This window comes from Shewanella surugensis (genome assembly GCF_023284005.1).
In the GTDB taxonomy this organism is placed as follows: Bacteria; Pseudomonadota; Gammaproteobacteria; order Enterobacterales; family Shewanellaceae; genus Shewanella; species Shewanella surugensis.
The window spans coordinates 1-57,671 of the sequence record NZ_JAKIKS010000014.1 but is presented as its reverse complement, the minus strand read 5'-3'; the positions used below and the strand labels follow the sequence as shown (position 1 = coordinate 57,671).

General features: G+C 40.0%; 40 protein-coding genes and 1 other RNA gene (1 of these 41 running past the window's edge). 25 read left to right on the top strand and 16 right to left on the bottom strand.

The window, feature by feature from the left end; translation table 11 throughout:
- The 5 genes from clpP to L2764_RS05430 form a co-directional block, all read left to right on the top strand.
- A protein-coding gene (clpP, locus tag L2764_RS05450) for an ATP-dependent Clp endopeptidase proteolytic subunit ClpP (protein WP_248939224.1) crosses the window boundary here: on the top strand, positions 1-496 show its 3' portion. Its footprint begins 116 nt before the window's first position; 496 of the gene's 612 nt are visible here — the last part of the coding sequence; the start codon falls outside the window, past its left edge; the stop codon is at positions 494-496.
- Between the two features lie 83 nt (positions 497-579).
- On the top strand, positions 580-1,857 hold the full coding sequence (gene clpX / locus L2764_RS05445; RefSeq protein ID WP_248939223.1) for an ATP-dependent protease ATP-binding subunit ClpX: 1,278 nt from the start codon (positions 580-582) through the stop codon (positions 1,855-1,857).
- A gap of 150 nt (positions 1,858-2,007) precedes the next feature.
- Positions 2,008-4,365: an endopeptidase La gene (lon, locus tag L2764_RS05440; RefSeq protein WP_248939222.1), complete on the top strand. Its 2,358-nt coding sequence runs from the start codon at positions 2,008-2,010 to the stop codon at positions 4,363-4,365.
- Positions 4,366-4,623: 258 nt separating this feature from the next.
- Positions 4,624-4,896, top strand: coding sequence for a nucleoid-associated protein HU-beta (gene hupB / locus L2764_RS05435; protein WP_248939221.1), 273 nt, complete (start codon positions 4,624-4,626; stop codon positions 4,894-4,896).
- Positions 4,897-5,123: 227 nt separating this feature from the next.
- Positions 5,124-6,992 carry a SurA N-terminal domain-containing protein gene (locus L2764_RS05430; RefSeq protein ID WP_248939220.1) on the top strand — a complete coding sequence of 623 codons (1,869 nt, stop codon included), beginning with the start codon at positions 5,124-5,126 and terminating at the stop codon, positions 6,990-6,992.
- A gap of 169 nt (positions 6,993-7,161) precedes the next feature.
- Here L2764_RS05430 and L2764_RS05425 read toward each other — a convergent pair whose 3' ends face one another.
- The 8 genes from L2764_RS05425 to pspF all read right to left on the bottom strand — a co-directional run bounded on the left by L2764_RS05425 (position 7,162) and on the right by pspF (position 16,218).
- The gene (locus L2764_RS05425) at positions 7,162-7,704 is read right to left on the bottom strand and encodes an Hsp20/alpha crystallin family protein (RefSeq protein WP_248939219.1); all 543 of its coding nucleotides are present in this window, start codon (positions 7,702-7,704) and stop codon (positions 7,162-7,164) included.
- A 383-nt stretch (positions 7,705-8,087) separates the two neighbouring features.
- Positions 8,088-9,290: an enoyl-ACP reductase FabV gene (fabV, locus tag L2764_RS05420; protein WP_248939218.1), complete on the bottom strand. Its 1,203-nt coding sequence runs from the start codon at positions 9,288-9,290 to the stop codon at positions 8,088-8,090.
- 104 nt (positions 9,291-9,394) lie between these two features.
- Complete coding sequence (locus tag L2764_RS05415; RefSeq protein ID WP_248939234.1) at positions 9,395-10,180, bottom strand: peptide ABC transporter ATP-binding protein; 786 nt, start codon at positions 10,178-10,180, stop codon at positions 9,395-9,397.
- On the bottom strand, positions 10,155-11,198 hold the full coding sequence (locus L2764_RS05410) for a peptide ABC transporter ATP-binding protein (RefSeq protein ID WP_248939217.1): 1,044 nt from the start codon (positions 11,196-11,198) through the stop codon (positions 10,155-10,157). The genes L2764_RS05415 and L2764_RS05410 overlap by 26 nt, the downstream gene beginning before the upstream one ends.
- A gap of 3 nt (positions 11,199-11,201) precedes the next feature.
- Positions 11,202-12,092, bottom strand: a complete 891-nt coding sequence (locus L2764_RS05405; RefSeq protein ID WP_248939216.1) for an ABC transporter permease subunit — start codon at positions 12,090-12,092, stop codon at positions 11,202-11,204.
- Positions 12,079-13,110 carry an ABC transporter permease subunit gene (locus L2764_RS05400; RefSeq protein ID WP_248939215.1) on the bottom strand — a complete coding sequence of 344 codons (1,032 nt, stop codon included), beginning with the start codon at positions 13,108-13,110 and terminating at the stop codon, positions 12,079-12,081. The genes L2764_RS05405 and L2764_RS05400 overlap by 14 nt, the downstream gene beginning before the upstream one ends.
- Positions 13,110-14,738 carry an ABC transporter substrate-binding protein gene (locus L2764_RS05395; protein ID WP_248939214.1) on the bottom strand — a complete coding sequence of 543 codons (1,629 nt, stop codon included), beginning with the start codon at positions 14,736-14,738 and terminating at the stop codon, positions 13,110-13,112. The genes L2764_RS05400 and L2764_RS05395 overlap by 1 nt, the downstream gene beginning before the upstream one ends.
- Before the next feature lie 385 nt (positions 14,739-15,123).
- Positions 15,124-16,218 (bottom strand): phage shock protein operon transcriptional activator, encoded by a 1,095-nt coding sequence (pspF, locus tag L2764_RS05390; RefSeq protein ID WP_248939213.1) that lies wholly within the window; start codon positions 16,216-16,218, stop codon positions 15,124-15,126.
- Positions 16,219-16,395: 177 nt separating this feature from the next.
- Here pspF and pspA point away from each other — a divergent pair, with 177 nt between their 5' ends.
- From pspA to L2764_RS05320, 14 genes are all read left to right on the top strand, one after another.
- Complete coding sequence (gene pspA, locus L2764_RS05385; RefSeq protein ID WP_248939212.1) at positions 16,396-17,079, top strand: phage shock protein PspA; 684 nt, start codon at positions 16,396-16,398, stop codon at positions 17,077-17,079.
- A gap of 17 nt (positions 17,080-17,096) precedes the next feature.
- Entirely contained in the window at positions 17,097-17,336 is a 240-nt protein-coding gene (gene pspB / locus L2764_RS05380) for an envelope stress response membrane protein PspB (protein WP_248939211.1), read from the top strand.
- Positions 17,323-17,718 (top strand): envelope stress response membrane protein PspC, encoded by a 396-nt coding sequence (pspC, locus tag L2764_RS05375; RefSeq protein WP_248939210.1) that lies wholly within the window; start codon positions 17,323-17,325, stop codon positions 17,716-17,718. The genes pspB and pspC overlap by 14 nt, the downstream gene beginning before the upstream one ends.
- A gap of 131 nt (positions 17,719-17,849) precedes the next feature.
- Entirely contained in the window at positions 17,850-19,304 is a 1,455-nt protein-coding gene (locus tag L2764_RS05370; protein ID WP_248939209.1) for a YcjX family GTP-binding protein, read from the top strand.
- A gap of 28 nt (positions 19,305-19,332) precedes the next feature.
- Positions 19,333-20,454, top strand: a complete 1,122-nt coding sequence (locus L2764_RS05365; RefSeq protein ID WP_376708378.1) for a TIGR01620 family protein — start codon at positions 19,333-19,335, stop codon at positions 20,452-20,454.
- Between the two features lie 108 nt (positions 20,455-20,562).
- Positions 20,563-21,789 (top strand): trans-sulfuration enzyme family protein, encoded by a 1,227-nt coding sequence (locus L2764_RS05360; RefSeq protein ID WP_248939208.1) that lies wholly within the window; start codon positions 20,563-20,565, stop codon positions 21,787-21,789.
- A gap of 223 nt (positions 21,790-22,012) precedes the next feature.
- Positions 22,013-22,303, top strand: a complete 291-nt coding sequence (locus tag L2764_RS05355) for a ComEA family DNA-binding protein (protein WP_248939207.1) — start codon at positions 22,013-22,015, stop codon at positions 22,301-22,303.
- Positions 22,304-22,463: 160 nt separating this feature from the next.
- Positions 22,464-22,560, top strand: an RNA gene (ffs, locus tag L2764_RS05350) — signal recognition particle sRNA small type.
- Between the two features lie 165 nt (positions 22,561-22,725).
- Complete coding sequence (gene xylB, locus L2764_RS05345) at positions 22,726-24,180, top strand: xylulokinase (RefSeq protein ID WP_248939206.1); 1,455 nt, start codon at positions 22,726-22,728, stop codon at positions 24,178-24,180.
- Positions 24,181-24,255: 75 nt separating this feature from the next.
- Positions 24,256-25,575, top strand: a complete 1,320-nt coding sequence (gene xylA / locus L2764_RS05340) for a xylose isomerase (RefSeq protein ID WP_248939205.1) — start codon at positions 24,256-24,258, stop codon at positions 25,573-25,575.
- Between the two features lie 55 nt (positions 25,576-25,630).
- Entirely contained in the window at positions 25,631-27,040 is a 1,410-nt protein-coding gene (locus L2764_RS05335; RefSeq protein ID WP_376708377.1) for a sugar porter family MFS transporter, read from the top strand.
- A 270-nt stretch (positions 27,041-27,310) separates the two neighbouring features.
- Positions 27,311-28,708 carry a sugar porter family MFS transporter gene (locus L2764_RS05330; protein ID WP_248939204.1) on the top strand — a complete coding sequence of 466 codons (1,398 nt, stop codon included), beginning with the start codon at positions 27,311-27,313 and terminating at the stop codon, positions 28,706-28,708.
- Between the two features lie 285 nt (positions 28,709-28,993).
- Complete coding sequence (locus L2764_RS05325; RefSeq protein WP_248939203.1) at positions 28,994-30,391, top strand: sugar porter family MFS transporter; 1,398 nt, start codon at positions 28,994-28,996, stop codon at positions 30,389-30,391.
- Positions 30,392-30,486: 95 nt separating this feature from the next.
- A complete protein-coding gene (locus L2764_RS05320; protein WP_248939202.1) occupies positions 30,487-31,884 on the top strand; it encodes a sugar porter family MFS transporter in 1,398 nt (465 codons plus the stop codon).
- Between the two features lie 164 nt (positions 31,885-32,048).
- On the opposite strand, the gene L2764_RS05315 is transcribed toward L2764_RS05320, so the two are convergent.
- The 4 genes from L2764_RS05315 to dinG form a co-directional block, all read right to left on the bottom strand.
- Positions 32,049-32,720 carry a DUF2057 domain-containing protein gene (locus L2764_RS05315; RefSeq protein WP_248939201.1) on the bottom strand — a complete coding sequence of 224 codons (672 nt, stop codon included), beginning with the start codon at positions 32,718-32,720 and terminating at the stop codon, positions 32,049-32,051.
- Positions 32,721-32,878: 158 nt separating this feature from the next.
- Positions 32,879-33,541 carry a primosomal replication protein gene (locus tag L2764_RS05310; protein ID WP_248939200.1) on the bottom strand — a complete coding sequence of 221 codons (663 nt, stop codon included), beginning with the start codon at positions 33,539-33,541 and terminating at the stop codon, positions 32,879-32,881.
- The gene (locus L2764_RS05305; RefSeq protein WP_248939199.1) at positions 33,541-34,311 is read right to left on the bottom strand and encodes a sulfite exporter TauE/SafE family protein; all 771 of its coding nucleotides are present in this window, start codon (positions 34,309-34,311) and stop codon (positions 33,541-33,543) included. The genes L2764_RS05310 and L2764_RS05305 overlap by 1 nt, the downstream gene beginning before the upstream one ends.
- Before the next feature lie 8 nt (positions 34,312-34,319).
- Positions 34,320-36,392, bottom strand: coding sequence for an ATP-dependent DNA helicase DinG (gene dinG / locus L2764_RS05300; RefSeq protein WP_248939231.1), 2,073 nt, complete (start codon positions 36,390-36,392; stop codon positions 34,320-34,322).
- Positions 36,393-36,483: 91 nt separating this feature from the next.
- On the opposite strand from dinG, the gene L2764_RS05295 reads away from it, so the two are divergent.
- The 4 genes from L2764_RS05295 to L2764_RS05280 all read left to right on the top strand — a co-directional run bounded on the left by L2764_RS05295 (position 36,484) and on the right by L2764_RS05280 (position 48,091).
- Entirely contained in the window at positions 36,484-38,868 is a 2,385-nt protein-coding gene (locus L2764_RS05295) for a DNA polymerase II (RefSeq protein ID WP_248939198.1), read from the top strand.
- Positions 38,869-39,114: 246 nt separating this feature from the next.
- Positions 39,115-40,326, top strand: a complete 1,212-nt coding sequence (locus L2764_RS05290) for a porin (RefSeq protein WP_248939197.1) — start codon at positions 39,115-39,117, stop codon at positions 40,324-40,326.
- 975 nt (positions 40,327-41,301) lie between these two features.
- Positions 41,302-44,124: a TonB-dependent receptor domain-containing protein gene (locus tag L2764_RS05285; protein WP_248939196.1), complete on the top strand. Its 2,823-nt coding sequence runs from the start codon at positions 41,302-41,304 to the stop codon at positions 44,122-44,124.
- Between the two features lie 1,075 nt (positions 44,125-45,199).
- Positions 45,200-48,091 carry a TonB-dependent receptor domain-containing protein gene (locus tag L2764_RS05280; protein WP_248939195.1) on the top strand — a complete coding sequence of 964 codons (2,892 nt, stop codon included), beginning with the start codon at positions 45,200-45,202 and terminating at the stop codon, positions 48,089-48,091.
- Positions 48,092-48,513: 422 nt separating this feature from the next.
- On the opposite strand, the gene L2764_RS05275 is transcribed toward L2764_RS05280, so the two are convergent.
- On the bottom strand, positions 48,514-49,284 hold the full coding sequence (locus tag L2764_RS05275) for a hypothetical protein (protein ID WP_248939194.1): 771 nt from the start codon (positions 49,282-49,284) through the stop codon (positions 48,514-48,516).
- A gap of 226 nt (positions 49,285-49,510) precedes the next feature.
- Here L2764_RS05275 and cysB point away from each other — a divergent pair, with 226 nt between their 5' ends.
- Positions 49,511-50,485 (top strand): HTH-type transcriptional regulator CysB, encoded by a 975-nt coding sequence (cysB, locus tag L2764_RS05270; RefSeq protein ID WP_248939193.1) that lies wholly within the window; start codon positions 49,511-49,513, stop codon positions 50,483-50,485.
- Between the two features lie 525 nt (positions 50,486-51,010).
- Here the strand turns inward: cysB and L2764_RS05265 are convergent.
- Positions 51,011-52,387, bottom strand: coding sequence for an L-serine ammonia-lyase (locus L2764_RS05265; protein ID WP_248939192.1), 1,377 nt, complete (start codon positions 52,385-52,387; stop codon positions 51,011-51,013).
- Positions 52,388-52,756: 369 nt separating this feature from the next.
- On the opposite strand from L2764_RS05265, the gene nagZ reads away from it, so the two are divergent.
- On the top strand, positions 52,757-53,782 hold the full coding sequence (gene nagZ / locus L2764_RS05260; RefSeq protein ID WP_248939191.1) for a beta-N-acetylhexosaminidase: 1,026 nt from the start codon (positions 52,757-52,759) through the stop codon (positions 53,780-53,782).
- A 59-nt stretch (positions 53,783-53,841) separates the two neighbouring features.
- Here nagZ and L2764_RS05255 read toward each other — a convergent pair whose 3' ends face one another.
- The gene (locus L2764_RS05255; RefSeq protein ID WP_248939190.1) at positions 53,842-54,198 is read right to left on the bottom strand and encodes a glutathione S-transferase N-terminal domain-containing protein; all 357 of its coding nucleotides are present in this window, start codon (positions 54,196-54,198) and stop codon (positions 53,842-53,844) included.
- A gap of 128 nt (positions 54,199-54,326) precedes the next feature.
- Entirely contained in the window at positions 54,327-57,473 is a 3,147-nt protein-coding gene (locus L2764_RS05250) for a DUF748 domain-containing protein (protein WP_248939189.1), read from the bottom strand.
- Positions 57,474-57,671 lie beyond the last annotated feature (198 nt).

Sequence of the window (57,671 nt, the reverse complement as noted above, 5' to 3'; positions counted from 1 at the left end):
ATTCTTAGTCGGCCAAGTTGAAGAACATATGGCAAACCTTATTGTGGCTCAGTTACTGTTTTTGGAGTCAGAGAGCCCAGATAAGGATATTTTTCTGTATATTAACTCGCCAGGCGGGTCGGTCACCGCAGGTATGGCGATTTATGATACTATGCAATTTATTAAACCGAACGTGAGTACGGTTTGTATTGGTCAAGCGGCAAGTATGGGATCATTTCTATTAGCCGGTGGTGCTAAGGGTAAGCGTCATTGCCTACCTAACTCTCGTGTGATGATCCATCAGCCTTTAGGTGGTTTTCAAGGGCAAGCATCGGATATTGCTATCCATGCACAGGAAATTTTAGGGATTAAAAATAAGCTAAATTCTATGTTAGCTGAACACACGGGTCAACCATTGGAAGTAATTGAAGGTGATACCGATCGTGATAATTTCATGAGTGCAACTGAAGCGGTTGAATATGGACTAGTTGACTCAATATTAACAACTAGAGGCTGATTTTTGTTTTAGGCTGAGCTATGCTCAATTTAAAGTAATAAAATGATTCAGGCAGTAAAGTAACTGCAAAAAGAGGTAGAGTAATGGGCGACAACAAAGATAACGGTGACAGTGATAAGCTGCTGTACTGCTCTTTTTGTGGAAAGAGCCAGCATGAAGTGAGAAAGTTAATTGCTGGGCCTTCTGTATATGTTTGTGATGAGTGTGTTGAACTCTGTAACGATATTATCAGAGAAGAGATTAAAGAGATCTCACCAAAGGAAGAGCAAGACAAGCTACCAACACCTCATGAGCTAAGGGCGCATTTGGATGATTATGTTATAGGTCAAGATAAGGCGAAGAAAGTATTATCTGTTGCTGTCTATAATCATTACAAGCGTCTTAAAAATAGCAGTTCAAAAGATGATGTTGAGCTGGGTAAGAGTAATATTTTACTGCTTGGCCCAACGGGTAGTGGTAAAACACTGCTGGCCGAAACCTTAGCGCGCTTTTTGAATGTGCCATTTACTATGGCGGATGCGACCACATTAACTGAAGCGGGTTATGTGGGCGAAGATGTTGAAAACATCATTCAAAAATTATTGCAAAAATGCGATTATGACGTTGAGAAAGCGGAACGTGGGATCGTCTATATCGATGAAATCGATAAAGTCAGCCGAAAATCAGATAATCCTTCGATTACGCGTGATGTCTCTGGGGAAGGTGTACAGCAGGCATTATTGAAACTTATTGAAGGGACGATTGCTGCTGTGCCACCACAAGGTGGACGTAAGCATCCTCAACAAGAGTTTTTACAAGTTGATACATCGAAAATCTTGTTTATCTGTGGTGGTGCTTTTGCTGGACTTGAAAAAGTCATTGAGCAAAGAGCCCATACGGGGACTGGGATTGGTTTCGGCGCACAAGTTAAAGGTAAAGATGATAAAGCGAGTATTTCAGATACTCTTTTACAAGTCGAACCTGAAGATTTGGTTAAGTACGGGTTAATTCCTGAGTTTATCGGTCGTTTACCCGTATTAGCTACGTTAACTGAGTTGGATGAATATGCGCTCGTTAAGATTTTATCTGAGCCAAAAAATGCATTAACGAAACAATTTGCGACCTTATTTGAAATGGAAGAGGTTGATCTTGAGTTTCGTGAAGATGCATTAAAAGAAATAGCCGTAAAAGCAATGACCCGTAAAACAGGTGCTCGTGGCTTACGTTCGATTGTTGAAGGTATTTTACTGGATATTATGTATGATTTGCCTTCAACTCAAAATGTCGCTAAAGTCGTGATTGATGAGTCTGTGGTGAAAGGTGAGTCGGATCCTATTTTAATTTATCAAAGTAGCGATGCTAAAAAGGCTGCTGCTGAGTAATTTTTAGGATATAAGTGCTATTATATATGATTAAAGGAGTCTATTAGACTCCTTTTTTTATATCATTTTCATTTATTTTTTATCTTCCATTGAAACCTAACGTTTTATCCCAATATACTCTGTAATAATTATATAAAACGGAATCGAGCTATGACACTAGAGCGTGAAGCGCGAATCGAACTACCCGTGTTACCACTAAGGGATGTAGTGGTGTATCCTCATATGGTAATTCCGTTATTCGTCGGGCGAGAAAAATCCATTCGCTGTTTAGAAGCGGCTATGGAGCAAGATAAACGGATCATTTTAGTTGCACAGCGCGATGCTGAACTAGATGATCCAACAGGTGATGATATTTTTGATGTTGGCACTGTAGCGTCCATTTTACAGTTACTTAAATTACCTGATGGTACGGTGAAGGTATTAGTTGAAGGTGGACAAAGAGCGAGAATAGAACGTTATTCTGATGAGAATGAGATTTTTGTTGCCACAGCACAATACCTAGAATCGGCTCCTCTTGAAGATAAAGAAGAGGAAGTCTTAGTCCGCTCGGCCGTGAGTCAATTCGAAGGCTATATCAAGCTTAACAAGAAAATCCCTCCTGAAGTATTAACCTCTTTATCGGGTATTGATGAAGCGGCGCGGTTGGCTGATACAATGGCGGCGCATATGCCTCTTAAGCTTGAAGATAAGCAATCAGTGCTAGAAATGATTGATGTTGGTGAGCGGTTAGAATACTTGATGGCGATGATGGAATCGGAAATTGATCTATTACAGGTTGAAAAACGTATTCGCTCTCGTGTTAAGAAGCAGATGGAGAAAAGTCAGCGTGAGTATTATTTGAATGAGCAAATGAAAGCCATTCAAAAAGAGCTCGGTGATATTGATGAATCTCATGATGAATTTGAGTCTTTAGCGCGAAAAATTGATGAAGCTAAGATGCCTGAAGAAGCGAAAGAAAAAGCGACTTCAGAACTGAATAAATTGAAAATGATGTCACCCATGTCGGCAGAAGCAACGGTTGTGCGTAGCTATGTTGACTGGATGATTTCAGTGCCTTGGGTTAAGCGTTCTAAAATTAAACGTGATTTAGCTAAAGCTCAGGATGTACTTGATACCGATCACTTTGGTCTTGATAAGGTGAAAGAGCGTATTTTAGAATATCTCGCGGTACAGAGTCGTGTGAAGCAGCTAAAAGGCCCTATTCTATGCTTGGTAGGCCCGCCAGGTGTCGGTAAAACGTCTCTTGGCCAGTCGATTGCTAAAGCGACGGGACGTAAATATGTCCGTGTGGCGTTAGGTGGCGTACGTGATGAAGCCGAGATTCGGGGTCATCGCCGCACTTATATTGGCTCTATGCCAGGTAAGGTTATCCAAAAGATGTCAAAAGTGGGTGTGAAAAACCCGTTATTCTTACTCGATGAAATCGATAAAATGAGCTCGGATATGCGAGGCGATCCAGCCTCAGCACTACTTGAAGTGCTTGATCCTGAACAAAACACGAGTTTCAGTGATCACTATCTTGAAGTGGATTATGATTTATCTGATGTGATGTTTGTTGCCACCTCTAATTCGATGAATATTCCAGGTCCATTACTCGACAGAATGGAAGTGATCCGTCTTGCAGGTTACACCGAAGATGAAAAGCTGAATATTGCTAAGCAACATTTATTGCCTAAGCAAGTTGAACGTAATGGATTAAAATCTAAAGAAATTCATGTAGACGACAGTGCCATTGTCGGCATTATTCGTTACTATACTCGTGAAGCGGGCGTACGTTCGTTAGAGCGAGAATTATCAAAAATTTGCCGTAAAGTTGTTAAGAGAATTTTATTAGACAAGAGCATTAAAAGAGTGGATGTGGACCAAGAAAACTTAAAGTCTTTCTTAGGTGTACTACGTTATGATTACGGCAAAGCGGAGTCTAATAACCAAATTGGTCAAGTGACAGGGCTGGCATGGACTGAAGTCGGAGGGGATCTGTTGACGATTGAAGCCACTTCGGTGCCGGGAAAAGGGAAATTGACTTACACTGGTTCTTTAGGTGATGTTATGCAAGAGTCGATTCAAGCCGCGATGACCGTTGTGAGGGCCCGTGCTGAGCAATTAGGCATTAACCCTGACTTTTATGAGAAACGTGATATCCACGTGCATGTCCCTGAAGGGGCGACACCGAAGGATGGTCCTTCGGCGGGTGCGGCAATGTGCACGGCATTGGTCTCTAGCTTAACCGGCAATCCTGTTTGCGCAGATGTGGCGATGACAGGGGAAATTACCTTACGCGGTGAAGTCTTACCCATTGGTGGTTTAAAAGAGAAATTATTAGCAGCACATCGAGGCGGTACTAAGCGTGTGCTGATCCCGAAAGAAAATGAGCGTGATTTAGAAGAAATTCCTGCTAATGTCATTGCTGATTTAGAAATTCATCCAGTAAGATGGATTGATGAAGTGCTTAAATTATCTCTTGAAAGACCGATTGAAGGCTTCGATGTGGTCACCAATGTAGGATAATGAGGCTCAAAATCAGGTTTGCATTAAAAAAATGCAAAAAAGAGGCTTAACAATGTCTCGACCTGTGGTAGCCTAAGTCGGTGCTTATCCAGTGAGGCCAGCCCTTGGTTTGACTGGATTTTAGCGGTATCTTATTTATATTTATTAGGTTTTCTTATAATACTTGAACTTTAGTTCTAAGCTTGTTATAAAAGCCTCCGCGGACCGCTCTGGACAAGGATTTGGTTGCGGCGCAACAATTACAATCAAGGGGATGACATGAACAAATCTGAACTAATCGAGAAAATTGCTTCTGGTGCTGATATTTCTAAAGCTGCGGCTGGCCGCGCATTAGACTCTTTCATTGGTGCTGTGACTGATAGTCTAAAAGAAGGCGATAAGATTTCTCTTGTTGGTTTTGGTACTTTCGAAGTACGTCAACGCGCAGAGCGAACTGGCCGTAACCCACAAACGGGTAAAGAAATCACCATTGCTGCGGCAAATATTCCGGCTTTTAAAGCAGGTAAGTCTTTGAAAGACGCTGTTAACTAAGAATAGGTTAATAGGTAGCCTTTTGTGAGGCTTTCGTACTTTCGTAGCATGATAAGCACTGTGTTAACAGTGCTTTTACGAATAGAAAGGGTGATCATGAGATGATCATCTCTGAGTGATTAAATGACTAACTTATTGATGGCATTTAATACTCTAACTTAAACAGAAAGGCGCATCCTTAGATTGATGCGCCTTTTTTTTATTAATCGCAACAAGCGAGAAGTCTGATGTTAGAAAAGATCCGTGAAGGTTCACAGGGCGTGATTGCAAAAAGCATCCTAGTGCTGGTGATACTTTCTTTTGCATTTACGGGTATTAGCAGTTATTTGAGTTCTTCGACTGAAGAACCTGCTGCTACTGTTAATGGAGAGATAATCACTCAGCCTGCCTTAGAACAAGCTTATCAAAATGAGCGTGCTCGATTACAACAACAGCTAGGCACCATGTTTGATACATTAGCTGCAAATGATAGCTATATGCAAAGTGTTAAACAAAATGTCCTTGAACGATTGGTTGCCGATAAACTATTAGATCAATCTGCTGTATCTTTGGGATTGCGAGTATCTGATGGGCAGATAAAAAATGCCATTATGAATGAACCCGCTTTTCAAACAGATGGGAAGTTTGATAATGATCGTTATCAAGCTATTTTGCGCCAACTGGGTTATCAAGCGCAAACCTTCAGAGATATGATGCGAACGGATATGACTCGGACGCAATTAGTGCGTGCGTTAGTGACCTCTGAATTTGTGTTACCGAGTGAAGCTAAGTATGTGGCACAGTTGCAAGATCAAACACGTGATCTGCGTTATCTTGTGGTGAAGTCGCAGCCATTCTTAGCTGATGTCAAAGTGACAGATGAGCAGGCTCAGACGTATTTTGATGATAATTCAGCTCAATTTATTCGTCCAGAATCGGTGAGTTTGGACTATGTTGAACTTGATGCTAAGCAGATGGCGAAAGGCATTACAATCACTGATGCGCAGGCTAAAACGTATTATGATGAGAATAAGACCCAATATCGTACTGCAGAAAAGCGGCTAGCGGCTCATATTCTGATTGAAAAAGGCGATGATGAAGTGGCCAGTAAAGCAAAGGCTGAGGAGATTTATAAGCAGCTACAAGCAGGTGCTAATTTTGCTGAGCTTGCCAAGAAAGATTCAGATGATACCTTTAGTCGCGAGCAAGGCGGAAAGTTAGATTGGTTTGAAGAAGGCGTGATGCAACCTACTTTTGATCAGGCGCTCTTTAGCTTGAAAAAAGGTCAATATTCTACTGTGTTGACGACTGATTTTGGTTTTCAAATTGTCAAATTACTCGATATAGAAGGTGGCCAAGAGGTCCCTTTTAGCGACGTTGAGACAAAAATTAAGGATCAGCTGAAAGAAAAACAAGCCGTCGATAAGTTTTATGAATTACAGCAAACACTTGCTGATACCAGCTATGAAGTGCCTGATACTTTATCTGAAACCGCTAAAGCGGTAGATTCCAAGGTTGAGACGACCGCCCGTTTTACACGTAATAATGTTCCGCCTTTATTTAATCAGCCCGATATAGTTAAAGCGATCTTTTCTGCTAACGTATTAGCGGACGGTATGAACAGTGATGTGCTTGAAGTTGAGCCTAATCATGTGGTCGTACTTCGAGCGAAAACTCATACTCCTGCAGGCTCCTTACCTTTTGCTGATGTGAAAGAGAATATTGTGGCTCAATTGAAGCAGCAGCAGGCGAATGAAGCGGCGCGTGCGAAAGCACAAGAAGTGATGACCGCGGTTCAAAATAAAGAAAGTATCACCGACTTTACGACGAAGACGAATGTGACTCGTAACGATCCGGATGTGGATAATGCGATTGTTAAAAAAGCGTTCCAAATGCCGCACTCAGACAGTGAATCTGTTGATACGGTAGCACTAGGCTCAGGCTATGCTGTGGTTATTTTAGATAAAATAAATGCCGCAAAACCTGCTGATGAAGCACAGCTAAAAGCACTCGAGGAAAAACTATCTTCTCAATATAGCGAAGCGGATTACCGTGCGATTATTGCCATGCTTAAAGCACAAGGTGAAGTGACTTATCCTAGCGTTGAGCAACAATAATAGAAATGAGTCATATGTTATTTAATCATGATATTTGCTGTGGATCATAGTTGCGATTAACCTGTTAAAGGTTATTATTCACATTGAATAGCTAGCAGCAATGGTTTAGCTTTAATAATAAAAATGCCAATCACCCATTTGTGATTGGCATTTTTATTTTTATATTGTGTTAATGATATTCTTGGTTAATCGGGATAGCTTTCATCACTACGTTACTATGGGGCATTCGAGGGATGGTGATTGATAACACTCCATCATTTAAATCAGCTTGTATAAGACCAGTGTTAGCATCTTTTGGCAGTGTTAGCTGACGTGAAAATTGCCCATAAGATAATTCATTGTGATACAGGTTTTTCTCGTATTGTTCGACCATATTTTCTTTTTCACCACTTAAGGTTAAATGCTCACCTTTGATAGTGATGGCTAATTCAGTTTTTTTCATTCCTGGAACTTCAAGTATGACGTTATATTGTTCCTTTGTCGTGATGACATCGAGTTTAGGTTTAAATGATGCGGTATGATTGATGAGATCTTGCCCGAAGACGTGGCTAGTTAGGCCTGCACTACGAAGTGAATCATCAACGATATGCATCATTTCTTGCTGTAGATAGGCAAATGGTTGTAAGTGATTTTGGTGCTCTATTTGAGTGTCATCACTCGAGTGTGCATTATCTGATAACCAGTTCCATGGATTAAGACGTTCAATATTCATGATTAAATCCTCTTATAAAACAAGGTTTATTTGCATTGAATGGACTGATTAAATGTGAACAATTTATTTAATGCCGTAATCGCCTTGGCTTTATTGATTAAAAAATCTTGATACCATTAAGATATGCCTCTAGAGAGATAATTTCAAGGGTCTGAATAGACTAAATACCTATGTAAATATATTTCTTATTCGATAAAAATGTAGCGCTGGTTTTATAGCGTCATTTGATAAAAATGAGTAAAAGGGGACGTGATTAAATATCAAAGAAGCGTTTATCTCAAAAGGTGGATCTTGTGTGAGTTTAGGAATAAATGCTGATGCGGAATATGAAAATAGCGACGTGATAACGCCGCTATTTAGGCTGTAATCTTGAGGGTTAAAAATTATAGCTGAATAACATCAAACTCAATATTGGGATTAACCTCTTGTTCGTAATCAATTCCGTCAATACCAAAACCAAATAATTTCAAGAACTCTGCTTTATATTCTCGATAATCAGTGAGTTCACTTAGGTTTTCGGTGGTGATCTGTGACCATAATGTTTGACAATGTTCTTGAATATCATCACGCATTTCCCAATCATCAAGACGTAATCGATTATTGTCATCAACCGCAGGGGTTTGACCATCGTTACGATACAAGCGCTCGGTAAACATACGGTTGATTTGTTCGATACAACCTTCGTCAATGCCTTCTTGACGCATCTTTTTAAAGACCATGGCAATGTATAATGGCATTACTGGTATGGCAGAACTGGCCTGAGTGACAACGCTTTTTAACACGGCAACATTGGCACTACCACCTGTTGGAGAAAGTTGGCTATTGAGGGCATGAGCGGCACGATCGAGATCTTTTTTTGCTTCCCCAAGAGCGCCATCCCAATAAATAGGCCAAGTAATTTCAGTGCCAATATAACTATAGGCAACGGTTTTGCATTCAGGCGCTAATACGCCGGCGTCACTTAATGCTTTTATCCATAGTTCCCAATCTTCTCCGCCCATAACTTTAACAGTATCAGCAATTTCTTGATCATTAGCCGCATCAACACTGGTTTTGATAATGAGATCTTTATTGGTATCAACTGCTGTTGTGGTATAGGTCTGACCGATAGGTTTTAATACCGAGCGGATGACCTCACCGCTATCAGGCATTTTACGTACTGGCGAGGCCAGTGAATAAACAACCATGTCAATTTGACCCAAATCTTGCTTGATAAGCTCAATGGTTTTGTCTTTCGCTTCATGGCTAAAGGCATCGCAGTTAATACTTTTTGCATAAAGACCATCAGCCTTCGCTAATTTGTCAAAGGCGGCTGAGTTATACCAACCCGCCGTGCCTGTTTTCTTGTCAGTACCGGGCTTTTCAAAGAAGACACCTAAGGTGGCGGCTTGATTACCAAATGCGGCTGTAATTCGAGAAGCAAGACCATAACCACTTGAAGCACCGACAACTAATACATTTTTTGGTGCATTAGGGTTAACGCCTTGTGATTTGATATAGTTAATTTGCTCTAATACATTGGTTTCACAGCCTACTGGATGAGTAGTAGTACAAATAAAACCACGAATTTTAGGTTTAATGATCATGTTTATATTTCTCTTGAAAAATTAACGCTAGGATAAATAAACCGACGTGAAATGACACTTATTTTTTATTAAAAATAAGTGATTTCGTCAGTGGTTGGAGCAGTTTACTTTTTATGTGAATAGAGCGCTTGCTCTTGAATAAGCCTTTGGGTGTACTCATGTTTAGGTGAGGTAAATAACTGTTCTGTAGTTGCTTTTTCAATGAGTTCACCTTTTTTAAGCACCATAACTTTGTCACTAAAGTGGCGGACAATATTCAAGTTGTGAGAAACAAAGATATAAGAGAGGCCAATATCTTTTTGTAATTTGATGAGTAAATTGAGGATTTGGGCCCTGACGGATAAATCCAAATCACTTAAGGCTTCATCCGCAATGATTATTTTAGGATTAAGCATTAAGGCGCGTGCCATGGCGACACGCTGTTTCTGCCCTTCTGAAATCATATGAGGATAAAAATCACTGTGTTCGGGTAATAAACCGACTTTCATCAATTTTTCATAAACTTGAAACTGTCTTTGTTTCTTATTGAGTCGGGTATTAAATCTAAGGGGCTCTTCGAGAAGTGCGCCTATGGTGATCCGTGGATTTAATGAGGTATTGGGATCTTGAAAAATCATTCGAATTAAGCGGCAACGGCGTTTTAAATCATGATTTGTTAAGCGTTGTCCATCAAAGAATACTTCACCTTGTGTGGGGGATTCAGCGCCCACGAGCAAGCGAGCAAGGGTACTTTTTCCTGAGCCGGTATTGCCCACAATAGCGAGTGTTTCTCCTTTATTTAATGAAAAAGAGATAGGGGAGAGTGCCTGAGTATATTGGCGTTTAAAGCCTTTATAGCCAACAAAATAGCTTTTGCTTAAGTGATTAACTTGAAGAATTGGCGTCATTATTTTTACTCTGATCTTTATTGGGTAGATCGTTACTCTGTTTGCTATTATAAGGAAAATGACAGGCAAAAGACCGATTTTTTTTATGAGTTGTGGGTGGTGGATTAACACACTTCTTTTGGGCTTCAGGACAGCGTGGACCTAGCCGGCATCCTATGGGTAAATGCTGTAAAGCGGGTGATGAGCCCGCGAGTGTTTTCATGAGTGATTTATGGGCTATTACCCCTGAATAATTAGGGATATTGTCTAAAAGAGCCTTGGTGTAATGATGGAATGGTTTGTCTAATACCTGTGTCGTTATTCCCGATTCCATGACTTGCCCGCAATAAAGTACGGTGAGTTTATGACACCAGTTAGCGATGGTATCGAGCTCATGGCTAATGAGGAGAATTGAGACATTTTGGTTCTGATTCAGCTTACTGAGTAATCTAAATATCTGTGCTTGAGTACTTAATTCCATCGAATCAGTCGGCTCATCGGCAATGAGTAAACGGGGTTTATTGGCCACAGCCATCGCTATCATTATTTTTTGGCATTCACCTTCTGATAGCTCCCAAGCATAGCGTGAAATGATCTTATCGGCATTTTTTATCCCGACTCGATGCAGCCATTTTATGGCGGTATCTTTCTTTTGTGATCGGCGCTTCCAAAATGGATATTTTTTATCAGCTGGCATGACTTCAATCATTTGGCTGCCTACGGTACGAATGGGATCGAGACAGCTTGACGGGTCTTGAAAAATCATAGCGATATCACTGCCCATTAGATTTCGTCTTTGTTTAGGTGACATTTCCAATAAATTACGACCATCCCACATCATACGATCGGCTCTAATATGCCAATTCTGTCCAGGGATCCCAAGAATGGCCCGAGCTAATAAGCTTCGTCCTGAGCCCGACTCACCCACGAGCCCATGTAACTCCCCTGCATTGATACTTAAGCTTACTCTATCAATGGCATTGACTCGGCCATATGGAGTATCGAGTTCTATTGTCAGGTTTCTTATATCGAGTAAAGGCATAATTTAATGTCTAATGGGCGCTAACGCCGATCTTAAGCCATCGCCGACTAAATTGATGGCGAACACACTGATTAAAATGGCAAAGCCGGGGATTGCCATTGTCCAAGGTGCCGTTAATAAATCATCATATCCTTGTGAAAGAAGCGATCCCCATTCAGGGCTGGGGGCTTGTGCGCCGAGATTTAAAAAGCCCATCGCAGCAATTTCTAAAATAGCGGTTGATATGGCTAAGGTTGTTTGGATGATAAGCTTCTCCCATACATTGGGCATGATCACATACCAGAAGATTTGAAGGGTATTGGCACCATCAAGTTTGGCAGCGATGACATATTCTTTTTGTCTTTCTTCATGGACCGCTTGATGAATGGAGCGCACAAATAAAGGCGTCAGTGCTATGCCTACCGCCCAGAAAACATTACTCAGGCCTGGTCCTTTAATGGCCACGACTAAAATGGCCATGAGTAATGAAGGTATAGAAAGTAATACGTCTAATAAGTGACTTAGAATACTTGACTTTAATCCTTTCATCATGCCTGATAATGAACCAATTAAAAAGCCGATACTTAAAGATGCAGCCACGACCAGAAGTGCCATACCAAAGGTTAGAGAGGCGCCGTGTAAAATTAAACTGAAGATATCGCGACCTAAATCATCCGTTCCAAGAAAGTGCTCAACGGTTCCTGATATATCCCAAGAAGGAGGCAGTAATATAGCCAAAGGATCTTGTTGCTGTGCGGGATAAGGTGCCAACCAAGGTCCCCAAATCGCAATAATGATAAAGGCAGCGACAGTCCATAACCCGATGAGAGAAAAGGGGTTGCTTGAAAAGTCTTGCCATAACCTTTGCCTCGGAGAAGGTATACTATCTTCTTGGTAGGTTTTAATTTGAGGCATATATTTCCTTCTTACTCAATGGATTATAAGCGGTATGGATAATATCAATCATAATGCTCAGAAAAATAATATTCAATGATACCGCTAATATGCCACCTTGAATGACGGTGTAGTCACGTTGTTCTATCCCCGATATTAACCAAAACCCTACACCTGGCCAGGCAAATACCATTTCGACTAAGATACCGTAACCGGTGAAACTGCCTAACATCAATCCTAAATTTTTTAGCACAGGAATAAATGCGTTTGGCAGAGCATGACGTAATACAATGCCGCTAGTATGCAAGCCTCTTGCTTCAGCTGCTTGAATAAAAGATTGATTCATTATATTCATCATTGCTGCGCGAGTGATCCGAACAATGGCGGTAAATGGAAGAATCGCTAAGGTGACAGCTGGGAGAATAATATGGCGTATCGCACTGTAAAAAGCGGAAAGACGGTGAGGAGAGTCGGATAGTAAGGTGTCGATGAGCATAAAACCAGTTACAGGCTTTATGTCATAGAGTAAGTTTATTTGCCCTGATGTGGGTAACCAACCTAGTTTGATCCCAAACCAAAGTGCAATGAGAGGCCCCAGCCAGACAACGGGATTAGAGTATCCGGCTAAAATGAATGCCATTATTGTATTTTGTCCTATTTTGTTTTTACTGAGAGAGACTAGCATACCGACAGGAAAACCAAAGAAGAAGGCTAGAAAGCCAGCGGTGAGGGCTAATTCATAAGAAGCGGGTAAGACTCTGATCAGTTCTGCATTAATTGGCTGTTGTGATGCAACAGAGACACCCATATTTCCGTTGATTTTTTGCCATAAGTAAGCCACAAATTGCTGAGTTTTATTTTCATCTAACTTAAACTCATTATTAATTTTAATGGTTTCAGAGGCTGTTGGAAAAGCAATGCCACTGAGAACAAATGTTTTATGGGCAGGAAAAAGATCGGTGGCGATAAAAAGAACGGCAATTAAAATAATGGAGGTCGCGATAAAAAGATTGAAGCGGCGAAGTAAATAGCGACCCATTAGTGTTTTCCCTCGGAGGATTTTATATGAATATTTTCAAAAGCAATGCCATTATAAGGATTAATTTGTGATGATGATAATGATTTATTCAACAATGTGACTTCCTTAGCATGGGCAATGGGAAGAATGGGATACATAGATTCAATCCTATTTTCAGCTTGTTGATATAATTTTTTTCTTTCTACTTTGTCTTGTATGGAGCGAGCTTTATCTAAAAGAGTATCCAATGTTGGGTCACACCAACGGGAGAGATTATTAGAAGGTGCGATGCCTGCACAACTAAATAAAGGATAGAAAAAATCATTGGGATCGGTATTCGTAGCATTCCACCCTGTTAATATCGTATCATAGCTCTGAATATCTCTATGTTCGAAATCTGCCCAAGTAAAAGGGATTATTGATATCTCTATCCCGACATGATTAAGATCGGCTTGTATGAGTACAGCCATTTTTTCCGCATCGGTGTTATAGACACGGGCAGCATATTGTACCCAAATATTGAGTTTTAGCTGGCTGAGACCTGCTTCTCGTAATAACTTTTTTGCTTTGATTGGGTTGTAATGGATGTTATTGGTGCGCTTTTCAAAAGCCCAAGATGAAGGCGGTAATATATTAGTGGCTTCTCTTGCGGTGTCTTTATAAACAGAATGGAGTAAATTTTTCCTATTAATGGCATAAGATATGGCTTGTCTGACACGAATGTCATCTAATGGGGGTTTATTCATATTAAAGGCTAAATAGGCTAAGTTATGACCTTCTTGAACGTCAATTGTAATATCTTTATTTTTTCTAATGTAATTAATATCGCTGATTTTGGGTAACGCTGATACTTCACAGTCATTGGTGATGAAGTGTGACAATCTTTTGATATTATTAGTGAATATATTAAAAATTAATTGTTCGAATGTCGGTAATTTTTTCCAGTAATCATCGTTGCGGCGATAGCGAATATATTCATTGGGTAAGTATTCAATAAAAATAAAAGCGCCAGTACCAATGGGTTGCCAATCAATGGTGCGCAAAGGTGTATTTGTTTGGATTAAGTGATTGGCATATTCTTTTGATAAAATAATGCTATGAGCCGATGATAGAGTGGATAGGAAAGAAGCATCTTTTTGATAAAGATGGAAAGCGACTTTATAGTCGTCAAGTTTGACTATCTTCTTGACGCGTTTAGAAAATGCCAGACTTTCAAAAAAAGGATAACCCGTAATGGAGACAGAGTGGAAAGGATGGTTTTTATCTAAAACACGATTGAAAGAAAAGACCACATCATCTGCATTCAGAGAACGTGTCGGAGAAAAGTAAGGGGTATGGTGAAAGTGAATATCATCTCTTAATATAAAGGTATACACTAAACCATCTTGACTTACGTTCCAGTTTTTAGCCAGTGCGCCCTCCATGTCTCCTTTTACTGTTTTGTAATCTATTAAGCCATTATAAATTTGATGGAAGGTGGCATCTGTAGTGAGATTGGAGACCGTAGTTTGAGGATTGAAAGATTCTGGGTTGCCTTCAGAGCAGTACACTAATCCAGACGGTGCATTTGAGCGCTCACAACCAGATAACATTAAAAGCACCAATAACGTTGTAATGCAGTAGGATAATCGCTGTAACCGCTGTTTCATCTGAATGATCATTCATGCCGGAGTGTAAATATTATTCTAGCAGTACTGCTAGGGTCTGTTGAACTTTCGTGATGATTTCTGCTGCTTTTTGTGGATTATTGAGACAATAAAGAGCGGCTGAGTTGTTGTTTTCTCGATTGGGGTTCAAACGTCGCTCTACCTTTTTCATGCATGGGGCCGTACATTAAATAAGTGATAAGGTGATAAAAAGGCATTACAAGTACTGCATTCATGCCGTTAATTCAGAAGGGTTCAGCTAAAAGTGTTTTTCTCTTTATTCTTGGCGATTGGCTCGGTGTTATCACCGACGCCGCGATTAAAACGCTTTTTCTTGAATAGAATTTAATTAACAAAGCTCAGGAGACCCTAATAACGCCTAATTTTGTCATTTATCCAATAAGTTGTATTTTTTCAATATTCCTCTTAATTGGTGGTAACTTAAGTTTAAAAGCTCTGCCGTTTTTTTCTGATTAAATTGCCCAGCTTTTAGTGCTTGATTTAATAGCTTGGTTTCATAGGCCTCACAGAGTTGTTTAAAATCGGTTGGAAACTGAGTGTGTTGCCACTCTTTTTTCTGTTGATCTTCTCGTTCCAGCGGGGCGGGTGTTAGCTGGGGCGGGAGATTGGGTGTTTCTGTGTTAGGTTGAAGAGGTTTTAGACAGGTTTGAGTGGGCGCTTTGATGCGTTGAGTCGGGCGATAAGGAGAGTCAAAAGGATCAATAACAATGTGCTTAATGGCTGAAGGGTCATCACCATGACGGTAAACACTTCGCTCAACTACATTTTTAAGTTCCCGAATATTGCCAGGCCAAGTATAATCCATGAGTTGCTCTGCGGCTTGAGGACTGAATCCGGTAAACAGCGACTGTTCAAGTTGCTTGGCCATATTGACCGCAAAGTGTTCAGCTAAGGGCATTATATCATCAGCTCTATGTCTCAGAGGGGGAAGGGTAATTACATCAAAGGCTAATCGGTCTAATAAGTCAGCCCGAAACTCTCCAGCATCAGCGAGTGTGGGTAAATCTTCATTGGCAGCACATATGAGCCTGACATCCGTTTGCATTGTTTTACTGCCGCCAACCCGCTCAAATTCACCATATTCAATGACGCGTAAGAGTTTTTCTTGTACTAAGCCTGAAGTGTTGGCCAATTCGTCCAAAAATAAGGTGCCCCCATCTGCTCGCTCAAAACGACCTTGGTGCTTTCTGTTTGCGCCAGTAAATGCCCCTGCGTCATGACCAAAGAGTTCACTTTCCAGTAAACTTTCACTTAACGCAGCGCAATTGAGTTTGATAAAGCTTTGTTCCCAACGTTTTGATAGATAATGTAAACGCTCAGCGATTAATTCTTTACCTGTGCCTCGTTCACCAATGATCAAAACAGGCTTTGACAGTGGTGCAACTTGGGAGATATGTTCAAGGACCTCTAATAATGAATTAGACTGACCAATAAGATTGTCTTGCTTGAATGGATTTGCCACGGTAAATTTTAGTCTTTTACGCTAATTAATGGTGAAAATTATAATAAGATGTTGGCTTAGTAAAAGAAAGTAAAACTTAACTTATCATTTAACGGACTATAAAATAACAATTATTTATAGTTGGCATGAAATGTGATTGTGTTACTTTGAAATCAAATAAATTTAAAGGATAAGATTATGGGTATTTTTTCTCGATTTGCAGATATTGTTAATTCAAACATTAGTGCATTACTTGATAAAGCAGAAGATCCAGAAAAAATGGTCCGTCTCATTATTCAAGAGATGGAGGATATTTTAGTGGAGGTACGCTCAACGTCGGCAAAGATTTTGGCAGAGAAGAAAGAAATCTTACATCGCGTGAGTCGCGCTGAGGCGCAAGTACAGGACTGGCAAGATAAAGCGGAATTGGCTTTGTCAAAAGAAAGAGATGATTTGGCAAAAGCGGCGCTAGGTGAAAGACGTAAAGCCGATGAATTAAGTTCGCGTTTACGAGATGAATTACTGATCATTGAAGAGCAAATTCAAAAGTTAAAACAAGAGATTACTTTACTGCAAGAAAAGTTAGCCGATGCAAAAGTGCGTCAAAAATCAATGATAATACGTAAACAGACGGCCTCATCAAGATTAGAAGTGAAACGTCAACTCGATTCTGGCAAGATTGATCATGCCATGAATAAGTTCGATCAATATGAGCGCCGTATAGAAGGACTTGAGTCACAAGTGGATGCTTACGAATTGGGTAATAAGCCTTCATTAAAGGATGAGTTTGCGGCTTTAGCGGCTGAAGATTCGATGAGTGCAGAGCTTGAAGCGCTGAAAAAGAAAGTGCAAGCAAAGAAAAAAACCAAAACAGAGCAATAGAAGAGTGAGGAAGGGACATGGATACGGAAATATTAATGGTACCAATTATCATCTTTATGGTGGTTGTGGCACCCATATGGTTGGTGCTTCATTATCGCAGTAAACGGCAGGTTGGACAGGGTTTAACTGAAGATGAGTTTGTATTGCTGAATGATTTAAAGCAGCAGGCAGATAAAATGTCACAACGGATCGAGACATTAGAGGCGATTTTAGACTCAGAAGCACCGCAGTGGAGAAAACGAGATGAAGGACACTAAAGGAAAAACCTTATATCGCATACCCAGATCAGGTAAAATTGCGGGTGTGTGTGCTGGTGTGGCTGAGTATTTTAATGTCGAAGTTTGGCTGGTACGTGTGGTCACAGCGTCGATATTCTTATTAGGTGGCTACGGCATTGTACTGATTATTTATATTTTATTATGGATAATTTTAGATATTAAACCCGTTGATGTTAATGCTGATTTTGAGCATCAAGATGTTGATATAAAAAACAAAGTATGGCGACCTGGTGAACCAGCACAAACGGTTCTGAGAGATGTGAATGCCCAATTTAAGGCGTTAGAATTGCGATTACAGCACATGGAGCGTCATGTGACATCGGATAATTTCGATTTAAAAAATCAAATTAATAATTTGTAGCAAGATGATAGATATTAATGATCGGATATTTAGACCTTTTTTATTACAATGATTGCGTATCCTCCCTTATGGCAGTTTGATGACATTGAACTGCTTGTTGGATCTTAGATGTTGAGGTGAATTGAGCTATTATGCTGAATATTGAAAATGCTGTAGAGAGAGCTGTCAATAAGATTAACCGCAAGGCACAATCATTCGTGCATCGAAGTTCTGATAAACACTTAAGGTTAGCGGTAACAGGTTTGTCTGGCGCGGGAAAAACCGCTTTCATTACAGGACTGGTGAATCAATTATTGGAATCTGGGGATCAGGGGGATTATGCTCATTTACCCCTGTGGCATGTCGCTCGGGAAGGGCGGTTACTTGGGGTGAAAAGAGTGCTTCAACCCGATTTAACCATTGCCAGTTTTAATTATCAAAATGCCATGGTGATGTTAACCGATAAACCGACTCAGTGGCCAAATTCAACCAATAATATCAGTGAGATAAGGCTTGCTATACGCTATCAACCTGAGAAAGGCTTATTGGCTAAATTGACTGATAGTGCGACCTTATATCTTGATATTATCGATTATCCTGGTGAGTGGTTATTAGATTTACCTTTACTCAAATTGTCATTTCAAGCTTGGTGTCAACGACAACAACAACGACTTTCCGTTTTGGCGAAATCTCGCTATTTTTATGCTTTTAAACATGCTCTATCTCAATTGAATTTAATGGAAAAAGCCGATGAGATGCAATTAAAACAATTGGCCGATCATTATCAAACATTATTGGTCGATAGTGTTTCTCATTTAGGTTTTTATCATGCTCAACCGGGCAGGATGTTATTACCCGGCGAGTTAATCGATACCCCTGTGCTGGCTTTTTTTCCTCTCATTGAAATGAATGGAGTCGATTTTGACCAGTTAGAGGCGGGTGAGCCCGATAGTGGTTATCATGTGTTAAAAGCGCGCTATCAAGAATATGTGCGAAAAGTCGTTAAACCTTTTTATCAAGATCACTTTTCACGTTTTGATCGGCAATTATTATTGGTCGACTGTTTAACGCCACTCAATAAGGGCAAAGCGCAGTTTGAGGATATGCGTAATGCCATTAATGACATTATGGAAAGTTTTCGTTTTGGTCAGTCTAATGTGCTTAAGCGACTATTTTCGCCCCGCATTGATAAATTATTATTTGCGGCGAGTAAAGTCGATCATGTCACGCGATCACAACAAAGTCATATTTTATCATTATTAACCCAATTGATTAAGTCGACCCAGCAAGGGGCTAAATTTGACGGTTGTGAAGTGGAAACGATGGCGATTAGTGCGATAAAAGCCACGACTCATGGCATGGTAAAACAAGATAATACTGAAATAGAAGTGGTTCAAGGCGAGGAGTTAGCTGGGCGTACTCAGATAACGGTATTCCCGGGGGAAGTACCGCAAACATTACCTCGTAGTGATTTTTGGCAACAACAAGGATTTGAGTTTGTGAATTTTGCTCCGCCGATGCGACAGTCTACGACGAAAGGCGCTGATTTTGATCATATTCGAATCGATCATTTGTTGCAGTACCTAATTGGGGATAAATTAACATGAGCAAATTATTGTGGATAAAAAGAGGTGAATGATGACAAGAGAGACATCTGATTTTATCAAGCCTAAACAAACATTTTCCTCACATGCTGATCCGAGCGAAGCTGTCTTGAAGCCGAGTCAACATTTTGATGACGTGGATGTGTTAGAGGATAAAGAGTCTCAAGAGCAAAGCGCTGACGGGACTTTTTCTGATGATATTCTTGACATGTTAGCAGCAGATGAAGGCTTGCTTAAAGAGAGAACACGGCCCAAAAAAGGTGTCTCTTGGCTCGCTAAGTTGACGCTACTGGCGTTATTTTTACTTATTTCATCTGAACTTTATCTAGGCTTACAGTCGACTTGGGTGCAAAGTTCTTGGTTATTTAGTCTCTATAGCAGCGTGATATTGTTAGTCGGAGTCGGGACCCTCAAACTGATTTTTACTGAATGGCGTAAATTACTCAAGCTTAAAGGCGTTGAAGAAACGCAACAAATTGGCATGCGATTATCTGAAAGTATGCAAATGGGGGAAGCCGATACATTCATTGAGGGGATAGTGACTCATTTACCGCCTTCAAAAGCAACCGAGGCCTATTATTCCTCTTGTAAAGATGATCATAATGATGCGGAGAAACTCATTTTATTTGATCAATTAATTTTACAAGATCGCGATGAGATCGCTAAAAAATTGGTGAGGCGTTTTGCTGCACAATCGGCTTTATTATTGGCCGCTAGCCCATTAGCAGTTCTGGATATGGCATTTATGCTTTGGCGTAATCAACGTATGATCAATGAACTGGCTGCTTGTTATGGCATTGAACTTGGGTATTGCAGTCGAATTAAACTGATCCGCGGGATTCTAATGAATATTATTTATGCGGGAACCAGTGAGATTATTACGGATGTCGGCACGCAGCTTTTATCTGTCGAAATGTCGGGAAAGCTTTCGGCGAGATTGGCGCAAGGATTAGGCGGTGGTTTGTTAACGGCAAGATTAGGCTATCAAGCCATGGCATTATGTCGTCCCTTAGCTTTTGATGGACATTCTAAGCCTAAATTATCTCACATCCATAAAGAATTATTATTAGAATTAAAGGCGCTTTCAAGCAGCGCATTTCCCGTAAACACTCATCGTACTAGTAGGCAGCGTAAAAAGGATTTTACACCCTAAATTGAATTTATTTTATGCTTTTAGTGTGATTTACCCCCATCTTGGTTCATGGTGCTGCAGTGTTACAAAGGGTTATTTGATAAACATTGAACCTATTGGGGTAGAAAAATGCAAAATAAATGGAAGCTTGCGACACAAACTATTCATGCCGGTCATCAAAAAAATAGTGAAGGGGCATTAGTTTCCCCTTTATGTCAAAGTGCAACGTTTGTGTTCGATAATGCTGAGCAAGGTGGCGCGCGATTTTCAGGCGATGAGAAAGGCTATGTTTATACTCGATTAGGCAATCCGACGACCGCAGAATTAGAGCGGAAAATGGCTGTATTAGAAGGCAGTGAAGATGCTGTCGCGATGGCATCTGGAATGGCTGCCGTATCATCGGCTTTATTAGCTAACCTTAAGCAAGGCGACCACCTTGTTGCTTCAAAAGCCGTTTATGGATGCACTTTTTCATTGATGACAGGGCAACTGGCCAAGTTTGGTATTCAGGTAACATTAGTTGATTTTAATGATCATCATGCGATTTGCGCCGCGATTAAACCTGAAACGAAGGTGTTGTTTTGTGAAACACCGGTTAACCCTCATTTAGACGTGTTTGATTTAAGTGCAATTGCCGATATTGCGAAACGATATAGTTTAATCAGCATTGTTGATAATACCTTTATGACACCTTTGTTACAGCGACCAATTAGTCACGGTATTGATATTGTTGTGCATAGTGCAACTAAATATTTAAATGGCCACGGTGATGTCATTGCTGGTGTTGTTTGTGCCAGCAAAGCACAAATGGAAGTGATTAAATACGAAATTCTTAAAGATTTTGGTGGTGTGATCTCCCCACATGATGCTTGGTTAATTTTAAGGGGGCTGAAAACACTTGATGTCAGGTTGGAAAGACATTGTGATAATGCGGAAAAAGTCGCACAGTTTTTAGACATGCATCCCTTAGTATCTAAAGTCTATTATCCTGGACTGGATTATCATGATGGTCATGGGTTAGTTGGGACTCAAATGAAACGGGCGGGTGGGGTTATTGCTTTTGAGTTAAATGCAAGTTTAGAACAAGCTATTTTGTTTGTTAATCGCCTGTCACTTATTGCTATTGCAGTGAGTTTAGGGGATGCCGAAACCCTGATTCAACATCCCGCTTCTATGACCCATTCGCCCTATTCTTTAGATGAGCGAGCTGAAGCGGGGATCAGCGATAGTCTATTACGCATTTCAGTGGGATTAGAATCAGTCGAAGATATCATTGAGGATCTTAATCAAGCATTAGCGAGTATCGATTATTATCGGACCGAGTTGATTGCTGAAATAGAACATACCATAGAGTAGAGTTAATGGTGCTAGATAGCTGAGCTGCTTAGTTGACATTGGGGGTTGTTCTTTTTTCTTAGTAAAAAAGAATAATAATTGGCGAATATGGTACATCTGCTCTACATTGATATGATGGTCATTGGCCAGTAAGCAAATTGATGGTTGATACTTAAATGGATTTAGATCAGGAGAACAATTATGAAAGTTAATAAATGCAGTGTGTTATTTGCTACTTTAATTCGTGATTTGCAGTGCTAATGCTGGCAGTGACTCTTTGGCGAAGGCCATTTCAGCCCCTCAAGCATCATCAACAATGCAAACAGCCCAAGTGTCATCAGATAAGATTAATGTCAATACAGCCTCCGTTTCTGAGCTGGCGACATTAAAAGGCGTTGGCTCTGTTAAAGCGCAGGCTATTAAGCAATATCAGCGGTCTAATGGCGACTTTTCATCTCTTGCTGATTTGGAGGAGGTGAGTGGTATTGGGAGTAGTGTGATTGAAGAGAATAAAAATCGCATAGCATTTAACTAGAAAATGATCTCTTTATCGTCAGTTTGGCTGCTAAGTAGCCAGTCAGATAACGATCGAGGTGTAATTGTGAATTATGACTTGATTGCGTTAAGAGCATAGTAGATAATACGCTTGTTCTTGAGGAGTTAACGTTATTTTCTCAATGAAACCTCTGGTGACCTTAGGGTCCCCTCGCAATGATAACTTGTGAACTCGGCCAGGCCTGGAAGGGAGCAACCGCAGCAAGCGAATCATGTGCCGAGGTGTGGCTCTAGGGGAACCTCCAAAAATATTCATGTTTTTTACTTACTTACTTATTATAAATAACCTCCCGTATTTAACAACCTCAATATTTTATCATTCATTTTTATCATCCAGTTTATCTTCGTTACTTCAATGTTTAGCTATGCTTATACTTATCAATTTTTTGATTGGGGATGTGAGTGTATTTAGGGATAGATCTCGGTACCTCGGCGATAAAAGTGGTGCTATTAGCGGATGATAATCAACCCATAGCAATAGAGGAGCAAGTGTTATCCATATCACGTCCTCAACTTTTATGGTCCGAACAATCGCCTGATGCTTGGTGGAATGCACTTTTAGCTACGCTTGATCGACTGTCATTGAAACAAGCGTTGGTTGATGTCAAAGGGATTGGGTTAACGGGTCAAATGCATGGCGCGACCTTATTAGACAACAAAGCGCAGTTATTAAGGCCTGCCATATTATGGAATGACGGTCGAAGTGCCTTTGAATGCCAAGAAATTGAAGCGCAATTACCCCAAGCCAGAATGTTATGCAGCAACCAAATGATGCCAGGTTTTACTGCCCCGAAGTTACTCTGGGTGAAAAAGCATGAGCCTGAAATTTTCGATAAAGTCCATAAAGTCTTACTTCCTAAAGATTACCTTAGATTTAAATTAAGTGGTGAATTTTCCTCTGACTTATCAGATGCATCGGGGACGGGGTGGCTGAATGTTAAGCAGCGTCAGTGGAGTGAAGAGCTGCTTAATGTGACAGGAATGACCATTGAGCAAATGCCTAAGCTTTATGAAGGTAATGAGATTAGCGGCTATTTACAACACCACTTAGCAAAGAGGTGGAAAATGCACTGCGTACCGATTGTTGCTGGTGCAGGCGATAATGCAGCGGGTGCGTTAGGTGTGGGGATCTGTAAACCTAGACAATCGATGCTATCGTTGGGCACTTCAGGGGTGTATTTTGTGGTAAGTGATGGGGCAAAGCAAAATCCAGATGCAGGCGTTCATAGCTTCTGTCACGCGCTGCCTAATCAATGGCATTTAATGTCGGTGATATTAAGTGCCGCTTCTTGTTTAGATTGGTTTGCGCATATGATAGGTCCCCTTTCGGTATCTCAACTATTACAAGAAGTGGAAACCTCTACGCTTTCTTCCCCTGCTTCGCTATTATTTTTACCCTATTTGTCCGGTGAGCGAACGCCTCATAATAATCCCAATGCAAAGGGGGTTTTTTTGGGATTATCGCATTCAACCACGCGAGCTGACATGACCAAAGCGGTGTTAGAAGGAGTGAGCTATGCGTTAGCGGATGGCTTTAGAGCTTTACATGAAGTACAGCCAGACGTTGAATTTATTTCGCTGATAGGGGGAGGATCAAAGAGTGTCTATTGGCGGCAATTGTTAGCGAATGTGTTGGGTAAGCAAGTGGAGTATCGTGAAGGCGGGGAGATTGGACCGGCATTGGGCGCGGCAAGATTGGCAAAATATGCTCTTATGCCTAACAATAAAGTATCAGATATTTTTCCACTCCCTAAGCTAATCGCGTGCTACGAACCTGAATTGTCATTGTATAGGGAGCATCTTGAGAACCGCGCTAAATTTAGTGAGCTTTATAGAAGCCTTATTCACTTGTTCTAATCGGGTTCGACTGGGAATAGCTTTAAAAAGAAATAGTTAAAGTTAATAGATGAGTCATTTTTATTGGAGGATGCTATGAGTGAATATTTTAGTGATCTTGGCGCTATTCAGTATGAAGCGACTGATGCTTCTTATCCACTTTCTTTTCGTTTTTATGATGAGAAACGCTTAGTGCTAGGGCAATCAATGAAACAGCATTGTCGTTTTGCGGCATGTTATTGGCATAATTTTTGTTGGAATGGGGTCGATATCTTTGGAGAGCCGGCTTTTGATAGACCTTGGCATCAATGCGGTGATCCGCTTAAAATGGCCAAGTTAAAAGCGGATGTGGCCTTTGAGTTTTTTGCAAAACTAGGCGTGCCTTTCTACACCTTTCATGATACGGATGTATCACCGGAAGGTGACAGCCCAGCAAGCTATTTATATAACTTTAATGTTATGCAAGAGGTGCTTGCGACTAAGCAACAAGATACAGGTTTAAAGCCTTTATGGGGGACGGCAAATTTGTTTACTCATAAACGTTATATGTCAGGTGCTGCCACTAACCCCGATCCTGATATTTTTGCTTATGCTGCGATGCAAGTATGCAACGCGATGCGAGCAACCCATGAACTCGGAGGGGAAAATTATGTTATTTGGGGGGGGCGGGAAGGCTATGAAACATTATTAAACACCGATTTAAAACAAGAAAGAATGCAATTGGCACGTTTTTTAAATTTGATTGTTGAACATAAGCATAAAATAGGTTTTGAAGGCACATTATTAATTGAGCCTAAACCACAAGAGCCGACTAAGCATCAGTATGATTATGATACTTCTGCGGTATATGCTTTTTTGAGTCAATTCGGTTTAGAGAAAGAATTTAAAGTGAATATTGAAGCTAATCATGCGACTTTAGCGGGGCATTCTTATCACCATGAAGTGAGTAATGCCTTTGCGTTGGGTATTTTTGGTTCTTTAGATGCCAATAGAGGCGATCCTCAGCTGGGGTGGGACACCGATCAATTTCCTAATAGCGTGGAAGAGATGACCTTAATTTGTTATGAAATCCTTAAACATGGAGGGTTTACTACAGGAGGTTTTAACTTTGACACTAAACTTCGTCGGCAAAGTATTGATAAAAAAGATCTCTTTCATGCTCATATTGGAGCGATGGATACGATTGCATTAGGGTTACTTAAAGCAGAGAGAATCATACTGGATGAACATTTATCCTCACTGGTTACCGCTAGGTATAAAGGATGGAGTACGTTATTTGGGCAAGATATTTTAAATGGAGAAATGAGCCTACAAGTCCTAATGGATTATGTGGCGCAAAATAAACTGAATCCTCAAGGAGTTACTGGGCAGCAAGAGGCATTAGAAAATTATATTAATAGAATGATTTATAAATAAGATCATGACACAACTGGGATGGGCCTGTTGAAGATAATATGAATAGGAGAGCAATGTGTTAAAGCTGAAAAAACATCAAGATGAAAATATGTTTTTTGTGGTGTTAATTAGTTGCATTGCAGCTATTGGTGGCTTTCTTTTTGGCTTTGATAGTGGTGTGATAAACGGAACGATAGAGGGTTTGCAGCACGCCTATCATTCTACTTCGGTGGGATCAGGTTTTAACGTCGCTTCAATGCTATTTGGGTGTGCAATAGGCGCTTTTTTTGCTGGGCGATTATCGGATAGATGGGGTCGTCGAACGGTGTTAATCATTTCGGCGATTTTTTTCATCATTAGTGCTTGGGGCTCTGGGATGGCTGGCTCCTCAGGTCTTTTTGTTTTTTTTCGTGTTTTGGGCGGTTTTGCTGTGGGCGCCGCCTCAATCCTTTCTCCTATTTATATTGCTGAAATCGCTCCGGCACGTTATCGAGGTGCGTTGGCTTCATTGCAGCAAGTTTCAATATTAACTGGATTGTTAGCGGCATTTTTAAGTAATTACTTGCTTACCAAGATTGCAGGTACATCAATGACTATTCTTTGGCTTAATTATGAAGCTTGGCGTTGGATGTTTTGGGTGGAGATATTGCCTGCTGTTATATTTTTATTTGCACTATTGTTTATTCCTGAGAGTCCTCGATATCTGGTTGCAGAGAACCAAATATCGAGGGCTCGAAAGGTGTTAACCCGTCTCTATGGGCTACATCAAGGTCGCATTAAATTGAGTGAAATACATGACTCTTTATTATCTGATCATCCTCCTAGTTTTACAGACTTAAAAGATTCTAAAACAGGTAAAATACAGCATGTGATGTGGGTAGGTATAGGTTTAGCCGCTTTTCAGCAATTAATAGGCATTAATGTCGTGTTTTATTATGGTGACGTGCTTTGGCAGGCTGTAGGATTTTCTGAAGAAAAAGCTTTATTAATCAATGTTTCAACCGGTGCTGTGAGTGTGGCTGCATGCATTGTAGCGATGTTCTTGATTGATAAATGGGGACGTAAGCCTTTTTTACTCCTTGGTTCTGTGGGGATGTCAATTGCATTAGGTTTAATGATTTTTGCTTTTTCTCAAGCAGATATGGGCAGCAACGGTAAACTTATCTTAGGCGATTTTGGACTGTTAGCTTTAGTGTCAGCAAACGCCTATGTCTTCTTTTTCAATTTGTCTTGGGGGCCGATTATGTGGGTAATGTTAGGCGAAATGTTTCCTAATCAAATCAGGGGATCTGGATTAGCCGTTGCAGGGTTTGTGCAATGGGGGGCTAATTTTTGTGTGACGGTCAGTTTTCCTTTGTTTCTCTCAGCGCTTGGATTAGCAGTAACTTATAGTTTTTATGGTATTTCGGCTCTATTGTCTATTATTTTTGTATTTATCTACGTATATGAAACAAAAGGTAAAGAATTAGAATCTATGCCTTATTGATGTTAAAAACATTTGTTTTATGTTTAGTTATTATAGGGAGTGATGTGGAGCGCTTTTAAGATAAGTAAACTATTGCGATTATTGTTTGATAGCAGGGCATCAATAATAAGAGACTAATGCTGCGTGTTTTTAATTAAATTCGGTTTATTTTCAAGTTGATTAAGAATAAATATCCTATGATTAGGTAATAGTGGGTATTTAGGGATTTTAGAGCTTTTATTTCATTGCGTTTTACACTCTTCGACGACTAGAAAGGAATGCACATAATCGATGAAATACAGTAATAACAACTTTCTTCTTATCATGTCGATTAGTTGCGTTGCTGCAATGGGATCCTTCTTATTGGGTTTTGATACGGGTGTTATTAACGGTACCGTGGGAGGGTTGAGGTTAGCCTTTGATTCAAATTTATTCGTATCGAGTTTTAACATTGCTTCTATGTTATTAGGTTGTGCCATTGGGGCTTTTTATTCGGGTAGGCTATCGGATATTTATGGTCGACGAACCATGCTTATTGTCGCTGCGGTGTTATTTATACTGAGTGCTGGCGGATCGGGGATGGCTGATTCTTCGAATGTCTTTATTTTTTATCGGTTAATTGGTGGGTTAGCCGTAGGCTCTGCTTCTGTTCTTGTGCCGATGTACATTGCTGAAATTGCGCCGGCACACTATCGAGGTGCCTATGGTACTTTACAACAGCTGGGCATTGTTAGTGGTTTTTTAGTGGTTTATACCAGTAATTATTTACTCGTCAGTTTGTCAGGAACCTCAATAAACGAATTTTGGCTGGGTTATGAAACTTGGCGTTGGATGATATGGGGGGAGCTATTACCTGCGTTCATTTTTTTTATCACATTATTTTGGATCCCTGAGAGCCCTCGCTATTTGGTTGTTAAAGGGAAAAATAAGCAAGCGTTAAAAGTGTTAATTAAACTCTATGGGCAATTTCTAGGAGAAGCGAAATTGCTGGATATTTCGATGTCGCTTTCGAGTGATCACGCCCCAAGATTATCAGATTTATGGAGTAATCATACTGGAAAAATTCGTCGGATCGTTTGGATAGGGCTTGTTATCGCCGTGCTGCAACAGCTAATGGGGATTAATGTTATTTTTTATTATGGCTCTGTTTTATGGGAGCTAGTTGGTTTTTCTGAATTAAATTCATTATTGATTAATATTGTGGTGGCGAGTGTGGGGGCCCTGGGGTGTATTTGCATGATTTTTTTAGTCGATTATTGGGGACGGCGACCGCTGTTAAAATTAGGCAGTATTATTCTCTTTATTACATTGATAATCATCGCTTTTATTTTCTTTAATGTAAAGAAAGATGTTTATGGCGTGATCAATTTAGGCGAGTATAGGATGTTAACCTTAGTACTTGTTAATATGTATGTTTTCTTTTTTAATTTATCTTGGGGACCGGTGATGTGGATAATGTTAGGGGAAATGTTTCCGAATCAAATTAGAGGCTCTGCCCTTGCGGTAACAGGTTTCATGCATTGGATTGCTAATTTTGTGGTTATTATGACGTTTCCATTATTACTCCGGTATGTTGGGTTAGCTGGGGTGTTTAGTCTATACAGTTTATTTGCCTTACTATCGACGTTATTTGTATTTTATTATCTTACTGAAACAAAAGATAAAGAGTTAGAAGAACTTAAAAGTTAATCAGACAATTTTAATGCATTTATTCCTGTGTAAATGATATTTTTTAATACGATAAGTACATGAATTGAAGTTATCCGGTATTTTGTTTGATTTTTGACCTTGGTCGATATGTTGATTACCTGATAGCACATGGGGTCGCGCTATCTAAAGGGCTAAACCCAACCTTTGTAAACTTTTACATAAGCACTTAATCGCTTACCGTTATCATGTTCTTGTCATCATAAACGTTCGGTTTATAGGTCATTGTTGAAATGAAAATTGAATCATTCAAGCTGAGCATACTGTATGAAATACAGTAATGAAAACACTGTTCTTATCATGTCCATTAGTTGTGTTGCAGCGATGGGAGCATTTTTATTTGGTTTTGATACTGGAGTGATAAATGGCACTATTGGAGGGCTTAGGTTAGCGTTTAACTTAACGCTTGTGGCTTCTAGTTTTAATGTGGCTTCAACCTTGCTTGGTTGTGCTGTAGGTGCTTTTTTTTCCGGCCGACTCGCCGATATTTATGGTCGTCGTTTTATGATGATAATTGCTGCAGTATTGTTTATCTTAAGTGCTTGGGGCTCAGGAATTGCAGATACCTCTAATGTATTTATTTTTTATCGCATGGTGGGAGGGTTTGCTGTGGGCTCAGCATCCATTTTAGTGCCTATGTATATTGCTGAAGTCGTGCCTGCACGTTATAGAGGTGCGTATGCCGCATTGCAACAAGTTGCTATAAATGTAGGGTTGTTCGTTGTTTTTATGAGTAATTACTTGCTTGTTCATTGGGCTGGAACCTCAATAAACACATTCTGGCTTGGTTATGAAGCGTGGCGGTGGATGTTATGGGCTGAATTACTACCGGCCTTCATTTTTCTATTTACCCTTTTTTTTGTACCGGAAAGTCCCCGCTATTTAGTCGTTAGAGAAAAAAACAAACAAGCACTCGTTGTACTCACGAAATTGTACGGGCAATTTTTTGGTGAGGCAAAATTAATGGAAATCTCATTGTCTCTATCAGCTGATCATAAACCTAGATTGTCAGATTTAAAAAATCCAGTTACAGGAAAAGTACGCCGTATTGTGTGGATAGGTATTGGAATTGCGGCATTTCAACAGTTTATGGGGATCAATGTTGTTTTTTATTACGGTGCAATTTTGTGGGAAGTGGCAGGTTTTTCTGAATCTGATGCATTGCTTATCAATGTGATTAGCGCTGCATTAAGCATAGGTGCGTGTGTTTTTACGATTCTTTTTATTGATAGATGGGGTCGAAGGCCTTTTCTTTTAATCGGCTCTACGGGCATTATTATTTGTTTATTGTTATTAGTGTTTGTTTTTTATCAGGCAACCCCAGACATTTATGGCGTCATGGATTTAGGCCATTATGATACGTTGGCTTTAATCGCGGCGAATGCTTATGTCTTTTTCTTTAATTTATCATGGGGACCCGTGATGTGGGTCATTTTGGGGGAGATGTTCCCAAATCAAATTAGAGGGTCTGGTTTGGCAGTAACGGGATTTGTGCATTGGATTGCTAATTTCATTATCACCATGAGTTTTCCATTATTACTCAATAATATGGGGTTAGTGGGGGCTTATGCTGGATACAGTTTATTTGCATTTCTCTCCATTATTTTTGTTTACCGCTATTTAGATGAAACAAAAGGAAAAGAACTAGAAGAAATGAGCATGTAAGTCAGCTTATTTTGTTGAGATATCTTGATAAATTAACCAGAGAATTTTTTATACTTTTTAAATAAAGAGCGATATTAATATATTGAGACAATGGTATGACACACAATAATGAACGTATACCCTTTATTACATTGATTAGCTTTATTGCTGCTATAGGTTCATTTTTATTTGGCTTTTATACTGGGGTGATTAATGGAACATTGGGCGGGTTAGAGGTGGCTTTTAATTCTGAGTATATGGGATTGAGCTTTAACGTTGCCTCTATGCTTGTGGGCTGCGCTATTGGTGCTTTTTTTGCGGGTCATTTGGCCGATGTTTACGGCCGTCGTTCAACATTACTTGTCATCGCATTATTGTTTGTTGTGAGCTCTTGGGGTTCTGGAATAGCCTCCACATCCTATGTATTTATTGCATTTCGTTTGCTCGGAGGAATGGGGGTGGGTGCTGCATCTGTTATTGTTCCTATGTATATAGCTGAGGTTGCCCCAGCTCGTTATCGTGGCTCTTTAGGTGCTTTTCAGCAAGTCGCCGTTATTATTGGTTTATTTGTTGCTTTTTTAAGTAATTATATTTTTGTTAATTTAACGGGTGGATCAAGCCATATTTTTTGGTTTGAATATGAAGTGTGGCGTTGGATGTTTTGGGTTGAATTGATCCCATCTTTTGTTTTTTTATTTGGGTTATTATTTATTCCTGAAAGCCCTCGATATTTAGTACTGCATGGGCAGCATAAAAAAGCTGTGAAGGTATTAACACGTCTTTATGGTCAGTTTGTTGGAGAAGCCAAATACCTTGAAATTTCGTTGACGTTATCAGATACACATTTACCTCGATTTTCTGATTTGAAGGATCAGAAGACAGGGAAAGTGAACAGAGTTGTATGGGTTGGGTTAGGTTTGGCTCTTTTTCAGCAGGTAACTGGGATCAATGTTATTTTTTATTATGGTGTTATTTTTTGGAAAGCTGCGGGTTTTACTGAATTAGATGCACTGTTGATTAATGTCATCATCGGTTTTACCTGCTTGGTAGCCTGTTTATTTACATTACTGTTTATCGATAAATGGGGACGGAGAATCTTTTTACTTATTGGCTCAATATGTATGACAGTATCATTAGCTGTGATGGTATATGTTTTTTCTCAAGTACCAGTAGCGAGAGCAGGCACGCTAGACTTGGGACATTTAGATACAACAATATTAATTGCAGCCAATGCTTATGTATTCTTTTTTAGTCTATCTTGGGGACCTGTTATGTGGGTGCTGTTAGGAGAAATATTCCCTAACCAGATCCGTGGCTCAGCTTTAGCCATCAGTGGCGTGGCTCTATGGAGTGCAAATTTAATCACAGTAATGACATTCCCTATTATTTTAGGGGCCTTTGGATTAACCAGTGCTTATGTGCTTTATACTATTATGGCATTTTTGTCGATTATCTTTGTTTATAAATATATTTACGAAACAAAAGGAAAAGAGTTAGAAGCAATGCCGTATTAGACTGTGAGTGAATGGTTACGTTCAGACCAATCTTAACGATAACCTAATCTCTCTTTAAGGTTTAGAGCGAATGAGAATTTAGGGCTAATGCCTCAGGGATCTCTTCGTTATTTGAATATGAGCGCCCATACAGGCACTCAATGTATTTGTCTAAAATGGTCTGTTCACATCTGCTGTATAGCCCAACCCATAAATGCTTTTCTAGTGGGGGCATCGGCCTGTTCCCACCAATATTTTAACATTTTTTGTGCTTCTTTTGAGGACTGAGTGGAAGTTGTATTATTGGATGTGGCATGGGTGATAGGATCTTGTGGCTGAGGTATGGGCGCTGCATTGCCTTTACTGGTCGCCGCCGTTGCAGCCATTTTAGGATCAATATCTTGCTTGTTTCGAGTAAATAACTGAGAAACGAAGCTTTCTTCAGTAAAATCAGTTTGTTTAACTTGATAGTCAACGGCACCATTATCGCCACGTTTGATGATGACCTTAGGTGATTTTGAAAAAGTATTAGGGTCTTTTACAGGAATACCACCAACAGGAAGTAAGTGATATTGATAGTCACCATTGACATCTAAGGTCACAATAAAAGGTGATGATTCAACACGATATTCACTATCACTGTAATCATCTTCTACCATGTCACTATACCGGATAGCGATTTTATGGCTGCCGGGCTGTAATTGTAAATCAGCTTTATGGGTAAAAATATTGGTTTTTATTTTCTGTCCGTCAATAGCCAAATATTCAAAAGACATCGGAATAGTCAGAGTAGCAGCAAGACAAGAGCTACTTGCCAGTAGTGTCAGTAAAGCGGTTATGGTACGTATTGATTTCATTTTCATTCCTTAAAGAGCTAGAGCATTCTATTTTTTATCAGTCTTTGCTTTTTTTATGGTTCTATACCCAAGTCACCTGAACCTTGAACTTTCAGCTAGCTTGGGCTTGGGTATAAATACGTTATTTTATTTGAATGTATTTATCATGTCATAAAAAGCTAATAATTTCGATTTTTGTTAGGCCGTTCAAAAAGTTGGATACGTTCTTCAATATAAGTAATGGCTTGACGGCATTTCCCTAAGCGTCGGTGTAATAAGAGAATGTCATTTTGTCGGACTATCTTGTCATTTTTATGACAATTGGCTAATTGAGATTGTAAAACCTCAATTTTGTGTTGCATTTTCTTTTGCCAATCAAGGTGTTTATTCCGTTCGTCATATAATTTATGACTATTTTGCATGACATTTGATGCTATCCAGCTAAAGCCACTGTCTTGGTGAGCGAGTTGATTACGTTTAATCGCTTGATTACGTTTAATTGTTTTTTTATGTTGCGCCGTTTTGACATCGAGGTTTGTGGCTTTTAAGGCGCGTTTAACTGCCGTAAATTGATCCTGAATACGTTCACAATGATAAAGTATGGCTGGAGAGGTGAGATTAAACGTTAACTGTTTTTCAAGTTGTTGAATATTTTTTGCAATTTGTTCGATACAAGGGAATAACTTTGCGCCAGACTGTATAAAAAGTGCGCGATTGAAACGTTCAATATCGAGTAACATTTTCTGTTGTGTTTTATGTAAATGGCTATCATGTTGTAGCACATCTTGCTCAAGGCGTTTAAGTTGTTGTTTTAATGTATTGATGAGCTCATTTGTTGTCATTACCATGCACTCCAAGCGAGTTGTGCTGCAATAATGACGATGATGGTAATGAAAATAGGGCGGATGAAAGCAAAGCCAAATTTAATGGCTGAACGAGCGCCAATATAGGCACCTAGCATCATGCATGCTCCCATAGAGAGCCCCAGAGTAATATCCACTTTTTGTAAGATAAAGAAAATGATCAACGAAGTAAAATTACTGGTAAAAGTCATTGCTCTTGCAAGGCCGCAACTGTGGAGTAAGGGTAATTTATGGTAGCGACTGCTGGAAACTGTCCAAAACGCTCCTGTACCAGGGCCTGCAAATCCATCATAGAAACCCAACGGAATAGCTTGAAGCCATTGTTTCAATGGGGAGGCTGGATATTGAGGGGCTTTAGAATATTGATCACCCATCGCATTAGGTTGAAATAAAGTATAGAGCGCGATGGTAATGATGATTAACGGTAACCCTTTTTCTAACCATTCATTGTCAACAAGGTAAACAGAAAAAGAGCCAATAACCGCGCCAATGAAGGTGGCTATAAAGGCGTGATACCAAAGACTCGGAGAAAATAATCTTTGTTTATAATAGGTAAAGGCCGCCATAGAGGAGCCAAAAGAAGCTGCTAGCTTATTGGTTCCTAAAGCCATATGGGGATTCACTCCCATCGTCAATAATGCTGGAATAGACAAAAGCCCACCTCCGCCGACGACGGCATCAATAAATCCTGCGACAAATCCAACTAATGCAAGAATAGCCCAAGAGCTAGGCTCAAATAATAAGTCCAAAAGGTATCCTATTCAATGACACGACGGAAAGGGGGGAGAGAATCGAGTAAAGATTTACCATAACGTTTGCTGACCAACCGTCTGTCTAGAATGGTAATTCGACCATAATCTTGTTCTTTACGTAATAATCGGCCACAACTTTGTATTAGTTTACGCGAAGCGTCAGGAATAGTCAGTTGTAAGAAGGGATTTCCCCCTTTTATTTTAATATATTCAGCATGTGCTTGTTCGATTGGGGAAGTCGGGACGGCAAAAGGGAGTTTAGTGATAATGAGGTTGGTTAAATAATCACCTGGCAAGTCTAATCCTTCAGAGAAGCTACCCGTACCAAATATGGTGCTTTGTTGCTGTTTGTCGCAAAGTTGCTTATGTTTTGACAAAATATCTTGTCTCGAAGCGGTGCCTTGGATGAATAATGGGGTTTTTATTTTAGACTCGATTAACCCCGCTACTTTTTCCATTTGCCAATAAGAGGCAAATAATACGAGGCTTGCCTGCTCATCCTCAATAAGCGTAATAATTTTTGTGGCTAACTCTTCAGTAAAATGTTCATGAGTGGGCTCAGTTTTCATTTGAGGTAAGTACAAGGTGGCATTATTTTCAAAATCAAAGGGAGAATTCATGGCTAAATAGCGACTGCCATCGGTAAGAGATAAACCGACTTGATGCGTAAAATGATTAAAAGTATTGAGTGCTTTTAAGGTGGCACTGCATAATACCACACCGGCTGCTTTTTCCCATAACAAGGACTCGAGCATGAACCCAACTTCAATGGGGGATGAATTAAATAAATAATCGGGTTGTCGACCCGTTAATTGTTCAATCCACCTCGCTTGAGGCGCACCTTTAAGGCTATCTTTTTTTGCCATCATTTTCCACAGTTTCTGTAGATTTTCTAAGCGTTGCAACATAAACCCCGTTTCTGAAAGGAGGGCTTCAGACTGGTGTTTAGCAATGTCACCGTCTTTAATGGCTTCATTGAGCAGTGATAGCATTTTATTAAATTGTTTGAGCGTGTTATTGGACAGTGTTGCGGCATTTTCTGCTTGGATCTGTAAACTTTCTGGTAGGACCCCATGTTCGAACCTGATCCGGTTATCTGGATTGTCAAAACGGGCTGTTTGTGTTTCGCAATATGAGGCTATTTGTGTGAGCTGGGCCGATAAATCACTGATGTGATCTTGCATGGCTTGCGCTGGGGCGATGATATAATTACTCTTGATTTGGTTTTGCAGTTTAGCGCAGGTTTTCTCCATTTTTTCGAGCCAATCAATAGCCCCTCGTAACGTGGCCTGTGCGCTGCTAAAATCTCGAGCAACATTGGGAAGGTGATGGGCTTCGTCAATGATATAAAATAGTGTTTCAGGATCGGGTAGGATGATGCCACCGCCTAATTCTAGATCGGCCAATAATAAACTGTGGTTGGCAATTAACACATCCCAGGTATCGAGGTCTTCTCGGGCTTTGTGAAAAGGGCATTGTCTGTGACTGGCATGTTGCTTGTGGCAACTGTGTTTATCACAGGCGATCTGTTGCCATAAATGATCGGCAATAGGCTGGTTTAGGGTATCTCTCTCACCATTCCATTTTTGTTGATTATATTCATAAAGTAAGGTACTAAGGGTGTCTAATTGACTGGGGTCTGGCTTGGTTTGCCACATGGCCATTTGAGTCGTATTATTATCTTCGACCATCATCGCCAATTTGGATAAACACACATAACGTTGCCTGCCTTTTACCAGTCCGAATTTAAAATCAAGCCCAGATTGCTGTAGAAAAAACGGCAGATCTTTTTGGAGTAATTGTTCTTGTAATGCCACTGTTGCCGTTGCAATACAGACTTTCTTTTTACTGGCGAGAGCCAGTGGAATTGCCCCCAGTAAATAGGCCAGCGACTTACCTATTCCTGTTCCTGCTTCAACAACAATTATGCGTCTGTGTTTATCATATTCACCAGCCAAAGTTTTGGAAATTTCTGCCACAATATAGTTTTGCTCTTTACGAGGACAAAAATGGGGAAGAGAGTCTGCAATACCTTTATAGATAGTACGAATTTGAGTTTTAACATCTGCCGATAACATGATTTCACAAACAAAAGAAATAATGCTGTACATAATAACAGTGAATGCATAGCCTAAGAAGTCTTTAAATGTATTTTATGAGTTTAACTGAATGAGTCTGATGCTAGCTGAGCCTGTGAGCCTTAAGGGGAGGGTGTTAACACGCCAAGCGATACAGATCCGTGATGAATTATTTTTACAATATTTTATACAAACGCACACGGGGGCTAAGCAAGTTTTAGTTAAGAGCGAACATGTGTGTTTTTGCCAAGCAACGGATGTGGAGAGATTATTATCTTTGATGGGGCACCGTAGGGTTAGGGCGCAAGCTATCCCATTAAGTAATTTCCAATTCGAGCCAGTATCAGCCCTTTATTCGTCCTCTTTTCTTTATCACAGGCAATTAATACGTATTGCGAAAGATGCCGATATTGAATTATATGAAGCAGACATAAAAGCTGAGAATCGATTTTTAATGGAGCGTTTTGTCGCATTAGATGTTGAGTTTAGTGGCCATGAACAGACAGTGGCTGAGCAGGGTGATATTTTTGTCGCAAACAGAGCGCGTCAGGCTCAAATAGAATTAGCATTCAAAGCCATTTCATTGGATTTTGAGTGTAGTCCCAATGGGGAACTTTATTCCGTTGGACTTTATGGCAAAACAAATGATCAACATGTCTATCAAAAAGTGTTGATGGTGGGATCTGAGCAGGTTGAGTCACCGGAGTACATTGAGTGGGTTAAAGATGAGGTGATGTTAATTTACCGCTTGATCAGCTGGTTCAATGAGTTTGACCCCGATATTATTATTGGTTGGTCTGTTGTCAATTTTGATTTGGCATTACTGTATAAACGGGCCAAACATCATAATGTTGCGCTAATAATAGGCAGAGAGGGGAGTCTCTTAGAGTGGAAAATCGTCGATAAATACCGGCCTGAAACATTATTATTACCCGGTAGGGTGGTATTAGAAGGCATTGATTGGTTAAAGGCCGCTTTTTATCAATTTGAGCGTTATTCTTTAGATTTTGTTGCGCATGCTTTACTCGGAGAAGGAAAAGCTATTCATCAAGTGGATAACAGACTCGATGAAATAGTGTCTCTTTTTACGCACGATAAAATCGCTCTTGCGCATTACAATATTACTGATAGTCGTCTTGTTTGGGATATTTTTGAAAGAACACAGTTATTTGATTTTGCGATAGAAAGAGCAAGACTCACCGGGTTAGAGTTGGGGCGGGTTGGGGGATCGGTTGCTGCATTTAATCACCTTTATTTACCTCATCTTCATCGTTCAGGTTACGTTGCTCCTTGTATGAAAGATAAGGGTGGCAGAGAAAGTCCAGGTGGCTATGTGATGAACTCTATTCCGGGGCTATATCAACACATTCTGGTATTGGACTTTAAAAGTTTATACCCTTCTATTATTCGCAGTTTTTTAATTGATCCTAAAGGATTAATTGAGGGGATGAAAGAGTCTAAAAATAAGGCCGTCGAGGGTTTTTTAGAGGCGAGTTTTAGTCGGGACAATCCGATTTTACCTCAAATAGTGGCGACACTGGCCATGCAAAGAGAAAAAGCCAAAAAAGAGGGTAATGGGCCGTTATCGCAGGCGATTAAAATTATCATGAATTCATTATATGGCGTTTTAGGTTCAGGAGGGTGTGTCTTTAATGATCCTCGATTAGCAAGTTCAATAACCCTACGGGGTCATGAAATAATGAAACAAACTCGCACTTGGATCCAAGAATATGGTTATCAAGTGATCTATGGTGATACGGATTCTACTTTTGTGTGGTTAGGGGACGAGGTGCCTGATCCTCAATACGATATTGATGAATTGGGCGCGCAATTAGCTAGGATGATAACGGACAAATGGTCAGATAAATTACGACTTGAGTGGCAGTTGGATAGTTTTTTAGAATTAGAATATGAATGTCATTACCAGCATTTTTTTATGCCGACGTTACGCGATTCCACAGAAGGTTCTAAAAAACGTTATGTCGGTGCGATTCAAAGGCCAGATCACTCTCTCAATATGGTATTTAAAGGCATGGAGCAAGTTCGAAGTGACTGGAGTCCGATTGCAAAGCGTGTGCAATATGAACTTTATTTAAGGTTGTTTCAAGGCCAAGATGTTGTTTTGTTCTTGCGAAATACGTTAAATGACTTAACAAGTGAAATGTTAAATTCAGAGTTGGTATTGACTAAACGTTTAAAAAGAAACATTGATGACTACAAAATTAAGTCAGCGCCTCATTTAGACGCGGCTAGAAAGTTATCTTTATTGAGCGGAAATGCCGATTATTTACGAAAAGGCACCAGGGTTGAATATGTCATGACCATAAATGGCGCAGAGCCAGCGGCTTTTAGACAATCAAGAATTGATTTTGATTATTATATTAATAAGCAACTCGCGCCTATTGCTGAACCCGTGCTGACCATTTTGAATAAAAGATTTAGTGAGGTTGCAAGTAATCAGATAATGTTAATTTAAAGTTTGTATTGTTGTGATGTAGATGTTTTGCTGTTCTGTTTTGGTTTTATCACATGATGGCGTATGGTTCCTTTGGTTAACTTGGTGCCGAAATCTCTGTTTTTTGTGATATTCGTCTTTAAGTAGATACTAATTTGTTGCTAACATCGTGAGCAACAAAGGAAGTGAAAAAACAACGGAATGATTAAAATAAGTTAAGTTTTAACAAATTTAATTATACTAAAAACAAATAAGGTTAGGGATCGTATGAAAAAGACTCTAGTTGCATCGGCATTAGCAGCAGTTATTTTTGTTCCATCAGCATCAGCAATTGAAATTTATAAAGATAATGAAAATGCAGTTGGTATTGGTGGTTGGATAGATGCGAAGGTGATCACCACTCAAGGTGAAACGGATGTCTCTAATGGCTCTACTCGTATTAATTTTAATTTTACTCGCCAATTAACCCATGATTGGAAAGCCTTCTCAAAGCTCGAATGGGCCGTTAACATGGTTGGTAACACGAGTGTTTCTTATAAAGACTCTTCCACTGACTCTAGCGGTTTGACTTCGAGCAGTAGTGAATTTTTAACTAATCGCCTCGGTTATGTTGGATTGAGTAATGATACTTATGGTTCTGTCGCGATCGGTAAGCAATGGGGTGTTTGGTATGATGTGGTGTATAACACAAACCTTTTAGGCTGGGATGGGAATACTTCAGGGACTTATTCTTATAACGCCGCTGATGGTTCGGTGAATGGAACGGGGCGCGCCGATAAAGCGGTGCAATATCGAAATGCCTTCGGAGATTTTAGTTTTGCGGTGCAAGCACAACTGAAACAAAATAGTTATGAAACGAATACTGGGACAACGGATAATAGTAGTTTATTTGTGACCTCTCAGAGCGTGCAACAATTGGATTATTATAATACTTACGGTATTTCGATGACTTATCAGTTAACGGATAACATCGTCTTGACAGCAGGTGGTAACCAAGGTGAGTTTGATGCTTGGACGGGTTCAACGTCAGTCACCACGGATTGGACTAAAAATAACTATACCGATTCTATTTATGGTGCGGGTGCCACTTATGGCAACTGGAATGGCGAAGGTTTTTATGCTGCTGCAAACATTAACCAGCAAAGATATCATGATACCGATCCAGCAGGTCGTTTAATACCCGAAGCGGTTGGTTTAGAATCATTGTTTTCGTATAAGTTTGAAAATGGATTGCGTCCGTTAGTGGCCTATAATGTATTGAAAGCTGATAGTAGCTATGGCGATGACTATAGCGGCGATACGTTTAAACGTGAATTCTTAGTGGTTGGGTTACATTATGTTTGGACACCTAAAACCGTGGTTTATATTGAAGCACGTAAAGATTTAAGCGATTCTTCGAGCAGCACTGCATCGACTCAAACTTTAATGAATAATGATGAGAGTGATGCCGTCGCGATTGGCGTACGTTATTACCTATAGTCATAGACTTTATCAACGTGATTGTTATTGGCACCCTTTATAGGGTGCTTTTTACTATCGGTTCAATTATTGCCTTCACGGTGTCATCGTTAATGTCCAATTCAGGGAGGTCCCCTTTCAAGATGCTTATGTGTCCGGCATCTTCGTATAGGCTTGACGAGTGTATCATTTGAAGCCAGTGATCATGATTCGGTGTTTTCAAGATTGTTGTGTCGTTATTCTCGGCTTGGGTTCAAACGTCGCTCTAGTTTCCCCATCGATGGGATGTTATATCGAAAACATCTAATGCCGCTAACGTGTTTTGAAATCCGCACTCTATGAGCCTCTCAGCCATTCCATTATAGGTGTTGCATTGACTTAATGTCATCATCAAGGCGCTTCGAATTAAAAATTTTGGGTGGCTCTGAATTGAGTACTTACTTAGCAGGATGAGTATAACAAGTCTCAGTATGTTCATTGGCTTAACCTTCTCGTTCACTCCTTCAGTCTAATCTTCCAGTTACATCTTCTCACGGCATTGTTCCCAACGACATAGACCTTACTACTATTCATTTTTTGAATTTTAGTTATTTTTGCTAGGTACTTATCATGTTTATTGATTGAAATGCTGCATGTTTAATATGTGGGGGAAGGATAAACTGTATTTAAATATTTTTAACTATAAATCAATTCGTTGTGATGTTATTGCTGCGGAGCGTAACGGTGTCTTACTCATTTAGTTGATTCGAATATTGAGTCGGTAATGAACGTAACTAAAGTGTGATTTTTAAAAGTGTCACTTAGATATTGTTTATTCACATAAGTCTCAATACGACGCAATCATTGTAATTTCAAAAGGTTTTTTTGTTGATTAAATGTTTTTTTTGTGTTTTTATCTGTACCCGATGTATCAGGTGTATCGAATGTAGCCCGAGAAGTTACTTTAAAAAGTCTGAGTCGTTAAAAAAATAAAAAAAGTCTAGGGAGATTGACTATATGTATAAGAATAATTATCTAGCTCGTTCGGTGCACATAGCACTGATCAGTGGTGTTGCAGCGAGTGTATTGAGCGTTCCAGCTGTTTTTGCAGCAGAAGCGGAAGAAAAAGCCGCTAAAGTTGAGCGTATTTCAGTAACCGGCTCACGTATTAAACGCTCAGACATGGAAACTGCCAGTCCTGTGACTGTGATTGATGCATCTGCAATTCAAGCATTGGGTAGTGCTTCTATTGATGGTGTATTGCAGCAGTTAACGGCATCGGGTGGCGGCATGACAAGTGCGACAACCAATAATGGCGGCCGTGGTAATGCGACGGTTAATTTACGTGGTCTAGGCGAAGAGCGCACCCTAGTACTGGTCAATGGTCGTCGTATGATCCCATCGGGGACCGGTGCGACATCGACTGTTGATTTGAATACCATTCCCGTGTCTATGGTAGAACGTATTGAAGTATTGAAAGATGGCGCTTCAGCGACTTACGGCTCAGATGCCATTGCAGGCGTAGTGAATATTATTCTAAAACGTGATTTTGAAGGTTTTCAGTTTAATGCCCAAACAGGCATGACAGAACATGGTGACGGTGATGAAACCATTATCGATGCCACTATCGGTAACAGTTTCGACAAGGGTAACCTTGTGATGAACATCCAATACACTAAACGAGGTGAAACCGGCCAAGCGGATCGTGGCTTCTCTTCTTGCCCCTATGGAGAGGCTGATGGTGGAACTAGCCTCTATTGTGGAGGAAGTGCGACTTCTTTAGGTGGTCATATTCGTGGTGACAAAAACTTCCAGATTAATAAAAGTGGTGTAGATAAATTTGGTAAACCGACTTATCAAGCTGGTGATGCAGGCTTTTACGGTTATTATTATGATGATACTGATGGTAATCTGCAATATGCGTATAATGATGATAGTGCAACTCCTGCTAATTTAAGTGGTCGTGGTGGTACTTATCATAATTACATTGATAGTGGAGAAGGTAATGATAGATTTAACTATAATGAATATAGTTACCTTTACACTCCACTTGAAAGAATTAACTTAACTACATCTGGTACTTACGAGTTATTTGACTCGGTAACTTTCTTTGCCGAAGCGATGTACAGTAAGCGCTGGACTAACCAACAAATGGCGCCAGAGCCAGTAGGTGTTGAATTTGCCTATAATCCTATTGGTGGCAATGGGATCGATATCGATATAGATGGTACTAATTCATATCATCAAGCGGGTTGGATGAGCGCAGATTTCGGAGACTTAGTACAAACGGGTGAGATGGTCGATTATAGTCGTCGTTTATTAGAGTCTGGTACTCGTAACTTTTCACAATCAGTTGATACTATTAGAATTGTTGCCGGTCTCGAAGGTGAGTTCGATAATGGTTGGACTTGGGATTTTGCATTGAATAAAGGGCGTAATGATGCAACCTCAACCACTGAAAACTTGCACAATATGACTGCGATTACAAATGATATCATTTCCGGTTCTTTTGATCCTGTGAAGCAAACCTCATGGTCTGGGGCTAATTTAGCTGAATATAACTATACTGCAGTAGAGAAAACCTACACTGAAATGGATATTTACTCGGCAAACTTGTCAGGTGATATCATGGAGTTGCCAGCTGGAGAACTCGCTTTCGCTACGGGTGTGAGCCATCGTAAAGAATCTGCGGGTAAAACACCGGATCCTATTACAGCACAAGGGCTAGGCAGTGATGATCGTGAAGAAGCCACGTCAGGTTCTTATACCGTCAAAGCGGCATATGTTGAACTGGCGGTGCCATTGTTGAGTGACTTGCCTCTTGCGGAACAAGTGGACTTAAGTGCGGCTATTCGTTACTTTGATTACAACACTTTCGGTGACGATAACACTTGGAAACTAGGGTTAACCTGGAAGGTGAACGATAGCATCATGTTACGCGGTGTACGCTCTACTGCGTTTAGAGCGCCTTCTGTCGATGAATTATATGGCGGTGCAGGTAATTCTTACAGCTTTATATCTCACGCTGCATCTTCATTTAGCCAAGCACAAGTAACGGTTGGTGGCAGTGCGGATCTCAAGCCAGAAGAAGCGAATATCACCACTTTAGGGGTGGTATTACAACCGAGTTTCTTAGAGAATTTCTCGGCAACAGTTGATTACTTTGATATTGATATCACTAATGCGATCACTGAACTTGATGCTGATTATATTGCTAATTTATGTGTGAGTGATAGTGGTCAATTGCAAAATACAAATGATGTTGTTTGTCAAGATGCTGGAGTGCGGGTTGGTACTGATACCCGTATTATTTTTGATAATCGTTTAAGAAATGTGGGTGGAGAAAGTACCACAGGTTTTGATATCAACATGGCTTACACCTTTGAAGGGTTGGGTCTTGATTGGAGAATCAATTCAGATACGACGATTATTACTTCATATGAAACAACCGATCAAAACGGTACTGTGACCGATTATGCGGGTAAAATTACCAGTTCAAGCGATATCGGTGGTTATGCAAAATACAAGTCTAATTTAGACTTGAGAACGGCGGGTGATGATTGGAGTGCAACGTACCAGATCCGTTACATCGATGGTATGGAATCAATGTCGGGTGCTTGTGATACAGGGTGTTATGGCGCAGAAACCGATGCAGTTTTCTATCATAATCTGTCAGGTACTTACATCCTTAACGAAACCGTTTCGTTTGGTGCCGGTGTAAACAATTTATTTGACCAAGAGCCTGAATATTATACAGGTTACAACTCGGCTAATACTTCACCTGGAATTTATGACGTGCTTGGTCGTTACTATTACCTAAGAGGGACAGTAAGATTCTAATCTTGCCGTCATCTTAATAGCTTAATAGTTACTTAAAACGTCGCCTAGTGCGGCGTTTTTTTTATGGCTGAGATTTGCTAATATTAGTCATATGAAACTTAAATATTGTCAATGTGTTGTTGAATAATTAAGCAATCAAACTTAAGCCATGACGAATGATCAAAGTGACGATTTATGCTGTTTTTAATATGAGTTTCTATTATTGATAAGGTGATGTTAATGTGAATACTGAGTTGAGACTAACGTAAAGAGCCATATCTAAGGCTTATAGATTAATGTTAAAAAGACAATGGCATAATGTGCCGAGTATAAGAGATTACCCAAAATAGTTAGTTATAATGAGTGAGTGAAATGGATAAAATGGTGCAGCTTATTACTGAGAACTAGCCAGTTATATAAACGATATTATGAGATGTTTTTGATGGTAGGCGAGTTATTTGTGTGAATAAAATTATAATAGCGATATCCATGAATATTGAGTGTGACTTTTTATTTTTTGAAGAGCAAGCCTATGTATTATCAGTGTCGTTATGACTATATGTTATTGTTTGAATATTCTCTTGAAACACATTTAATTCACTAAAAAATCCAAGATGTAATTATAAATATCTATTGAGTCATGATTTATTTTTAAAATTGAATATAAAGGAGGGCGTTCTTAATGTAATAGAGTTGTTCAGCGTGACCATATGATATTTATTTAACGGGCCATAAATGAAATCACTATTTATTACTAATACTTTAATGTGATTATTTTAAAGTAAATAATCACAAGGTGTTAATGTGACGGTTAATGGTCATGTTTATATAATTGCTATTTTATTCAGTTTCCTACCATTTTAACGTTGATATTTAAAATTAATTTTATTATTTCCCCTTTTAAATTATTGACAAAGTCATTTGGCAAATGTTAATTATATGTTTGTTTTGTGTTTGGAATTCAATTTTAACGTTCACTAATAAAAAGCCTTTATTTATTATCTAATTATTTTTAGTAACACTCATTACTCAATGTTATTTAAGAATAATTGCAGTAGATGATTATGGAAAATAACATATAAAATCATGGAGATTGATGATGTTTCATAAAAAAACAATAACACAAGTTGTGAGACTCGCTTTAATGGGCGGAGCCGCCGCCAGCGCATTGGCTATGCCTTTCGCATCCGCAGTAACAGAAGAAGAGCATGATGTGGATCCGGTAGAGCGTATATCGGTAACGGGTACGCGGATCATGCGAGCCAATAACGTGACAACCAGTCCTATTTTAGCGATTAGTGCTGCTGAGATAAAAGCCACGGGTATTACTCGTATTGAAGATTATTTAAATGAGATGCCCCAAATTGTCGCTGCTCAAAACTCCACCGTTGCTAATGGTTCAGATGGTACAGCGACAGTTGATTTACGCGGATTAGGGGACAATAGAACTTTAGTTTTAGTTAATGGTCGCCGTCTACCTGCTGGCTCAGTTGGTGGCAGCTCTGCTGCTGATTTAAACAATATTCCCACTAATATGATTGAAAGAGTCGAAATTTTAACGGGTGGTTCATCGGCAACATATGGTGCCGATGCGGTCGCGGGGGTGGTTAACTTTATTTTAAAGAGAGACTTTGAAGGTTTCGAGTTTGATTATCAATATAGCTTCTATCAGCATGATAATAACGATAATTATATGCAAAACCTGATCACTAGTGCAGGTTATGAGGTCGAGACAGGTAATGTGACCGATGGTGACACCGATAACTTCTCTATGCGTTTGGGCGCAAATTCCGCTGATGGTAATGGTAATGTGACCATGTATGCACTTTATCGTAAAGTGGATGCAGTCTTGAATGGTAACCGTGATTACAGTGGTTGTGCTCTTGGTGGTACTTACAGTGCGAAAGAATGTGCTGGCTCTGCAACGAGCCCTTCAGGTACTTTTACCAGTGATTTTGAGACGTATTATACGGTTTCAGGTAATGAATTTGTTGAAGGCTTAAGTTTATATAATTATGGTCCGCTGAATTATTATCAACGACCCGACGAAAATAAATTATTGGGCGCGACCGGTTTTTATGAAATTAATGAGCATGCCGAAGTGTATGCCGAAGTGAGCATGATGGATGACAGAACGGTTGCTCAGATTGCCCCATCGGGTGATTTTTTTGCCACCAGTACCATTAATTGCGATAACTCTATGATGACGACTGCTCAGCAGAGTCTTTTTTGTACCGACCCTGGTACGGCGACTACTGCAGATATGTATATTGGTCGACGTAATGTGGAAGGAGGACCCAGACAAGATGATATTAGGCATACCACTTATCGTGGAGTGTTAGGGGTTCGCGGCAATATTAATGATGAGTGGTCATATGATGCCTTTGCAAACTATGGCACGGTGAGTTATGTCGAAACTTATTACAACGATATGTCTAATACCCGTATAGCCAGAGCGCTCGATGTGGTGTCGGTGGATGGCGTCGATACGTGTCAATCGGCTGTGGATGGTTATGATACGGATTGTGTACCATGGGATATATTCACCGAAGGTGGCGTGACTCAAGCGGCGATTGATTATTTAGTATTGCCATTATATTCTCGCGGTGATAATGAAACCATTCAACTCAGTAGCTATGTTTATGGTGATATGACCGATGCGGGTTGGACGTTACCGACTGCATCGACTGGTCTAGCGATTGTCGGGGGTTTAGAGTATCGCAGTGAAAGTGTGGATTATTCACCAGACGCTAATTATCAAAGTGGTGATGGAGCCGGTCAGGGTGGGCCGTCAACGGCATTATCCGGTAGCTATCATGTGATGGATTATTACGTGGAAGCAAACTTACCGATTTTAGAAGATAAATTTTTAGCCGAAGAGCTGGTTTTTGAAGGGGCTTATCGTTTTTCTGATTATTCAACCGATAATCAAACTAATACCTATAAATTAGGTCTCAACTGGAAATTGAATGATCAAGTTCGGGTTCGTGCCAGTTTGCAACATGCCGTGCGATCGCCTAACTTAGATGAGCTCTATTCGGCAAATGGGTTAGTGTTATTCAATTGGACGAGTGATCCTTGCTCAACGTCATCACCACAATATTCAGAAGCACAATGTGCCTCAACAGGGGTGACATCGGCTCAATACGGTAGTGTTCCTGAAAGTCCAGCGGGGCAATATAACCAATATGCGGGTGGTAATACGGCATTGGATCCTGAAAGCTCAAATACGGTAGCGATTGGACTCATCTTAACGCCTGAATTTTTAGAAAACTTCTCTATCTCTTTCGATTATTTCGATATCAGCATTGATGATGCAATTGATGAAGTGGCTCCTGCCGATATCGTGGAGTTATGTGCTGTTGAATCAAATGCTGAGATGTGTTCTTACATTCATCGTAATACGACCACGGGTGATTTATGGGTAGGGAGTACTTCAACCAGTGGTTATGTGACTTCAACTTATATTAATACGGGTAATTTAAGCACCAAAGGGGTTGATACGGATATTAACTACTTGTATGAAACGGGTATGGGGGATGTGCGCTTTAATTTATTGGGCACCTATTTAGACTCTTACACTATTCAGAATATTACTGGTGGCACTAAAATAGAATGTGCGGGTGAATGGGATCGCAGTACTTGTGAGGCTGTAAGACCGAAATGGCGTCATGTAATGAGCACGACTTGGGCGACGCCTTGGGATGTGAATTTGACGGGGCGCTGGCGTTATATTGGCGAAGCTGATGAGCGTGAAAATGCGGATAATGATCCTATGAATTATGATGCGGTCAATTATATCGATTTATCGGGCAGCTGGCAGGCGACAGAATACTTGAATTTCCAATTAGGTGTGAACAATGTGTTCGATAAAACGCCGCAAGTGATGACCGATGGACCCGCGGGCGAGAGTAATGGTAATACTTGGGGTGGCTTATATGATGTCCTCGGTCGCTATATCTATATCGGTGGAACGGTTGTTTTCTAGATAATGATTGAATAAGTTATCTGTTAACTCAGTATTGATATTCGTCAAACCTTAAGACGTTTATTTAATAAGATTGAGCTCTGGTTTACACACGTCGAACATGAAAATGTTTGGCGTTTTTTTTATATTATCATTGGGGTTGTGATTTTATCTATGATGAATAGAGTATAAAATAAGCCTATGTATCAGTTGACCAAAAAGCTTGATGTCTGAGAACTACCACTGACAGAAGCGATTTTTGTTAAATAATTGTTTGTTCTAGGTAAGGTAGTCATCGGAAGATATTTGACTGTTGATTGATATGAATAGATTATGGCCCCCCAAGTCAGGTGACTATATCTTTTATTTTTTCTGGGGGGCATTTTAAACAGACCGATTAGTTTGAGGTACTATCAAATGTGTTGTTAACATTAACCTGTTTCTTACCATTTTTTCTTTGGCTGAAATAGCACGTCAATATCATCATTATCCCTTCTAGATTTGACTGTCTGAGTACTTTTTTGCTCGCCCATTATCTCGTTTAGTATACTTTTAGCTTCATCCACTTTCTGAGTGATAAACGGATCATTAGGTGTTTGGGCTTTGATGGTGTGCAAGGTGGATAGCGCTTTGGTGATCATTTGCTTGGCTGAGCCATATTGTTTGATATAGCTGGCGGCGCGACCTCTTGATAACATGGAGTCAACATTTATGCGTAATTGTAGACTATCAATGTAGCTTTCTTCTTGAATAAAAAGCTGAGGATCCACTTTGCCTTTATTATGCTCAGATCTGAGTATGGCTTTCATCTTTTTGAGCATTTGTACTAAGACTAAAACGTGCTTATCTTGCTCTGGTAATTGAAACGCTTCTATGGGGGGAAAAGGGGTCATCGTTTCTTTCAAAACCTGAATTTTCTGGTTTAAATCCAGTGAACGTCGTTCATACTCGGTATGCATTTTTGGTGTTAAATGCATAGCGATTTGCAGTGCTTCCTGTATTCTGTTATATAAAATCAATAACATATGAGAAGAGTTTGGGATTAAACTGATATGAGATAAAACGTCATCCGTTTCATCAATGATGGCACGTTGGCGAGCAAGTTCAGTACGCTTTTCAGCTTCTGCTTTCGCTTTTTGTTGCTGTATGACATTTATTCCTATTACCAATAAAAGCAGTGCACCAATTAAAATCAACACCAAAGTAAATATCATAAACGTATCCATTTAATAATAATTGGTGCAATATTACTACATATCAATACGCTAGGGTAGCAATCGATACAGGATATTATGCAGATCTTAGGTGTATTTATTGCTCTCTATGATATATTCCTATTTGATTTAATTATCTAGGTAGACTATAACCAATTAATATAATTAAATGCCGATTGAGCCAGCTGTTCTGGCTGTATATGACGAGCGAATTGAAGGAAAAAAGATGAAACTGCAGCAACTTAGATATATTGCAGAAGTCGTAAATCATAACCTGAATGTTTCTGCTACAGCAGAAAATTTGTATACGTCACAGCCTGGCATAAGCAAGCAGGTTCGTATGCTAGAAGATGAGCTGGGTATTCAAATATTTGGCCGTAGTGGTAAGCATTTAACCCATGTTACACCTGCTGGCTCTCAAGTGATTGCTATTGCTAATGATATATTGGGTAAAGTTGAAAGCATCAAAAAGGTGGCCGAAGAGTACACTAAGCCTGATCAAGGTGAGCTTAATATTGCCACAACGGATACACAAGCAAGGTATGCTTTACCCCACATAATTAGAGGGTTTATTAAGCGTTATCCAAAAGTTAATTTGCATATGCATCAGGGAACACCTTCACAGATCAGCGAATTAGCGGCCCGAGGGGATGCGGATTTTGCGATTGCGACTGAAGCCATGCATTTGTATTCTGATCTTATTATGCTGCCTTGTTATCATTGGAACCGCTCTATTGTGGTGACGAGAGATCATCCTTTAGCTGCGCGCAGTCAAATTACCATTGAAGATCTCGGTAAGTTTCCACTTGTGACTTATGTGTTTGGTTTTGATCGGGCATCTGAAATTGAAAAATCGTTTAACCGTGCAGGTTTAGAACCAAGAGTGGTCTTTAGTGCCACCAGTGCCGATGTGCTAAAAACCTATGTTAGATTAGGATTAGGCGTCGGGGTGATAGCCTCAATGGCAATGGATGAAGAGATGGATAAAGACTTGGTCGCAATTGATGCGAGTCATTTGTTTGCCCACAGTACAACGAAGATTGGGTTTAGAAAAGGTAATTTCCTAAGAACGTACATGTATGAATTTATTGAGCATTTCGCTCCTCATTTGACACGAGATACCATTGAGAAAGCCGTTGGGTTACGGGATCCTCAACAGATTGAAGCGATGTTTGCCAATATGGATTTACCGGTAAGATAGGCTTTCAAGCAATGATTTGAAGCGATTATTAATCGTGCTTTAACAAACAACACCGACATGCCAGTCGGTGTTGTGTTATACCCAAGTTCATCAAGTGAATACTCAATATTTTAAACGCTAAGTCAATACTCGCGTTGTGACAATTCCTCATTAAAAATAAATGATTATAACTAACAATTTGGGGCTGCTGAACTTTGGTGATGATTTCTGCAGTAGTTTGCGGGTTCTTTATACAAGGCAGAGCTTGTGTTGTGTAGTTGTTCTCGACTTGGGTTCAAACGTCGATCTATCTTCCCCATCCATGCGGGCGACCATAACTAAGCTATAACACAGTAGCAAGAAGCCACAAACACTGTCCTCATTCTTTTATAAAGCAGGATCCGGTTAAACGTGTTTTTTCTTTGTTGTAAAAAATTTGCTTAGAAGGCTAGGCGACATTCTCTACGCCGTGATTAAAACACGTTTATTTCGGACAGAATTTAATCACGAAAGATCAACAGCCCCTAGGCTATTGGAATAAAGCCATTAGCACTCAACAATATTGACGGCTAAGCCGCCTTTGGCGGTTTCTTTATATTTACTGCGCATATCTTGCCCAGTATCCATCATGGTTTTAATGACTTTATCTAAAGTGACTTTATGGTTACCGTCGCCTCTGAGTGCCATCCTTGAGGCATTAATGGCTTTAACGGCACCCATAGCATTACGTTCAATACAAGGGACTTGTACGAGCCCGCCAACGGGATCACAAGTCAATCCCAGATTATGTTCCATACCTATTTCGGCTGCATTTTCGACATGCTCAACCGTACCGCCCATTATTTCAGTCAAAGCCGCTGCGGCCATGGAGCAGGCAACACCGACTTCACCTTGGCAGCCGACTTCTGCACCCGAAATGGAGGCATTCTTTTTATAAAGAATGCCAATCGCTGCCGCGGTTAATAAGTAGCGACAACAAACGTCCATATCTACAGGTTGAACAAAGGCATCATAATAGCTTAAAACGGCAGGAATAATACCAGCAGCACCATTCGTTGGGGCGGTGACAACGCGATCGCCTGCGGCATTTTGCTCATTGACTGAAAGGGCATAAAGGTCAACCCAATCCAATGCGGTTAAAGGATCGGTGTTGTGTTTACCTTCTGCTTTTAAGCGACGATACATCGAAGGCGCACGCCGCCTTAGTTTCAAGCCACCGGGTAAAATGCCTTCTTTTTGATAACCCCGCTCAATGCAGTTTCTCATGGTTTGCCAGATGTGCCAAAGTTGGCTTTTAATATCCTCTTCACTGCGAATGCTGAGTTCATTTTGCATCATCAATGCAGAGATGCTAAAACCATGCTCAGTGCATGAAGTTAATAATTGAGCTGCCGAGTTGAAATCAAAGGGGGCTGATTTGATGGGCACTGCGGGTGAGGCGTCTTGGGCTTTAATTTCATCTTCATCTAAAATAAAACCCCCTCCTACGGAGTAATAAGTGCGGGAGTAGAGGCATTGCCCTTTTGCGTAAGCATATAATGTCATGGCGTTAGCGTGAGCGGGAAGTGTTTTACGGCGATGAAAGGTAATGCCACTTTCACGAGTAAAAGTTACCGTTTGACCCGTGGTTAATGTAAGTGATTGAGTATCAAGTGCTTTTTTTAACGTGGCGTCGATAATATCGGTATTAACGGTGTCAGGTGCTTCACTCATTAGTCCTAAGATCACAGCTTTATCGGTGCCATGGCCTCTACCTGTTTGTCCTAGAGATCCAAAGAGTTCTGCACGTAATTCATCCGTTGCTTCAAGAAGGTTTTTTTCAATGAGTGCATTAATAAAAACATTGCCCGCTTTCATGGGGCCAACGGTGTGGGAGCTCGATGGCCCTATACCAATTTTGAACATATCAAATACACTGATCATGTAAAAATACCTTAATTTATTTGAGTGACTTGACTCGTGGCACTGGATAGAAGCGTTGATCCAATGCACAAATAATGAAGAGCCGATGGGTTTGTTCGTTATCCCCAAACGTGCTGGTTTGAGGGTAACATTAAAGAATGCTAAAAAAGTATCCCACATTTTGTTAATGAGCCAAGCATTATATTTTTTATATTGCTACTTTTGGTATTAGAAAAATTAATGCTTAGGGCATTTATAAATGCGGTTTAATTATTTATCTGTTTAAGATTGACATAATAATATGTTATTAATCATTAGCTAAAATAATAAGGAAATCGTTTGGGATCCTTTTAGAATGAATGATTTGATGTTTCATTATTTGGAGTAAATGTGAGTTATTTGATGTTGGATTTATCGTCGACTCAATTATCAGCTACTGAGTCTGCGAAAATAATAAACCCCAAAGTGGGAGGGGTGATCCTGTTTAGCCGCAATTTTGCGGATCGCAGCCAGTTAATTGAATTAGTGCTATCGATACGGCGGTTGCGCCCAGAGCTATTGATTGCGGTTGATCATGAAGGGGGAAGAGTACAGCGCTTTAGAGAAGGTTTTACAGCGATACCTGCCATGGGACATATTTTGTTAGCGGCAGAGCATGATCTGTCCGTAGCGAACATATGGGCACGGGAGCTGGGATTTTTGATGGCCATTGAATTATTGGCCTGTGATATTGATTTAAGTTTTGCGCCTGTATTGGATGTAAATGGGATCAGCGAAGTGATAGGGCTGAGAAGTTTCAGTCCAGATCCCAAAGAAGTGAGCGTATTAGCTGAACAGTTTATTCTCGGGATGGAGCAAGCTGGAATGGCGGCAGTGGGGAAGCATTTCCCCGGTCATGGCAGTGTTGCTGCTGATTCTCATATTGCTAAGCCTGTCGATCATAGAGATGAGGCGACAATTGAGCAATTTGATATGCTGCCTTTTAAAGAACTGATTGCTAAAAATTGTTTGCAAGGGATCATGCCTGCACATGTGATTTATCCCAAGGTAGACCCTGCTCCGGCAGGCTTTTCATCTTATTGGCTTTACACCGTATTGCGAGAAAAATTAGGCTTTGATGGGGTGATTTTTTCAGATGATTTAGGCATGAAAGGCGCATCCATCGTGGGTGATTATTGTCAACGTGCAAAGGCCGCATTAGAAGCGGGCTGTAATATGATTTTAGTCTGTAATGATCCCCTAGGCGTTGAAGACATTTTAGCCCATTTTGAATGGCCAATATCGGATAATAATCCTAGCCATAATGCGTTAAGTCTACAATCAAGAAAGCAGCAAATGATGATGAGTTTAGAAAACCTTCAACGTTGGCAAGCTGCGAAGGTGATTGCAGAAAATGTCATTGAAGCTAATCGTTAATATTAAAGGCATAGGCTGTGGTGCATATGCCTTGTTTAATTTTCTATAGTGTGAATGAATTACGCGCAGCGGCTGTTTAAGTATTCAACAATCGTTGATGACTCATACATCCAGCGTACTTCATTTGCTTCTTCAATTCGTAAACAGGGTACTTTTACTTTTCCGCCTTCATTGAGCAATGTTTGTTTGTGCTCAGGCTGTTTTGCTTCAAGGGTTTTTAAATTGAGTCCTTGTCTGCGTGCCGCCCGCCTGACTTTGACACAAAAAGGACAAGCCTTATATTCAAATAAAGTAAAATGCTGTGTTATGTCATCAATTTTTTGTTGTTCTTCTGTTGAGCGCTGACGTTTTTTAGGCGTAAAAATAAAATTCAACAGCAAGATAATACGGCCTAATAGCCAACGTATCATAAACATGATGGTCCTTAAGTAGAATAAAATCGCCGAGAGTTTAACCTAAGGCTCGAAAGGATCAAAGCCTTAGATTATGCCCTTTATTTTCTTGGGGGATGATTTAAGGTGAGTGATGGCTTTATGCCACTATTTTATTTAACGATTAGCTGAACAGTGAGCTGTGCTTGAGGGGTTAAAGTTTGCTTGTTGGCAAGAGATATTCTATTTGATGTAATTTGACCTTGTTTGACTAAGAAGTCTTTTACTTTTTGTCGTCTTGATTGCGTCAGTGTGTGTATTGCTTTTTGAGGGAGAATCTGTAACTCAAGGCTTTTATTATAAAGAGTCTGATGCCATTGCTGTTGTTTTTGTTCTTTGATGGGGCTGTTTTCATTTTCACCCGCAGGGAGATATTTTAATAATAATGCTTCTTTGTTGGACGCTTGTTCATAAATTTGGACGAGTGCTGCAGATAGCGCTGGATTGTCGGTATAGCTTGTGATGGCTGTTAAATTGACGCCTTGTAAATCGATATTGGTCATATTGGCTATTTTTTCATGTAATTGTTTTTCTGAGAGCGCTTTTTTATCCAAATGTTGTTTGTCTGTATGAGTAATCGCCACCGTTAATTTTGGCCGTTGACGTAGCCCACTTGCCAATTGAGATAGTACTTGAGTTTGTTTTGATGAAAGTTGCTCGTTTGCCGCTTCAAAATAAAGGCTGTCGAGTGCTTCTTCTGTTGCCAGTAATGAAGAGAGTAATCTAAAGGGGGCACTGATCGTTTTTGTGATTAATTGGATAAAGGTACTGTTAAGTAAATGGGTAATATTAAATTGAGGGGAATTAAGATCTCCTGATACAGGCAAGTCTAATGTGATAACACCTTGGCTATCTTCAAGTAAAGCAATAGCTAAGGGTAAGGGAAGAGAAAGTTCACTGTTACTATTACTGTTATTACTTAAGGCTATTTGTTCAATGATAACATGATTTCTTCCGGTTAACTGTTGATCTTTAACGTGATAGCTTGCCTCCATTGACATTAAACCTTGATCAATATCATAACCGACATAATGTCCTGCATAAGGAGAAATCGGAGGAAGAGGGAATTGCTGAATATTCAGTGTAAATTGAGTGTTTGGCTGAGTGGAGAAGGGCGCTATTTCTCCTTTAAGTGTTATCGGAGCATGATGGTTAATATTAGCTGTAAACTCAAAAGGTGCCATTGGGTTTTCATGAGAGTTTATTTTTTTTATCGTGCCATTGATATTGGTAATCGAGCTCTTAAAGGCAGGAGATAAAGCATGATCTTCAAAATGACTGCTCGCCTCATTAATATTAATCTGATTAATTTTCACATTAAGTTTCTCTGCTTGTTTTGGCGTCGGTGGAGAGGTTGTCTGAGCACTTCCTACGGGCGTAGGTGACTTTGAAGCCGTATTAACGGAAGTGGCCTGAGAATGCTCAGTATTGCGATGGTTTATAAGATGACGCGTACTATCATGTTTATCATCGGGGATGAATATGGCATTGTCACTTACCATTGTCGGTGTATTGAACAGTGAGTCAATATTGAACAGACCATCATTCATGCGAATGAGGTTTGTTTTAGCCTGATGAATATTAATTTCTTTAATTAATATCTTGCTTGTTTCTTGATTCAATTCAAGACTGGGGATCGTGATTGACTTCCAAGAGATTAACCTTGCTTTTTTTGGTGCGTTAAGGGAAAAATCATTGACCTTAACGTTTCCTTTAAAGTGTACTTGTTGCTGCTGATTTAAGGCTAATGTCCCATGAGCGTTGAGCGAACCCTTGATTTCATCAAAATTGAGGTATTTGTCTAGATAGGGCTTAAACTGGAACAGCTGTAATGTGGATAAGTTTAGTGCTGAGACACTGGATAAATCTTGTAAATTGATTTCCCCTTTGGCGCTGATGTCTCCATGTTGATTAATGGAAAACGATGCGGAGTAATCGACGGGATGACTGAAAGAAGAGTCGATTGGGCCTGTGGCAAAGTGAATGTTGGCAAATTGCCATAATTGCGGAGAAGACAGCAGTGACTCCGTAATATTGAGCTGGGCTTGCTCAATTTGTGTTGCATTGAGGTTTATAAGCCAATTAGCTTCTGTGTGTATGTTATTTTTATTACTCTGTGGATGATTAAGGGCGTGAGGAGTGATGAATTCGATGATATCCAGACCTTGTGCATTAATATTGGCATGGATATTCAGAGATTGACTTAACAGTTTTTTGATATTAATTCTTTTATTGTGAGCATCAATATCCAAGCCTTTTATTTCCATTAAAGGAAACGACAGAAAATGTGTTTTTTCATGGGATAAAATGAGATCTTTAATGCTTATTTCGGCATTGTTAAGATACATATGTAGGAAGGGAGCACTGTTATTGTTTTTTTGATTTTGAGATGAAAATAGGTGATAGTTTGCGCGGCTATCTAATTGCCCTTGTTGTAATTGGGCTGGAAATTCATCTGCAATGACTTCCCACACCAGCGGCAATGATAAATCTTCTATTATGACTTGGCCTTTTAAGTCGAATGGAAATAATTGTAATTGCCCATTGGTGGTAATTTTCCCACCATTTTCTCCGACTAAATCGATCTGATAAGTATTCAATGCTTCGGGATTGCCATCTTTGATTTTTATCTGTGAATCTAATGCATTAAGAGAAAGGTTAATATCGTGGTAGTGAAGGCTACGCTGATTGATAGTATCAATGAAATGGGCCTGAGCATTTTTGATACTGATATGATTAGCGATCAGTTGAGGTAAGGCTGAAGCAGAGTCTTCACTATTTGCCCCTGATGGCGATCCCTCTATTTGATTTTTTGTGGCAAGATTGTCGAGTATGTCGGAGAAGTTAAAAGTGGGATTGGGAGAGTTTGATAAACGAGTGATATTGACAAAGGGCTCAGTTAGAGTCACATCTGAAATTGCTATCGCTTGATTGAAAATAGAATGCCAAAATTGAAAAGTAAAATCTAAGCGTTTAAAACCAATAAAGTCAGTACCATTTTGTCCTTGTATTGAAAGTTCATCTATTTGTGTGTGTAAATTAACCGGGTTAATAGAGATATGCGTGATATGTGTTGGGCGCTTTAACCAAGTTTGAAGGTGAGCGGGAGCGTAAGATTTTAAAAGGTGAGGTAGGATAAAGCCAATTGACAGCGATAGCAATAAATACAGTAAGCTAAAAAGTAACAGCAGGCGGTATAGGGCTTTTCGTTTTAATCGGTGCTCCAATCCATTTTTATTGGTGAGTGATCTGGCTGGCATTTTCCTTCCTAGGTTCTAGGGGGCTTGATCTTTCGTGGTTAAATGATGTCCGGAATAAACGCGTTTTAATCGCGGCGTAAAGTATGTTGCCTAGGGGGCGTTGACAATTACGCTAACCAAATCATAGAAGCAGCTAATTGAAGCGTCCCTAAATAGTACTTAGCCTTTCTCTCATAGCGCGTAGCCACTCTACGGAAC

Excerpts from the sequence above, each read along its gene's own strand:
- dinG (WP_248939231.1), bottom strand. The coding sequence starts at position 36,392 with ATGTTATCGGCAGATGTTAAAACTCAAATTCGTACTATCTATAAAGGT.
- L2764_RS05325 (WP_248939203.1), top strand. The coding sequence starts at position 28,994 with ATGAAATACAGTAATGAAAACACTGTTCTTATCATGTCCATTAGTTGT.
- L2764_RS05280 (WP_248939195.1), top strand. The coding sequence starts at position 45,200 with ATGATGTTTCATAAAAAAACAATAACACAAGTTGTGAGACTCGCTTTA.
- L2764_RS05275 (WP_248939194.1), bottom strand. The coding sequence starts at position 49,284 with ATGATATTTACTTTGGTGTTGATTTTAATTGGTGCACTGCTTTTATTG.
- cysB (WP_248939193.1), top strand. The coding sequence starts at position 49,511 with ATGAAACTGCAGCAACTTAGATATATTGCAGAAGTCGTAAATCATAAC.
- pspC (WP_248939210.1), top strand. The coding sequence starts at position 17,323 with ATGAAGGACACTAAAGGAAAAACCTTATATCGCATACCCAGATCAGGT.
- L2764_RS05395 (WP_248939214.1), bottom strand. The coding sequence starts at position 14,738 with ATGAAACAGCGGTTACAGCGATTATCCTACTGCATTACAACGTTATTG.
- L2764_RS05255 (WP_248939190.1), bottom strand. The coding sequence starts at position 54,198 with ATGTTTATGATACGTTGGCTATTAGGCCGTATTATCTTGCTGTTGAAT.
- L2764_RS05285 (WP_248939196.1), top strand. The coding sequence starts at position 41,302 with ATGTATAAGAATAATTATCTAGCTCGTTCGGTGCACATAGCACTGATC.
- hupB (WP_248939221.1), top strand. The coding sequence starts at position 4,624 with ATGAACAAATCTGAACTAATCGAGAAAATTGCTTCTGGTGCTGATATT.
- L2764_RS05295 (WP_248939198.1), top strand. The coding sequence starts at position 36,484 with ATGAGTCTGATGCTAGCTGAGCCTGTGAGCCTTAAGGGGAGGGTGTTA.
- pspB (WP_248939211.1), top strand. The coding sequence starts at position 17,097 with ATGGATACGGAAATATTAATGGTACCAATTATCATCTTTATGGTGGTT.
- L2764_RS05330 (WP_248939204.1), top strand. The coding sequence starts at position 27,311 with ATGAAATACAGTAATAACAACTTTCTTCTTATCATGTCGATTAGTTGC.
- xylA (WP_248939205.1), top strand. The coding sequence starts at position 24,256 with ATGAGTGAATATTTTAGTGATCTTGGCGCTATTCAGTATGAAGCGACT.
- fabV (WP_248939218.1), bottom strand. The coding sequence starts at position 9,290 with ATGATCATTAAACCTAAAATTCGTGGTTTTATTTGTACTACTACTCAT.
- L2764_RS05320 (WP_248939202.1), top strand. The coding sequence starts at position 30,487 with ATGACACACAATAATGAACGTATACCCTTTATTACATTGATTAGCTTT.
- L2764_RS05425 (WP_248939219.1), bottom strand. The coding sequence starts at position 7,704 with ATGAATATTGAACGTCTTAATCCATGGAACTGGTTATCAGATAATGCA.
- L2764_RS05430 (WP_248939220.1), top strand. The coding sequence starts at position 5,124 with ATGTTAGAAAAGATCCGTGAAGGTTCACAGGGCGTGATTGCAAAAAGC.
- L2764_RS05370 (WP_248939209.1), top strand. The coding sequence starts at position 17,850 with ATGCTGAATATTGAAAATGCTGTAGAGAGAGCTGTCAATAAGATTAAC.
- L2764_RS05265 (WP_248939192.1), bottom strand. The coding sequence starts at position 52,387 with ATGATCAGTGTATTTGATATGTTCAAAATTGGTATAGGGCCATCGAGC.
- clpX (WP_248939223.1), top strand. The coding sequence starts at position 580 with ATGGGCGACAACAAAGATAACGGTGACAGTGATAAGCTGCTGTACTGC.
- L2764_RS05405 (WP_248939216.1), bottom strand. The coding sequence starts at position 12,092 with ATGCCTCAAATTAAAACCTACCAAGAAGATAGTATACCTTCTCCGAGG.
- L2764_RS05315 (WP_248939201.1), bottom strand. The coding sequence starts at position 32,720 with ATGAAATCAATACGTACCATAACCGCTTTACTGACACTACTGGCAAGT.
- L2764_RS05365 (WP_376708378.1), top strand. The coding sequence starts at position 19,333 with ATGATGACAAGAGAGACATCTGATTTTATCAAGCCTAAACAAACATTT.
- L2764_RS05360 (WP_248939208.1), top strand. The coding sequence starts at position 20,563 with ATGCAAAATAAATGGAAGCTTGCGACACAAACTATTCATGCCGGTCAT.
- L2764_RS05250 (WP_248939189.1), bottom strand. The coding sequence starts at position 57,473 with ATGCCAGCCAGATCACTCACCAATAAAAATGGATTGGAGCACCGATTA.
- L2764_RS05290 (WP_248939197.1), top strand. The coding sequence starts at position 39,115 with ATGAAAAAGACTCTAGTTGCATCGGCATTAGCAGCAGTTATTTTTGTT.
- pspA (WP_248939212.1), top strand. The coding sequence starts at position 16,396 with ATGGGTATTTTTTCTCGATTTGCAGATATTGTTAATTCAAACATTAGT.
- lon (WP_248939222.1), top strand. The coding sequence starts at position 2,008 with ATGACACTAGAGCGTGAAGCGCGAATCGAACTACCCGTGTTACCACTA.
- L2764_RS05310 (WP_248939200.1), bottom strand. The coding sequence starts at position 33,541 with ATGACAACAAATGAGCTCATCAATACATTAAAACAACAACTTAAACGC.
- L2764_RS05400 (WP_248939215.1), bottom strand. The coding sequence starts at position 13,110 with ATGGGTCGCTATTTACTTCGCCGCTTCAATCTTTTTATCGCGACCTCC.
- L2764_RS05410 (WP_248939217.1), bottom strand. The coding sequence starts at position 11,198 with ATGCCTTTACTCGATATAAGAAACCTGACAATAGAACTCGATACTCCA.